This window comes from Pseudomonas sp. 32_A, from assembly GCF_017490905.1.
Lineage (GTDB): Bacteria > Pseudomonadota > Gammaproteobacteria > Pseudomonadales > Pseudomonadaceae > Aquipseudomonas > Aquipseudomonas inefficax.
Genome location: NZ_JAFGYI010000040.1, coordinates 1 through 50915, shown reverse-complemented (window position 1 = coordinate 50915; position 50915 = coordinate 1). Strand labels below are relative to the sequence as shown.

The following is a 50915-nucleotide window of genomic DNA, read 5'->3' as shown; positions in this document are numbered from 1 at the left end:
TATCAGACGGCATCCGACTGAGGTCGTAGGATAATTCCCAATTCTAGAGAACCTGAAGCATTTGGTATCAAGTTCAGAATCTTCTTACAGCTGACGGCCCTTTCGCGGGTGAACCCGCTCCCACAGGTACTGCGCTGGCCTTGAAATGGCGGCGGTACCCATGGTCTCCATAGGTACTGCACCAGCCTTGAAAGCGGCGCAATTCCTGTGGGAGCGGGTTCACCCGCGAAAGGGGCGGTACAGGCTAACGAAGTACGATCAGGCCACCTCAGCCCCATCATCTGGCCAATGCGGCTCATTGGCCTCTGGCGGGGTCAGCGGTGGCAGCCCATACGCGGCCCGCGCATCGTCGCAGCTGGGGTTATGCACCCCACCCTCCCACGACGCCTCGAACTCGCGGCACGGGCTGGAGCGGTTGGCATAAATGCTACAAGCCACCTCTTTACCGATCTCGCCCTCAAGGCTGACGCATCGGCAGGGTTTGGCATCGGTGCCGATCATGGCAACGCGGGTGGGGTTGATCTGTACCACCAGGTCGTCCGGCACAAGGCCCCCGGCAGACTGGCATTCGCCCCAGAAAAAGGACACACGGAAGTACCCGCAGCAGGCGCCGCAGTCAAGGCAAGGGTTATATTCGGACATGATGGCACGAAGGGAAGGTTGTTGTTATCGGGGCTGACCCGCGGCACCATTTTCAATCCAAGCGGGGGCGGCTGGATAGAGGGGCAATGCAAAAAAATCTGCCGCTGATCCGGCCGCCCGTTACGGCTAGCAGATGGCCTTGTAAGTCGCGGCATCCCAACGCTGCAAAGCCAAACCTGCGCTCGGGTCGTACTCCCCTCCCTGCACCTTGCTGAAATAAGTGCGGGCTTCACCGCAGTGCACCAGCCGGTCGTGCTTTTCGCCCTCGGTGAGTACGGTGTAGGACGCACTGCGCATGGCCTCATACTGCTTGTCAGCGGCCGCCATGAGCTGGTGATACTTCATCAACTGGCTGTCGCCCAAGGCCAGGCGCCTGTCCAGCTGCACACCCCAGCGGGTCAGGCAGACCTCGGCAAAATGGCGAACGATCAACCCCGGCTCCACCAGCACCTTGCCGTCGCCCGCACCATCCGCCGAGGCGTTACCCACCAACGTGGCATGCCGGCCTGGCATCGGGTAGACACATATCCGCGTATCGCTTGCGACTGTAGGAATCACGCAAGCAAAACCCTTGGAGCGCTCATCCCGCGAATAGAAGCCTACATACTCTTTGACGTTATCAGTCAGCGTTACGCGCTCGACCTGTACATTGCCAACTCCCGGCACTGGGTCGATGGCAAAGATGTTCACCGGTATGCCGCGCAACACAGGGTCCTGCGCCATGGCGTTAGCCAGCATGTGGCAACTGATCCCTCCCCTGCTCCAGCCCACCAGGTTCACCTGGGTCGGCAAGCGTGGCTTGCGGAACATGCTGATGATGCGCTCCTGCAATTCCTGCGGAGTTGGATGGCGATCACCGTAGTCGTAGGTACGCCAGAACCAGGAGGCAGTAGAAGACACATCCGGAATGGGTACGCCAGCGTCCTTCAGGCGCTGGTATTCTTCCTCGCTCAGCTTGGTGCGCTGCCAGCTGCTTTCCCCCTTGATCACCTGCAGCACATGGTTGACGTTCTCTTCCCAACCGCGGCCAAACAGCTGGCCGGTCCAGTTGAAATAGCCGCCGGGCTCGACGAACAGGTTGTCATCCTGGAGGTTGCCGCTGCCGGGGCCGTCCACGGCGATCCAGTGGGCGAATTCGCGGCCCTGGTCGTTGCTGGCCAGGGTCGAGACCAGTTCACCGTTCCAGAAGTTGGGGTTGGCGTCGTCGAAGCGGTGGGAACCGGTGCCGCAGAAATAGGCGGTGAAAACACTCATTTGTGTGTCTCTGTGGTGAGAAATGAGTGCAGAAAAATAGGTAAATCAATCGGTGGGATGCAGGTGGAAAACTCGCCTTTGAATCAGTTGGGGCTGCTTTGCAGCCCCCATGGCTTACTTGCGGATAAGCCCATCAGCCCGGAACATCTGCCGGATCCCGCGAATCGCCTGGCGAATACGGTCCTGGTTCTCGATCAGGGCAAAGCGCACATGGTCGTCACCATAGTCACCAAAGCCGATACCCGGCGACACGCACACCTTGGCCTCGGCCAGCAGCTTCTTGGAGAACTCCAGCGAGCCCAGGTGCGCATACTCTGGCGGGATCTTCGCCCATACGTACATCGAAGCCTTGGGGTTCTCGACCATCCAGCCCAGCTCGTGCAGCCCTTTCACCAGCAGGTTGCGGCGCTGGCGGTATTGCTCGGCAATGTCGCGCACACACTGCTGGTCACCTTCCAGTGCGGCAATAGCGGCCACCTGCAGCGGGGTGAAAGTGCCGTAGTCGTGGTAGCTCTTGATCCGCGCCAGGGCGCTGACCAGCTCGGGGTTGCCGACCATGAAACCGATCCGCCAGCCGGCCATGTTGTAGCTCTTGGACAGGGTGAAGAACTCCACCGCGATGTCCTTGGCCCCCGGCACCTGCATGATCGACGGGGCTTTCCAGCCGTCGTAGACGATGTCGGCATAGGCCAGGTCATGCACCACCAGCACGCCATACTGCTTGGCCAGGGCCACCACGCGCTCGAAGAAGTCCAGCTCCACGCACTGGGCGGTGGGGTTGGACGGGAAACCGAGGATCATCATCTTCGGCTTGGGGATCGATTCGCGGATGGCTCGCTCGAGTTCGTTGAAGAAGTCCACTCCCGGCACCAGCGGTACCGAACGCACCTGGGCACCGGCAATTACCGCCCCGTAGATATGGATCGGGTAGCTGGGGTTGGGCACCAGCACCGTGTCGCCCTGGTCGAGGGTAGCCAGCATCAGGTGCGCCAGGCCTTCCTTCGAGCCGATGGTGACGATGGCTTCGCTTTCCGGGTCGATGTCGACCTCGTAGCGTTCCTTGTACCAGTTGGAAATGGCCCGACGCAGGCGCGGGATGCCGCGGGAGGTGGAGTAGCCGTGGGTGTCTTCACGCTGGGCGACCTGCACCAGCTTCTCGACGATGTGCGGCGGGGTGGCGCCATCGGGGTTGCCCATGCTCAGGTCGATGATGTCCTCGCCACGGCGGCGGGCGGCCATCTTGAGCTCGGCAGTGATGTTGAAGACGTAAGGGGGGAGACGATCGATGCGCGCAAAGCGGCGCGGCGAACCTGGGTTGGCCATGGCTTCCTCTGAGTACGTAAGCGCCCGGAACCGTCCGAGCGACGTTGGCCGATGTGGCGGCCTAAATCAGAAGATAGTGCCGAAACTGGAACTCTGTAAAGGATAATTTCCCGTTTCTATATAACTTTTCAGATGTATTTTTTGAAAACCTGAATTTTATGTTTTTAGTGCTGGCCTCTTCGCGGGTAAACCCGCTCCCACAGGACCTTGTACACGTTTCGAGTATGCTGCGGTCCCTGTGGGAGCGGGTTTACCCGCGAAGAGGCCGGCACAGGAAAACGCCCATAAAAAAACCCCGGCGCATGGCCGGGGTTTTCGTGAAACAGGCAGCAGTTTCAGCGTGCGTAAGTCATCAGCACATCCGCAGCAGTCTGGCTATCCACGCCCATCATCACGCTCAGGGCAGTGACGGTGAGAATGGAGAAGCCGAACACCTTGCGGGCCCACTTGCTGTCGTCCTCGGCCTTGTAGCCACCCCAGGCCATGTACAGCCAGTACAGGCCCATGGCTGCTGCCACGGCCAGGTAGCCGAGGCCGGCGTAACCGCCAAGGGTAAGCATCAGGGTCGCGAGCACGAAGGCCAGCACGTACAGCACGATCTGCTTCTTCGCCGCGAGGATGCCACGTGCCACCGGCAGGACCGGGATGTTGGCAGCGCTGTAATCCTTGAAGCGGAAGATGGCGATGGCGAAGCTGTGCGGCATTTGCCACAGGCTGAACATCACCAGCAGGGTAACCGCAGCCAGGTCGAAGCTGTTGCTGACGGCGCAATAGCCGATCACCGGAGGCATGGCACCAGACAGGCTGCCGACCAAGGTGCCGTGCACCGATTTACGCTTCAGCCACAGGCTGTAGAAACCGACGTAGACGATGAAGCCGATCAGCGCACAGAACGCCGACAGCGGGTTGGCCTGAACATACAGCAGGCTGAAACCCGCCACCCCGAGCAGGGTGGCGTAGATCAGCGCGAGGGGCAGCGACATGCCGCCCTGAACCATGACGCGGTTCTTGGTGCGCTCCATCTTGTGGTCGATGTCACGATCGATGCAGTTGTTGAACACGCATCCGGACGCGACCACCAGCGAAGTACCGATCACCACCGCCAGGAACAGGGCGAAATCCACATGGCCCTTCGAGGCAAGGAAGAAACCGCCTGCCACGGAAAGCACGTTACCGAAAATGATCCCCGGTTTGGTGATTTGGATAAAGTGCTTAACGGACATGCAGTCTTACCTCACTTGGCCAACATTTCGAAGTGGATGCTGAACATGATCCACAGCGACAGGCCGACAAGCAGAGCGATCACCAGAGTGGTGAACAGGAACGTCGAAACGTTGTTGCGTTGCTCTTTCGAGCGGTCCATGTGCAGGAAGTACACGAGGTGCACTACTACCTGGATCACGGCCATGGCAACAATGATCAGAACGGTCAGGTTCTTCGGCAGGCTTGGCGACATGGCCAGGCCGAACGGGATCGCGGTCAGGATGATCGACAGGATGAAGCCGATCATGTACGACTTGACGCTGCCGTGGTTACCTTCGTGATGAGTGTCGTGTGCGTTAGCCATTACAGAACTCCCAGCAGGTAGACGACGGTGAATACGCAGATCCAGACCACGTCCAGGAAGTGCCAGAACAGGCTCAGGCAGCTCATGCGGGTCTTGGCGGTCGGCGTGATGCCGTGCTTGTTGATCTGGTACATCATGATTGCCATCCAGATCAGGCCGGCGGTCACGTGCAGACCGTGGGTACCTACCAGGGCAAAGAAGCCCGACAGGAAGCCACTGCGCTGCGGGCCGAAGCCCTCGGCGATCAGGTGATGGAACTCGTAGATTTCCATCGCGATGAAGCCTGCACCGAACAGGAAGGTCACAGCCAACCAGCCCAGTACGCCAGCTTTCTTGCCATCGAACATCTTCAGCATGGCGAAGCCGAAGGTGATCGAGGACAGCAGCAGGAACAGCGTTTCAACAGCTACGAAATCGAGCTGGAAAATGTCATGACCCGACGGGCCGCCGGCAAAACTGCCGGACAGCACCGCGTAGGTGGCGAAGAGCGACGCAAACAGGATGCAGTCGGTCATCAGGTACAGCCAGAAACCGAGTACGGTCATCTGGCCCGAGTCGTGGTGGTGGTCGTCATGCCCATGGTCGTGACCATGAGCAGCACCGTGCATTACTTGACTGGACATTGATTACACCCGCTCAAACGATTCGACACGTGCGCCGGCAGGCAGAGCACCTGCTTTGGCCAGCGCTTTCATGCGCTCGCCTTCGATGCGCGCCACTTCTTCGGCCGGAACCATGTAGCCCTGATCGTCACGCGCAGCGTGGCGAACGAAGACAGCGATGGTTGCAACCAGGCTCGCGCCAACCAGCCACCAGATGTGCCAGATGAAGGCGAAGCCGAAGACGGTCAGGAACAGGCCCATGAACAAACCGGTAGAGGTGTTGCTCGGCATGTGGATCGCTTCGTACTTGGCCGCAGGCTTGTAGGCGACACCGGCTTCCTTGGCTTCGTGCCAGGCATCCAGGCCAACCTTCTCAGGCATGTGGGCGAAGTTGTAGAACGGAGGTGGCGACGAAGTCGACCATTCCAGGGTACGGCCGCCCCATGGGTCGCCGGTCACGTCCAGGTTCTGGTTGCGGTCGCGAACCGATACGTACAGCTGGATCAGCTGGCAGGCGATACCGAACAGGATCAGCACGGCGCCGACAACGGCTACGTACAGGTAGGGTTCCCACAGTGGGTTGTCGGAGTGGTTCAGACGACGGGTCATGCCCATGAAGCCCAGGGCGTACAGCGGCATGAACGCTACGTAGAAGCCCGAGATCCAGAACCAGAAGGCAGCTTTGCCCCACTTCTCGTTCAGGGTGAAACCGAAGGCTTTCGGGAACCAGTAGGCGAAGCCGGCGATGTAGCCGAATACCGCACCACCGATGATCACGTTGTGGAAGTGAGCAATTACGAACAGGCTGTTGTGCAGCACGAAGTCAGCACCTGGAACAGCCAGCAGAACGCCAGTCATACCACCGATGGAGAAGGTGATCATGAAGCCCAGGGTCCACATGATCGGCGCGGTGAAGCGCAGACGGCCCTGGTAGATGGTGAACAGCCAGTTGAACAGTTTCACACCGGTCGGAATGGAGATCAGCATCGTCGCCAGGCCGAAGAAGGTGTTGACGCTGGCGCCGGCACCCATGGTGAAGAAGTGGTGCAGCCACACGGCGAAGCCCAGCACGGCGATGGCGCCCGATGCGTAAATCATCGAGTGGTGGCCGAACAGACGCTTGCCGGAGAAGGTGGAGGTAACTTCCGAGAACACACCGAAGGCCGGCAGGATCAGGATGTACACCTCAGGGTGACCCCACGCCCAGAACAGGTTGACGTACATCATCGGGTTCCCACCAAGCTCGTTGGTGAAAATGTGGAAGTCCAGATAACGGTCAACAGTCAGCAGAGCGAGTGCAGCGGTCAGGATCGGGAAGGAAGCCACGATCAGCACGTTGGCCCAGGTGCAGGTCCAGGTGAAGATCGGCATGTCCATCAGCTTCATGCCAGGTGCGCGCATCTTCATCACGGTGACGAGGAAGTTCACGCCGGTAAGCGTCGTACCCAATCCGGATAGCTGTAGCGCCCAGATGTAGTAGTCGACACCCACCCCAGGGCTGTACTGAATGCCCGCGAGCGGCGGATAGGCAACCCAGCCGGTCTTGGCGAATTCACCAACGCCCAGCGAGATGTTGACCAGCAGCACGCCTGCCAGCAGCAGGTAGAAGCTCAGGGAGTTCAGGAACGGGAAGGCAACGTCACGTGCACCGATCTGCAGAGGAACCGCCAGGTTCATCAGGCCGGTGAAGAACGGCATCGCCATGAAGATGATCATGATCACACCGTGAGCGGTGAAGATCTGGTCATAGTGTTCAGGCGGCAGGTAGCCTTCGGAGCCACCGGTAGCGGCAGCCAGCTGGGTACGCATCATGATGGCGTCGGCAAAACCGCGCAGCAGCATGACCATCGCGACGATGATGTACATCACCCCGATTTTCTTGTGGTCGACAGTCGTCAACCACTCGCTCCACAAGTAGGACCACTTGCGGAAGTAGGTGATAGCACCGACGACAGCGATACCACCGAGCGCGATCATGGCAAGCGTCACCATGACTATCGGCTCGTGATAGGGTATCGCCTCCAGGCTTAGTTTACCGAACATCTCTTACTCCTCTGCACCGGCAGCTGGTTGCATACTCGATTCCACACCCTTGGTAGTGGCCAGATCTTTGCTGCCTGCTTCTTCGTGGCTCGGACGACCGCGGTTCATGCCTTCGTACTTGTCGACGATCAGCTGGAACTGGTCAGGCGAAGCCTCGCTATACAGCGCGACTGGGTTGTTTTCGCTTGGTTTGGCCAAGGCGTCGTATTCGGCCTTGTCCAGCTTCTTCGGCGACTGCTTGACCTCGGCGACCCACTTGTCGAAGTCTTCCTGAGAGGTGGCAGTAGCCTTGAATTTCATGCCGGTGAAGCCAGCACCGCTGTAGTTGGCGCTGATACCGTCGAACTCGCCGTTTTCGTTGGCGATCAGGTGCAGCTTGGTGGTCATGCCGGCCATGGCGTAGATCTGGCCGCCCAGGCCCGGGATGAAGAACGAGTTCATCACGGCGTCGGAAGTGACGCGGAAGTTGACCGGGGTGTTAGCCGGGAAGACGATCTTGTTGACCGTGGCAATGCCCTGCTCCGGGTAGATGAACAGCCACTTCCAGTCCAGCGCGACCACGTCGATCTGCACCGGCTTCACATCGGAATCCAGCGGACGGTACGGGTCCAGCTTGTGGGTGGAGTGGTAGGTGAAGTAGCCCAGGGCGATGATGATCAGGATCGGGATGATCCACACCGCGGCTTCGATCTTGGTCGAGTGCGACCAGTCAGGGGTGTAGGTGGCAGCCTTGTTGGAAGCACGGTACTTCCAGGCGAAAACCACGGTCATGATAATGACAGGAATCACCACCAGCAGCATCAGGCCGGTAGCGATCAGGATCAGGTTCTTTTGCTCAATGCCGACCTGACCTTTCGGGTCGAGCAGGGTCCAGTTGCACCCACTGAGTAAAAGCATGCCTAAAAAGGGCAATATGCCAAACAGTCTGGGGTAACGCTTTTTACTCATCTCACGACCTCTAGATCAGCTTGCTTCAATGCAATTTGTGTTTTGGTAGCCAACACTTCGTCCTGCCAAGTGCGGCAATTCGCGCCCGTACTCGCTCCTGCCCGGGTCCGGCTGCAGGACCTTGGCGTCAAAGCGTGTTAGCGGTGCTTATGGTTTCGTAGGCAACAGGCCTGTACTTCAGACCAAGTCCATTTGGTGCGGAAAACGCGGAGGGGGGTCCGCCCGGTATCGCCGTTTGGCGAAACTTGACGAAGTCAGCAAAAAGGAGCGCTGGGGCTTCCTTCAATCCTGCGACTCGCAAGCAGTGCCGAACGGAAATTGGGGGCGATTGTAGATAGGTCGCCAACCCTTGACTATGACTTATTGAGCAACAGTCCTTTACAGAATCCGTAACAATACTGCTCAAAAATTCAACTTCGCGACAGTTTGTCGCACCCCGCTTGATAGGCCCCAAAGCCGCATTCTGCAAGGCCTCTAGGTTGATCTGGATCAAGCGGGGAGCGGATTTCCCCTCTTCTCATGCGGCGTAAAAGACCCCATGCAATTCGGGACTTTTGTCTAAGCCCGGCGTCGGTTGCGATAGATCCCGAGCGGAACCAGGACAGCTGTCAGGACGAACGCCACCAGCGCCCATTGCGCCAGCGACAGACCGAGGATCGGCGGGTACGGCGTGCTGCAGAAGCCGTCGACCTGGAACACCAGCGGCCAGAGCTTGGCAAGCGGCAGGTCGTCCACGATCGGCTGCAGGGTGTCGATGCCGCAACTGACCATGGGGTTGGCGAGTATATACACATGGTTGCCGGCCGCAACGATTCCGCCAATGGCGCTGAGCACCACCAGTGCCTCGAAGAAGGTCAGGCTGCGGCGCCCGGGCATCGCCGCGGCGATGAAGGCGAACACGGCGATGAACAACAGCGCATAACGTTGCAGGATGCACAGCGGGCATGGTGCCTCGCCCAGGACCACCTGCATGTAGAGGGCGCCACCGATCAGCGAAATGCAGATCAGGCCCAACAGTACCAGAAAGCGCCGTTCCCGATTCAGGCGCGATGTTTGTTCGTTCATTGCCGATTCCTTCGATGGATAGTGGCAGCGTGATCCGCCTGCCTGGCGCAAGTCTACACGCTGGGCAGGGCCTTTGAGCGTGCCGAGGAAGCGGCGTGATAGCGCTGCGCAGGGCTATCCGGTGTGGCTGAGACCGGCCGCAACGACGTCGGTTCAACGCCGGGCGGCAAAAAAGCGGCTGCCCGGATGCCGCGCAGGGGCAAGCCCCCTCGACACCCGGGAGTGAAGGATACCGTGATTAAAGGAGGATTAAAGATGAAAGCTGCACAGTCGCTTTCATCTCTCCTTTATATAGGCAGGAACATGAGGTGCGGCCCAGCCGCTGGCAAGCCAGCCCCCAGGCGACGAATGCGATCGACCGTTTCGTTCTCGATTACCCACGGGCGGGAGCAGTGCCGCAAGAGAGCTGGCTTGCCAGCGGCTGGGATGAATGTTTCATGAGCCTGTGCCGGCCCTTTCGCGGGTAAACCCGCTCCCACAGGGATCGCACAGGTCTCAGGCGCTGTGGGTTACCTGTGGGAGCGGGTTTACCCGCGAAAGGGCCAGTGCAGGCGCTACATCACTCCAGCGCAGCCGCCGGCCCGAAGAACTCGTAGCGGCTCTGCTGCTCTGGCACACCCAGGCCCTTCAACTGGCGCTTGACCGCCGCCATGAAGCCCTTGGGCCCGAGGAAGTAGGCATCCACGTCACGCTCCTGCGGCAGCCACTCGGCCAGCAGGTCCTCGCTCAGCAGGCCCACGGCATCGGCCGCGGCACCGCCCTGCGGCTCTGCATAGCAGTAGAAGCGCTTGAGCTGAGGGTGACGCTCGGCCAGCTCGTCGATCCAGTCGCGGAAGGCATGCACGGCGCCGTTACGGGCGCAGTGAATGAAATGCACCTCACGCTGGGTTTGCAGTGCCGCCTGCAGCATTGGCAGAGTCGGGGTAATACCCACGCCACCGCTGATCAGCACCAGCGGCTTGTCGCTCGCCGCCAGGGTGAAGTCGCCAGCCGGCGGGAACAGCTGCAGGGTATCGCCCACCGCCAGCACGTCGTGCAGGTAGTTGGAGACCTTGCCACCCGCCTCGCGCTTGACGCTGATGCGGTATTCCTTGCCGTCGCACAGCGCCGACAGGGAATAGTTTCGGCGCTGCTCGGCGCCGTCGATGTCCAGCTTCAGGCCGATATACTGGCCAGGCTCGGCCTTGAGCACCGGCTTGCCATCCACCGGGGCAAAATAGAACGAAACGATTTCGCTGCTTTCCTGCTCACGCCGTACCAGGCGGAATTCACGGGTACCGCGCCAGCCGCCTTCGGCTTCTTCCTTCTGTTTATAAAGGTTCTCTTCCGCGCCGATCAGAATGTCGGCCAGCTGGCCATAGGCCGCGCCCCAGGCGTCGATCACGGCGGGGGTGGCGATTTCCTTGCCCAGCACTTCTTCGATGGCACGCAGCAGGCAGCTGCCGACGATCGGGTAGTGCTCCGGCAGAATCTGCAGGGCAACATGCTTGTTGATGATCTGGCCGACCAGGCCGCCAAGCTGCTCCAGCTGGTCGATGTGGCGGGCATACATCAGCACGCCGTTGGCCAGGGCGCGCGGTTGGTCACCGCTGGCCTGGTGGGCCTGATTGAACAGCGGACGCACTTGCGGGTACTCGCTGAGCATCATCTTGTAGAAGTGGGTGGTCAGCGCTTCGCCGCCGCTTTCCAGCAGGGGGACAGTGGCCTTGATGATTGCACGTTGTTCGGCATTGAGCATTGCAACAACTCCTGAGCCTGTGGCTTCAAATGACTGCCCGAGCTGTTACATCAATCATGCCAACTTTTATCTCCAGGAAAATCAGGGGGTTGACGCAGGTCATGTCAAAACGACCCACCCCAACGTATAGTCATATCGACCCACAGGAGTCCATATGACCACGAAGCCCCTGCTCACCACTCTGCTGCCCTTGGTCAGCGACCTTTCCCGTGACTTGCCCGACCAGGAACGCTATCGCCGCCTGCTACAGGCCATGCGTGGGCTGCTGCCCTGCGATGCCGCCGCGCTACTGCGCCTGGACGGTGAGTGGCTGGTGCCGCTGGCGGTGGACGGCCTGAGCCCCGATACCCTGGGCCGGCGCTTCCGGATCAGCGAGCACCCACGCTTCCAGATCCTGCTCAGCAGCCCGGAACCCACCCGCTTCGCCAGCGACTCCGAACTGCCCGACCCTTACGACGGCCTGGTCAACGCCCCCCATGCCAACCTGGAAGTACATGACTGCATGGGTTGCCCGTTGATGGTCGACGAGCGCCCTTGGGGCCTGGTTACCCTCGATGCGCTGACCCCCGGGCAGTTCCAGAGCCTGGAGCTGGGCGCCCTGCAGGCCTTCGCCAGCCTGGCCGCCGCCACGGTCACCGTGGCCGAGCGCATCGAGCACCTGGCCCTGCGCGCGGAAGACGAACACCACCGCGCGGAGATCTACCGCCAGGCCAGCGGCCAGGACAAGGAGCTGATTGGCCAGAGCCCCGCGCACAAGCGCCTGGTGGAGGAAATCCGCCTGGTCGGTGGTAGTGACCTGACCGTGCTGATCACCGGTGAGACCGGGGTCGGCAAGGAGTTGGTGGCCCAGGCCCTGCATCAGGCCAGCAACCGCGCTGGCAAACCGCTGGTAAGCCTCAACTGTGCCGCCCTGCCCGACACCCTGGTCGAAAGCGAACTGTTCGGCCATGTGCGCGGTGCCTTCACTGGCGCCCATGGCGAGCGCCGCGGCAAGTTCGAGCTCGCCAATGGCGGCACGCTGTTCCTCGATGAGGTCGGTGAACTGCCGCTGACGGTGCAGGCCAAACTGCTGCGGGTGCTGCAGAGCGGCCAGTTGCAGCGCCTGGGCTCGGACCGCGAGCACCGGGTGGATGTGCGCCTGATCGCCGCGACTAACCGCGACCTGGCGGCAGAAGTACGCGCTGGCAACTTCCGCGCCGACTTCTACCATCGCCTCAGCGTATACCCGCTGCACGTGCCGCCGTTGCGCGAACGTGGGCGCGATGTGCTGTTACTGGCTGGCTACTTTCTCGAACAGAACCGCTCGCGCCTGGGCCTGAACAGCCTGCGCCTGAGCAGCGAGGCCCAGTCTGCGCTGCTGGCCTATGACTGGCCGGGCAACGTGCGTGAACTGGAACACCTGATCGGTCGCTCGGCGCTCAAGGCACTGGGCCAGCATTCCGACAGGCCGCGCATCCTCACCCTGGAGGCCATCGACCTGGACCTGCGCGCAACGGTAACGCCCGGCACCCCGCCCTCCCCTGCCGCGCCCCTGCCGGCGGCACCGCTACCCGAGGGGGGCCTGCGCGAAGCCGTCGACGACTACCAGCGCCAGGTGATCGAGGCCTGCCTGCAACGACACGAAGATAACTGGGCAGCGGCTGCCCGGGAACTCGGCCTGGACCGCGCCAACCTCAGTCGCCTGGCCCGTAGGCTCGGGCTGCGCTGAGTAGGAATCCTGGGGGCGCTTTGCGCCCCATCGCGACACAAGGCCGCTCCTACAAGGGACCGCGATCCCCTGTAGGAGCGGCCTTGTGTCGCGATGGGCTGCAAAGCAGCCCCAGAATCCCCACGCCCGCTAAAGCCCGACCAAAACAGGCCGATAACCGGTTATCCCCTGTTCCCCACGAAGGTCACCATGGCCACGCAAAATGCCCGCGCGGATTCGCTGTCCCTGCTGCTGTTCACCCTGCGCAGCGGCAAGTTGATGGCAATCAACCTGCTCAAGGTCAGCGAGATAATCCCCTGCCCGCCGCTGACCAAGCTGCCCGAATCGCACCCTCACGTGAAAGGCGTGGCGACCCTGCGCGGCAATCCGCTGTCGGTCATCGACCTGTCCCGCGCCATCGGCGAACGGCCGCTGGCCGACCCTGACGGCGGCTGCCTGATCGTCACCGAGATCAGCCGCTCGCGCCAGGGCCTGCATGTGCAGGCGGTCAGCCGCATCGTGCATTGCCTGAGCACCGACATCAAACCACCACCCTACGGCTCGGGCAGCCGCTCGTTCATCACCGGCGTGACCCGGGTCGACAACACCCTTGTTCAGGTGCTGGACATCGAAAAAGTCATCCACGCCATCGCCCCGCCGGCGCCCGAACAGCCTCACGGTACCTTGGACGAGGAAGACGCCAGCCTGCTGGCCGCCGCCAACATCCTGGTGGTGGACGACAGCCAGGTGGCCCTGCAGCAGTCAGTACACACCCTGCGCAACCTTGGCATCGAATGCCACACCGCCCGCAGCGCCAAGGACGCCATCAACGTGTTGCTGGAACTGCAAGGCACCGCGCAGGAAATCAACGTGATCGTCTCCGACATCGAAATGAGCGAAATGGACGGCTACGCCTTCACCCGTACCCTGCGCGAGACCCCCGACTTCCAGCACCTGTACATACTGCTGCATACCTCGCTGGACAGCGCCATGAGCAGCGAAAAGGCGACCCAGGCCGGGGCCAATGCCATCCTCACAAAGTTCTCCTCGCCGGAGCTGACCGATTGTCTGGTGGTGGCGGCGCGTACCGTGGTGTTCGCCGAGCGCTGATATATTCGGAGACAAACTCCCCGGCTTGCCGCCGGGGTCGAGTCGGGCATAATTCGCGCCCCTCGCAAGTAATTTGCCGGAATCGCGTATGAAGTTTCTCAGCTCTATCCTGATCACTTGCGCCCTCGTCAGCGGTATCGCCCAGGCCTCCAGCAGCCAGGCCTGGAACGAACAGCGCCAGCAGATGCTCAAGGCTTGCCTGGCCGCCAGCCAGTTCAAGGATGCCCACGCCCGCAGCAAGCCCGCCGAGTTCGATGACCAGGTCGGCATGAGCGCCCTGCTGATCGAAGGCGTCTACCCCCAGAAGCACATGCAGCAGCGTACCGGTACCGAGCTGTGCCTGTACGACCGCCAACAGCAGCGCGCCTTCGTCAGCGAATGGAGCCCGGAGGTCAAGTGACCGACAGCCTGCGTTTCGCCTGCACCGGCTGCGGCAAGTGCTGTACCGGCCACCACGTGCCCTTGACCCTGGCCGAAGCGCGCCGCTGGGCGGACAACGACGGCCAGGTGGTGGTGTTGATCGAAGCCTTCGTGGCGGACGGCCCTGGCATGCCGGTAGAACAGCGTGATCATGTGCTGCGTCGTTCATATCCCGTGCCCTGCGGCGACAGCGAAATACGCGTCTCGGTGACCTTCGCCGCGTTCAACCCCGGACGCTGCCGCAACCTCGACGACAACGACCTGTGCACCATCTATGACCAGCGGCCGCTGGTATGTCGCATCTACCCGGTGGAAATAAACCCGCATATCCCGCTGCGGCCGGGCAGCAAGGACTGCCCGCCGGAAGCCTGGCAGCAGGGGCCGGAGCTGATCCACGGCAGCCAACTGGTGGATGCCGGGCTGGAGGCGCTGGTGCAGGCCTCTCGCCAGGCCGACCGCGAGGACATCGCCGCCAAAGTGGCGGTGTGCCAGGCGCTGGGCATGACCACCAGTGCGCTCAAGGGCAACGGGTTTACTGCCTACTTGCCTGACATGGGCGCGTTCAGCGCGGCCCTGGCCCAGGCACCGGAGGCTGGCCGGGTACAGTGGGCCCTGCATGTGGAGGACACGGCGCTGGTGGCGAGTTTGCAGGAACATGGTTTGCGCACCACTAACGAGCCCCCGGTGTATTACGCCTTCATCAGCTTCTAGCGATGCCTTTGACGGGGCAACTGTCCTGTTCCAGATCTATGAACCGACGCCAGCTCTGTGGGAGCGGCTTTAGCCGCGAACACCGGCGCAGCCGGTGCCATGCTCCGCGTTGGACTCTTCGCGGGTAAACCCGCTCCCACAGGGTACGCGGATCGCCCTGCTGATCAGCTCTGTGCGCTACAGCGGAGCGCAAAAGGCGAGCGATTTCCTGCGGCGCAGGCGAAACTGACAGCGCTGTCAGCCAGCAGTCACGCTGCCGACCCGGTCCGGGGACTATAAGCTTGAATACAGACAACCGCTCCCCACCCATCTGGCCAAGGTGCCCGCACTAATGCGACGACCGCCCCGCCCTGTCATCCTCGCCGCCCTGGCGCTCCTTGTCCTGGCGGTAGCGGGCATCTGGTTCGGCCATCGCCAGCCAGCACCTGCCGCCCGCGCGCAAACCGCCATCCCGGTGCGCGTGGTGAATGTCGTGCAGCAGAACGTGCCGCGCTATGCCAGCGCCATCGGCTCGGTGCTGTCGCTGCACAGCGTCGAGGTGCGCCCGCAAGTGGAAGGGGTACTGACCCAGGTTCTGGTCAAGGAAGGCCAGTGGGTGAAGGAAGGCGACCTGCTGGCGACCCTCGACGACCGCGCCATCCGCGCCAGCCTCGACCAGGCCCGCGCCGAACTCGGCCAGAGCCAGGCGCAGATCCAGGTGGCCAATGTCGACCTGCAGCGCTACCGCCTGCTGAGTACCGACAACGGCGTGTCGAAGCAGACCCTCGACCAGCAGCAGGCCTTGGTCAACCGCCTGCAAGCCACGGTCAAGGGCAACCAGGCAGCCATCGCCAATGCCGAGGTGCAGCTGTCATACACGCAGGTCCGCTCGCCAGTGACCGGTCGGGTGGGCATTCGCAACGTCGACCCGGGCAACCTGGTGCGTACCAGCGATACTCGCAGCCTGTTCAGCGTTACCCAGATCGACCCGATCGCCGTCGAATTCGCCCTGCCGCAGCAAATGCTGCCGACCCTGCAAAGCCTGCTGAAGGCGCCCACCCCGGCACTGGTGCAGGCCTACATGGATGCCGATGGCGAACGCAACCTGCTCGGTGAAGGCCACCTGGCACTGATCGACAACCAGATTTCCGCCACCACAGGCACCGTTCGGGTAAAAGCCGAATTCGACAACAAGGACGGCCGCCTTTGGCCGGGTCAGCTGGTCACCATCCGCTTGCGTACCGCCGTGGAAGAAAACGCCCTGGTGGTACCGCCGCCTGTGGTACAGCGCGGCGTCGACGGGCACTTTGTCTACCGCCTGGACGGTGACAAGGTCACCAGTGTGCCGGTCAAGGTGCTGTATCAGGACAGCGGGCTGAACATCATTGCCGGGGTCAAGCCGGGCGAGCGACTGGTGCTCGATGGCCAGTCGCGGCTCAAGCCTGGTTCGCGGGTCGAGGTAACCCCCGACGCCCCCGCGCCTTCGGAAATGGCCGACCGCCGGGGCCAGCCATGAACACGCGCAACGGTGTTTCGGCCTGGTGCATCGACCACCCCATCGCCACCCTGCTGCTGACCTTCGCCCTGGTGCTGCTGGGGGCCATCGCCTTCCCGCGCCTGCCGGTGGCCCCCCTGCCGGAAGCCGACTTCCCAACCATCCAGGTCACCGCCCAACTGCCTGGCGCCAGCCCGGAAACCATGGCCTCGTCGGTGGCCACGCCGCTGGAAGTGCAGTTCAGCGCCATTCCCGGCATGACCCAGATGACCAGCAGCAGCGCACTGGGCTCGACCAACCTGATCCTGCAGTTCACCCTCGACAAGAACATCGACACCGCCGCCCAGGAAGTGCAGGCGGCCATCAACACCGCCACCGCGCGTCTGCCACAAGACCTGCCCAACCCGCCGACCTGGCGCAAGGTCAACCCGGCCGACAGCCCGGTGCTGGTGCTGACGGTCAGCTCCAGCCAGATGCCCGGCAACGATCTCAGCGACTACGCCGAAACCCTGCTTGCGCGCCAGCTGAGCCAGATCGACGGGGTCGGCCTGATCAACATCACCGGGCAACTGCGCCCCGCAATTCGCGTGCAGGCGCAACCCGAGAAACTGGCCGCCATCGGCCTGACCCTGGCCGACTTGCGCCAGGCCATCCAGCAGACCAGCCTGAACCTGGCCAAGGGCGCGCTGTACGGCGAACACAGCGTGTCGACCATCGCCGCCAACGACCAATTGTTCCATCCCGACGACTACGCCCAGCTGATCGTCTCCTACCGCGACGGTGCACCGGTGCACCTGAAGGATGTGGCCAAGGTGATCAATGGTGCCGAGAACGCCTATGTCAAAGCCTGGTCCGGCGACCAGCCCGGGCTGAACCTGGTGATTTTCCGCCAGCCTGGCGCCAACATCGTCGATACCGTGGACCGGGTACTGGCTGCCCTGCCCAGGCTGCAGGAGATGCTGCCAGCCTCGGTCGAAGTGTCGGTGCTGCAGGACCGCACCCAGACCATCCGTGCCTCGCTGCATGAAGTGGAGCTGACCCTGATGATCGCCGTGGCCCTGGTGATCGGGGTAATGGCGCTGTTTCTGCGCCAGTGGTCGGCGACCCTGGTGGTGTCCAGCGTGCTCGGCGTATCGCTGATCGCCAGTTGCGCGCTGATGTACATCTTCGGCTTCAGCCTGAACAACCTGACCCTGGTGGCCATCGTCATCTCGGTGGGCTTCGTGGTAGACGATGCCATCGTCGTGGTGGAAAACATCCACCGCCACCTGGAGGCCGGCGACGACAGCCGTACTGCCGCGCTCAAGGGCGCCGGGGAAATCGGCTTCACCGTGGTGTCGATCAGTTTCTCGCTGATCGCCGCGTTCATCCCGCTGCTGTTCATGGGCGGCGTGGTCGGCCGGCTGTTCAAGGAGTTCGCCCTTACCGCCACCGCCACCATCCTGATTTCGGTGGTGGTTTCGCTGACCCTGGCGCCAACCCTGTGCGCACTGTTCATGCGCCGCCCGCCCGGAGAGCACAAGGGCGGCTTCGGCGAGCGGCTGGTCAGGTGGTACGAAAAGGGCCTGGACCGCGCCCTCGCCCATCAGCGCCTGACCCTCGGCATGTTCGGCCTGACCCTGGCCCTGGCGGTGGCCGGTTACGTGGGTATCCCTAAGGGCTTTTTCCCGCTGCAGGACACCGGCTTCATCCTCGGCACCAGCGAGGCGGCAGCGGATGTGTCGTACCCGTCGATGATCGAGAAGCACCAGGCGCTGGCCAGAATCATCCAGGCCGACCCGGCGGTGCGCGCGTTCTCCCACTCGGTGGGCGTCACCGGCAGCAACCAGACCATCGCCAACGGCCGCTTCTGGATCGCCCTCAAGCCGCGAGGCGAACGCGATGTGTCGGCCAGCGAACTGATCGACCGGCTGCGACCCAAGCTGGCTCAGGTGCCGGGCATCGTCCTGTACATGCGTGCCGGCCAGGACATCAACCTCAGCTCCGGCCCGTCACGCACCCAGTACCAGTACGTGCTCAAGAGCAACGACGGCATGGCGCTTAACCTGTGGACCCAGCGGCTGACCGAGCGCCTGCGGGAAAACCCGGCGTTCCGCGACCTGTCCAACGACCTGCAACTGGGTGCCAGCGTCACCCGCATCGATATCGACCGCCAGGCCGCGGCACGTTTCGGCCTGACCACCACCGACGTCGACCAGGCGTTGTACGACGCCTTCGGCCAGCGGCAGATCAGCGAATTCCAGACCGAGACCAACCAGTACAAGGTGATCCTCGAACTGGATGCCCGCCAGCGCGGCAAGGCCGAAAGCCTCAACTACTTCTACCTGCGCTCGCCGCTGAGCAACGAGATGGTGCCGCTGTCGGCAGTGGCCCATGTGGCGCCGCCCAGCACCGGGCCGCTGTCGATCAGCCACGATGGCCTGTTCCCGGCGGCCAACCTGTCGTTCAACCTGGCCCCGGGCGTGGCCCTGGGCGATGCGGTGACCATCCTTGAGCGCACCCAGCGTGAGCTGGGCATGCCCGACTCCATCAGCGGCAACTTCCAGGGCGCGGCCCAGGCCTTCCAGAGCTCGCTATCGAGCCAGCCGTGGCTGATCCTGGCAGCGCTGGTGGCGGTGTACATCATCCTCGGCGTGCTGTACGAAAGCTTCGTCCACCCGCTGACGATCATCTCCACCCTGCCCTCGGCCGGCCTCGGCGCACTGATCCTGTTGTGGGCCATGGGCCAGGACTTCAGCATCATGGGGCTGATCGGCGTGGTGCTGCTCATCGGTATCGTCAAGAAAAACGGCATCCTGCTGATCGACTTCGCCCTCGAAGCCCAACGCCGCCAGGGCCTGACCCCGGAGCAGGCGATCCACCAGGCCTGCCTGACGCGCTTCCGGCCGATCATCATGACCACCCTGGCCGCCTTGCTCGGTGCGGTGCCGCTGATGTTCGGCTTCGGCACCGGTTCCGAACTGCGCCAGCCACTGGGCATCGCCGTGGTTGGCGGCCTGCTGGTGAGCCAGGCGCTGACGCTGTTCACCACCCCGGTCATATACTTGGCCCTGGAGCGCCTGTTCCACCGCCGCCAGGTCGCCCATGCGGCGGCGCCCAGTGCCAACCAGGACTAGACCATGCGTGTGCTGATCATCGAAGACGAAGAAAAAACCGCCGACTACCTGCATCGCGGCCTCAGCGAGCAAGGGTTTACCGTCGACCTGGCGCGGGACGGCATCGATGGCCTGCACCTGGCCCTGGAAGGTGACTACGCAGTGATCGTGCTGGATGTGATGCTGCCGGGCCTGGACGGTTATGGCGTGCTGCGTGCCCTGCGCGCGCGCAAGCAGACACCGGTGATCATGCTGACCGCCCGTGAACGGGTCGAAGACCGTATCCATGGCCTGCGCGAGGGTGCCGACGACTATCTGGGCAAGCCGTTTTCCTTCCTCGAACTGGTTGCCCGCCTGCAAGCCCTTACCCGGCGTAGCAGCAACCATGAACCGTTGCAGGTGCAGGTGGGTGACCTGTGGATCGACCTGATGGCGCGCAAGGCCACGCGCGCCGGCCAGCGCCTGGAGCTGACGGCCAAGGAGTTCTCGCTGCTCAGCGTGCTGGCCCGCCGGCAAGGTGAAATCCTGTCGAAGACGGCGATTGCCGAGCTGGTCTGGGACATCAATTTCGACAGCGATGCCAACGTCGTCGAAGTGGCGATCAAGCGCCTGCGCGCCAAGCTCGACGGGCCTTTCGACAACAAGTTGCTGCACACCATCCGAGGCATGGGCTATGTCCTGGAAAACCGTGCGGGGTAATTCCATCGCGCTGCGCCTGTCGGCGCTATTCATCCTGGTGGCGCTCGGCGTGTTCCTGCTGATCGGTTCGGCGCTGTACCGCCAGGTCGACCGCAGCCTCGACCTGCTGCCACAGGCCGAGCTGGATGCGCGTTTCAGCGTGCTCGAGTCCACCCTCAACCGCTTCGGTACACCGGAGCACTGGGCCAAGATCAACAACAAGCTCAACCTGCTCAGCGAAGAGGACAAGCGCATTCGCTTCTGGGTGGTCAGCAGCAACCCGGCCTACGAATACGGTCACCCCAGCGAGCTGGTCCGCGCCTTCGCCGAAGGCGCGCAGGGCATGCGCGACCTGCGCCTGCCCGACCGGCCCTACCCTTACAAGGTGCTGGTCAGCGAACTGCCAGCACTGGGCGAGCGACCGCCGCTGCGCTTTCTGATCGGAATCGACACCGAAACCTTCTGGCAGGCCCAGCACAGCCTGCTGGTGGCAATTGTCGGGCTGGCGGTGCTCGGCGTGCTGCTGGCCTCGCTGCTGGGCTACTGGGTGGCGCGCATCGGCCTGCGCCCGCTGCTGGCGTTGTCCGTTGAGGCCCAGGCGCTGGCGCCACCGCGCCTGGACGGGCGCCTGCAGACTGAGAACCTGGCACCGGAGCTGGCCCAGTTCGCCGGCGCCTTCAATGCCGCACTGGACCGGGTCAGCCAGGCCTATACACGGCTCGAAGCCTTCAACGCCGACGTTGCCCACGAATTGCGCTCACCACTGACCAATCTGATCGGCCAGACCCAGGTGGCGCTGACCCGCGGGCGCAGCGCCGAGCACTACTTCGAAGTGCTGCAATCGAACCTTGAGGAACTGGAGCGCCTGCGCAGCATCATCAACGACATGCTGTTCCTGGCCAGCGCCGACCAGGGCAGCAAGGCCACTGCCCTGACCCAGGCCTCGCTGGCCGAGGAGGTGGCGACCACCCTCGACTACCTGGACTACATTCTCGAAGACGCGCAGGTCAGCGTGAGCGTGAGCGGCGATGCCCAGGTGCCCATCGAAAAGGCCCAGCTGCGCCGGGCGCTGATCAACCTGCTGAACAACGCCGTGCAGCACACCGCACCGCACCAGGTGATCGCGGTGCAGATCGCGGACGGGCCGGAGCAGGTCAGCATCGCCGTGAGCAACCCGGGGCCGGCGATCGACGATGAGCACCTGCCATTGCTGTTCGAACGCTTCTACCGGGTGGATGCGGCACGTAGCAACAGTGGTGGCGGTAACCATGGGCTGGGGTTGGCGATCGTCAAGGCGATTGCGCTGATGCATGGTGGGGAGGTGTTTGTGCGTAGTGCCGCTGGGTTTAATACATTCGGCATCCAATTGCCAGTTCTGAGGCCTGCGCGGTCTCTGTAGGAGCGGCCTTGTGTCGCGAAAGGGCTGCGTAGCAGCCCCCGGCAATTGTTGCTGTGGCACAAAACCTGGGGCCGCTTCGCGCCCCATCGCGACACAAGGCCGCTCCTACAAAGGGCCGCGGAAGTGCTCTAGGCTGGGGGTTTGCGGCGAAAGTCCAATTGCTTTTTTCAAAGATAATTACCTTTTGCGCAACAGTGCTTATCGCACTTCGCTCTGTTTCAAGTGCATTGAAAGGACTAACTTTACCCCTGTCCTCATTAGCACTTGCACCGCAAGAAGGTAGTTTCAAATGTCCAACAGTATGGGTATTGCCAGCGTCTTCGTCCTGTCTTCCCTGTTGTTGTCGCCCCTGGCCATGGCCGAAGAATCCAAGGCTTTCGTCACCCGTAATGCCGAGTTCGCCGCGGTCCACCAAGAGGCCCGCGAAGCCGTAGCCGCACAGCAGGCCGACGCCGCAAAAGACGCAAACCAGACCGCTTCCAAGGTTTCTGTCGATGCTAACGCCGACAGCTGATCAAGCGCTGTCGCTGCTCCCGTTTTCCCTTGGCTACACCATGGGCACCACCGGTGCCGATATGTTAGCCTTTTAAAGCCGCTGCCGATCAGCGGCTTTTTTTATGTGCTTCAACTATCAGCCAGGCTGTAACGTTCACGTATAAGAAAGACGCACATTCGAAAATAAAAACTGCCCCACCGCCAGACCCAAGGAGCTAGTACCGGTGCCTTCCGCGTTTCGTTTTACCCCGCTGTTCATTGCGTTGACTGCAACGATCCCTTTCGCCGCTCAGGCAGATGAAGACAAGGCTGATGGCTTCATCGAAGGCTCGTCCTTCAACCTGCATTTCCGTAACGCCTACTTCAACCGCGACAACCACAACGCCGGCGTGCGCGACACCCGCGAGTGGGGCCAGGGCGCGGTTGCACGCTTCGAGTCGGGCTACACCCCGGGCGTGGTCGGCTTTGGCTTGGACGCCCACGCCATGCTGGGCCTGAAACTCGACGGTGGCGGCGGCCATGCTGGCACCAGCATTCTGCCAACCCACCAAAAGAACGAAGACGAACTGGGTGCTGCCCCGCACTCGTTCTCCACCGCCGGTGCCGCAGTCAAGCTCAAGGCGTTCGACACCGAGCTGAAAGCCGGTGACCTGTTCCTTACCAACCCGGTGATCGCCGGCGGCGAGACCCGCATGCTGCCGCAGACCTTCCGTGGTGTGAGCCTGACCAACACCAGCATCGACGGCCTGCTGCTCGAAGGCGGCCAGGTCAGCTTCACCAAGCCGTACAACCAGAGCGGCCACCGCCGCATCGACACTTACTACGGTTCGCTGGGCGAGCATGACAAGAGCAAGCACCTGAACTGGGCCGGCGCGTCATGGAGCGGTACCCCGAACATCACCGCCAACCTGTATGCGGCCGAGCTGAAGGACATCTGGAACCAGTACTACGCCGATTTCGACTACACCTACGTGGTCAGCGACCTGGTCAGCCTGAACCCGGGCGTGCACTTCTATCACACCCAGGACACCGGCCAGGCCCTGCTGGGCAAGATCGACAACAATACCTACAGCGTGCATTTCACCGTCAACGCCGGGTTCCACAGCGTCACCGCCGCCTACCAGCGGGTCAACGGCAACACGCCGTTCGACTACATCAACCTGGGCGACAGCATCTACCTGGACAACTCGCGCATGTACTCGGACTTCAACGCACCGAACGAGCGTTCGTGGAAGCTGCAGTACGCTTATGACTTCGCCGGCATGGACATTCCAGGCCTGACCACGGTGCTGTCGTACTCGCGGGGTGAGGCAGACCTGACCAAGGCCGTCCAGGACACCACCCACTACGATTACTACCGCGCCGATGGCAAGAACGCCACGCACTGGGAACGCGACCTGGATGTGAAGTACGTGTTCCAGGAGGGTGACCTGAAGGACCTGTCGGTACTGGTGCGCTATGCCACCCACCGTGGCAGCCAGGGTTATGCGTCGATCGACAGCAACAGCGACAACGATGAATTGCGGGTGATCGTGGATTACCCGTTGAACGTGTTCTGATCCAGGACCGCAAGCTAAAGATCCAACCTGTGGGAGCGGGCGTGCCCGCGAACACCGGCGAAGCCGGTGCCATGCACCGCGGCGCTTGCTTCGCGGGCATGCCCGCTCCCACAAGGTTCTCGGTCAGTCCAGAATAAGGTCTACCGCGATTCCGTCGGACAAATCTTGTTCGACAATCCCCGTTTCCCTAGAATGTCGCCGCCGCGAATGGCCCTGCCCACGCAGTAGCGAGCATGCCCCCCCGATCTCCGCGTTTCGCACTCTACAGGTCGCACCCCGAGCTGATCCTCAACCTGGGCAGTTGCCTTGCCGTGCTCGCCATCGTGGCCATCGTCAGCTACCTGCTGGCGCGCGAGCGCGACAATGTCGAGGTGTCGGCGATCCGCTCGTCCAACAATATCGTCCAGTTGATCGAAAGCGACATCCTGCGCAACGTCGAACTCTACGACCAGTCGCTGCAGGGCCTGATCTGGGCGGTCGGGCGCAAGGAGCTGCCGGAGATCCCCGGCCCGGTGCGCCAACGCCTGCTATTCAATGAAGCCTTTGTCGACCGCAAGCGCGGTGACGTGCTATGGCTGGACAAGCAAGGCAACGTGGTGGGCGATTCCACCAGCAGCGTGCCACGCAAGGCCAACTTCGCCGGCACGGGGGTTTTCCAGGCGCACCTGCACAACGCCGACCTCGGCCTGCTGGTGGGCCCGCCGTTCAAGGCCAGGCTCGGCGACCTGGACTGGTGCATCAGTTTCAGCCGGCGTATCTCCGATGCCAAAGGCGAGTTCGCCGGCCTGGCAGCGGGCGCGCTGCGCCTGTCGTACTTCAGTGAACTGTTCCAGCGCCTGGATATTGGCGAAGACAGCAGCATCAACCTGCTCAACACCGACGGCCAACTGCTGGCTCGCCAGCCCAGCCGTCCGCAAGACTCGCAAATCGGCAGCAACTATGCCGCGCGGCCCAATTTCAAACGTATTCTCAGCGAGCAGAGCGGCAGCTTTACCGCCCGCTCCAGCAGCAACGGCAAACCGCGCATGTACACCTTCGCCCGGGTCGCGCAGTTGCCACTGATCGTACTGGTCGTGCATTCGGCCGAAGATGTATTCGAATCCTGGCGGCGTACTGCGATCCTGGTCAGCGTTGCCACCGGTGGACTATGTGTGGGCATCCTCTGGCTGACCCTGCTGCTGGGCCGCGAATTGCGTCGCCGCCAGGAGGCCGAACAGGGCCTTGCGACGCTGGCCGCCACCGACAGCCTGACCGGGCTGGCCAACCGCCGACGCCTGGACCAGGTACTACGACAGGAATGGGCTCGTGCCCAGCGCAACCGCAAGCCGTTGGCAGTGCTGATGGTGGATGTGGACCATTTCAGGGCGTTCAACCAGCGCCATGGCCATGCCGGTGGCGACCATGCCCTGCGCGAAGTGGCCAAGACCATCGAGGCATGCATCCGCCGCCCGGCCGATGTGGCAGCGCGTTATGGGGGTGAGGAATTTCAGGTAGTGCTGCCGGAAACCGATCTGAGCGGTGCGCAAATGCTTGCCGAGCGCATTCGTAGCAGTGTCGAAGCGCTGGCACCGTTCGCCGATGATGCCCACTCGGTCACGGTCAGCATCGGCATCGGCCTGTCAGGCACCCAGCACGATCTGGCGAAGGTGCTGGGTGCTGCGGATGAAGCGCTCTACCGGGCCAAGGCCAAAGGCCGCAACCGGGTAGAGGGGCCGGCCGACTAGCTGCGAGCGTGCGCGGCGTTGCGCAAGGCCCTGACCTGATCATGGTTGCGCTGCACACCTTGCAGCTGTTTTTCCACCAGGGTGTAGGTCTGGTCGCTGGCGGTGCGGCCCAGCTTCACCAGTTTCTCGCGGGCTTCCTTGTAGGCCTTGAGGGCGTGGTCCTCGCCTCGCTCCACCTCGTTCAGCACCGCTTCCTCATCCTTGCCGGTGACCATCGCCTTGAGGTTGACCCAACCCCGATGCAGGTCACCGCTGATGCTGGTGGAGGTTTCCGGGTCGCCACCCAGGCGACGCACCTCGCTCTGCAGCTCGCCGGCTGCATTGGCACACTCACCGGCACGCTGAACGAAGAACGCTTTCAGTTCGGGGTTTTTCACATCATCGGCCGAGGCCTTGAAGCCTTTCTCGCCATCCTTGCTGTACTCGATCAGGTCGTTGAGCACGTCGATCACATCTTTGTTGGGATTGCTCATGGCACAAACTCCTTGACAGGTGATAGTCATCTGTAAGAGAGCAGCGTTCATGCCAAGCGAGGCTCGCCCATGAAATCTTTTAAAATCAATAAGATAGAAATACAGGACTAAAGCTGGAACACGGCGTTCTGCATGATTGCCGCTTGGGCCTTCGTGCAGATTGCAGTATGGTCGGCGCTTTCAACAGCCAGGTGCGCCGATGATGAAGCCGGAAACCCTCGAACTGCTGGTCACCCGTACCATGCCGTTTGGCAAGTACCAGGGACGAATCGTTGCCGACCTGCCGGGGGATTACCTGGCCTGGTTTGCGCGCAAGGGTTTCCCGGCGGGGGAATTGGGTGGGTTGCTGGCGCTGATGCATGAGGTCGATCACAACGGGCTGGGCGATCTGCTTGTGCCGTTGCGGCAGAAGCATCGGCGCTAGCCTGGACTGGCCCCTTCGCGGGTAAACCCGCTCCCACAGGTTCTCTGCAAGCTTGAAAATTGTGCAGTACCTGTGGGAGCGGGTTCACCCGCGAAGAGGCCAGTAAGGCCCACTGAAATCCCTAACCCTTCACCGGTGCCACCGCCAGCTCCACCCGCTCGCTCTTCTTGATCACCGCATACACCACCGCCGTCAGCAGGCTGCCCGCCACGATCGCCAACAGGTACAACAGTGCATGGTTGATCGCATTGGGGATCAGCAGCACGAACAGGCCACCATGCGGCGCCATCAGCTTGCAGCCGAAGTACATCGACAATGCACCGGTCAATGCCCCGCCGGCCACGCTGGCCGGGATTACCCGCAGCGGGTCCTTGGCAGCAAACGGGATTGCCCCTTCGGAAATGAAGCACAGCCCCAGCGCCAGGGCCGCCTTGCCCGCTTCACGCTCGCTCTGGGCGAACTTGCGCCGGGCCAGGAAGCTGGCAATACCCAGGCCAATCGGCGGCACCATGCCGGCTGCCATGGTCGCCGCCATCGGCGCATAGCTCGACGAGGCCAACAGCCCCACCGAGAAGGCATAGGCAGCCTTGTTGATCGGCCCGCCCAGGTCGACGCACATCATGCCGCCCAGCAACAGGCCCAGCAGGATTGCATTGGTGGTGCCCATGCTGTCGAGAAAATGCGTGAGGCCTTCCAGCATCGCCGCCACTGGCTGGCCGACCACGTAGATCATCACCAGGCCGGTGAACAGGCTGGCCAGCAGCGGAATGATCAGGATCGGCTTGAGTGCCTCCAGGCTGCTGGGCAGGCGCGCCCAGCGGGCAATGGCCTTGGCACTGTAACCGGCGAGGAAACCGGCAACGATACCACCGATGAATCCGGCGCCCAGGGTGCTGGCCAGCAGACCGCCGATCATGCCGGGCGCCAGCCCCGGGCGGTCGGCGATGGACCAGGCGATATAGCCCGCCAGCAGTGGCACCATCAGCTTGAACGCAGCCTCGCCGCCGATCTGCATCAATGCGGCCGGCAAGGTGCCCGCTTCTTTATAAGCCTCGATACCGAACACGAACGACAGGGCAATCAGCAGGCCGCCAGCCACCACCATCGGCAGCATGAACGACACACCGGTGAGCAGGTGCTTGTATACCCCGGTCTTCTCGCCCTTCGCTGGCGTGCTCGCCGCTGCGGCATCGCCGCTGTTTTCCACCTTGGCCTCAGCCAGGGCCTTGTCGAGGGTGGCACGGGCCTGCTTGAGGGCGATACCGGTGCCACAACGGTAGATGCGCTTGCCGGCGAAACGCGCGGTGGGCACTTCGATGTCGGCAGCCAGTAGCACTACATCGGCTGCGGCGATGGCTTCGGCAGACAAGGGGTTGCGCGCACCGACCGAGCCCTGGGTTTCGACGGTGAGCTGGTAGCCCAGCTGCTGCGCGGCCTGCTGTAAAGCTTCCGCAGCCATGAATGTATGCGCGACGCCAGTCGGGCAAGCCGTGACGGCGACGATGCGTGCGCCAGCGCTGCCAGCTTCGGCCGGAAGGCCTGGCACCGTGGCCAGCAGCCGGGCGTTGGAAGCCGCCTCATCGAGGAAGCCTTCGCGGTCGGCCAAAGCCTGGGACGGCGTGCTCTGGTACACGCGCTTGCCGACGAAACGGGCCAGGTCCACCGGGCCGGTGCTGACCACCAGCACCCAGTCGGCTTCGGCGATCTGCGCGGCGCTCAGTTGCCGCTCGGGGTGGCCGGCATCCTGCACTTCGACGCTGGTACTCCAGCCCCGCCGCTGGGCAGCGGCAGACAGCAAACGCGCGCTCAGCAGGCTCGACACCTGGCCGTTGGGGCAGGCAGTGACAATGGCAATGTTCATCGGCAACCCTCTTGTTGTTCTGTCAGTTGCACGGCGGCTTCCAGACGCGCCAGTTGTTCGCGGTCGCGGATGCCGAACCCAACCTGGGTAACAGCCTGTGCCGCGATCGCGGTGGCCCGGGTCAAGGTCTGCGCCGGGGCTTCACCCAGCAGCAGGCCGTGGACCATGCCGGCCACCAGCGAATCACCTGCGCCCACCGTGCTGGCAACCTGCACCTTGGGTGGGCAAGCATGTACGGCATGGTCATGGGTAAACCAGCTCACGCCCCGTTCGCCCGCCGACACCACCACGTGTTCTACGCCACTGGCCAGCAGGCGCTCGGCAGCTGCGCGCTGCTGCGCCGGGTTATCCACAGCCAGGCCGAGCACCTCGCCCAGCTCTTCGGTATTGGGCTTGACCAACCAGGGCGAGCTCTGCAGGCCGACACGCAGGGCTTCGCCGCTGCTGTCCAGGGCCACCTTGAGGCCTTGCGCCTTGAGCTGTTCGAGCAACTGGCGGAACCAGTCGGCACTGATCCCGCGCGGCAGGCTACCAGCCACCACCACCGCATCATGGCCCGGGGCAATCTGCGCCAGGCGGCGCAGCAACGCACTGCGCGCCGCTTCGTCGACTTCCGGGCCTTGGCCGTTGATGTCGGTGACACGGCCATCGGCCTCGACCAGCTTGATGTTGCTGCGGGTTTCGCCCGGCACGCGGACAAAGCAGTCGACGAAACCGCGCCAGCCGATCAACGCCTCGAAGGGCTGCAGGTTGTCACGCCCGAGAAAGCCGCCAACAGTGACGCTGTGCCCCAGGTCGGCAAGTACCTGGGCAACGTTCAACCCTTTGCCCGCGGCGTGGCTGTGCTGTTCCTGGCTGCGGTTGACCTGCCCGGGGCGCAGGGTATCCAGGCCGATGGTGATATCCAGCGCCGGGTTCAGGGTGAGGGTGAGGATCTTGGCCATTCAGTAACGCTCCACCAGCGCGCGAACCGCTGCGGCGCTGTCCTGTTGCAGGGCCTCGTGCGCCAGGGCGCGGGCCGTCTGGTAATCGGCCTGGCGAACCAGGGCCTTGACTTCGGCAATGCTGCGCGCGGCGACGCTGAGTTCGTCCACGTCCAGGCCCAGCAGCACGGCGACCGCCTGCGGGTCGGCCGCCAGCTCGCCGCACACGCCCACCCACTTGCCATGGGCATGGGCGGCGCGCACGGTCATGTCGATCAGGCTGAGCACCGCCGGATGCAGGCCGTCGGCCTGGGCCGAGAGGCTGGGGTGGCCACGGTCGATAGCCAGGGTGTACTGGGTAAGGTCGTTGGTGCCGATGCTGAAGAAGTCCACTTCGCGCGCCAGTTGCGGTGCCAGCAGCGCTGCCGAAGGCACTTCGACCATGATGCCCAGCTGCAGGTCGGCTACCGGAATCTCGGCGCGCAGGCGCTCGACCATGGCACGCGCCTCGCGCCACTCATGCACCTGCCCGACCATCGGGAACATGATCCGCAGCGGGCGCTGGTCGGCAGCACGCAGCAAGGCGCGCAGCTGGTCTTCCATAACCTGCGGGCGCTGCAGGGTCAGGCGTACGCCGCGCACGCCGAGGAACGGGTTTTCTTCGGCAGCGATCGGCCAGTACGGCAGCGGTTTGTCACCGCCGACATCAAGGGTGCGCACCACCAGCGGGCGCCCGTCGAGGCCATCGAGCACGCGGCGATACTCGGCTTCCTGGGTCGCCACATCCGGGGCCTGGGTGTGGGCCATGAAAATCAGCTCGGTGCGCAGCAGGCCCACGCCTTCGGCGCCCTGCTCCACTACCTTGGCGATGCCGTTGCTCTCGCCGATATTGGCGAACACCTCGACAGCATGACCATCGCGGGTAACCGCCGGCTCGAAGCGGTTGGCCCAGGCAGCCTGCAAGCGTTGCTCGCGCAGGTCGCGCTCGGCCAGGGCCCGTTGCAGTTCATCCGCCGGCGGCGCCACGCTGACCACGCCACGCTGGCCATCGAGCAGCAACGGCGTGCCACTGTCCAACAGCAGTATCGACGCGCCCGCGCCCACTACCGCCGGGATGCCCAGGGCACGGGCTACGATGGCGCTGTGGGCGGTGGCGCCACCCTGGGCGGTGACGATACCGGCGACGCGGCTCGGGTCCAGGCGGGCGACATCGGACGGGCCGACTTCGGTCATCACCAGCACGTAGGGTTGTTCGGGTTCAGCCTGGGCCGACACACCACACAACTGTGCCAGCACGCGGCGGCCGATGTCGCGCAGGTCGGCAGCACGTTCAGCGAGCAAGGCATCGTGCAGCGACTCCTGCTGGCGCGCCGCCGCCTCGATCACTGCCATCCACGCTGCCGCAGCGCTTTCGCCCTGGCCCAGGCGCTGCTCGACATCGTCGGTAAGGGCCGGGTCGGCGAGCATTTCCTGATGGGTGATGAAAATTTCGCCAATGGCCTTGTCGCTACGCTGGATCAAGGCCTGCAGCTCGCCATTCACGGTCGCCACGGCTTCACGCAGCTTCTGCCGCTCCTGGGCGCAGGACTCGCCGCGCAGGGGGTAGTCGAATTCACGCTCGACACACACATGCGCCGGGCCACTGGCAATACCCGGCGCCGCACCTACGCCCTGGATGCGGCTACCGGCTTCGGGCGCTTGCAGCACCTCGACCACTTCGCCGGCTACGGTCGCCACGGTCTGCGGCAGTGGCTCCACCTCTTCGCCCAGGCCGTCTTCGATGGCGGCCAGCAGCACCGGCAAGGCATCGGCGGCGATGCCTGGCTCAGCCACCAGTTCCAGCGCCTGGCCACGCCGGGCGCCGAGACTGAGCAGCTTGCTCAGGCTCTTTGCCGACACCGCCGGCTGCGCGCTGTCGACCAGGCGTACACGGATTTCCCCCTCGAAACCTTTGGCCAGTTGCGCCAATACCTTTGCCGGGCGGGCATGCAAACCATGCGGGTTGGCCAGCACCACGCGCGCACTGGGCCAGTCCGCCGGCGCTTCACCGCCGAGCACTTCCAGTACCGCGCGGCTGCTGGTGGCCTGGTAGAGCATCTGCCCGCGGCCTTCGATCAGCACTTCGCACAGGCGCTCGAGCAAGGCCTGGTGGGCTGCACCGAGGCTGGCCAGGCAGAACAGGCCGTTGAGCGGCTGGTCGCGGTAACGCAGCGGCTGCTGCGGGGTGATGAAGGCCAGGCCCGGCTGGCGCACCTGACGCTCGCTGTGCAGCCACCACAGGCCCTCGCCCAGCGGCAGCGGCTCGGCCTGCTGCAGCACGGCGGCAAAACCGCTGTCGACGCAGTCGGCGCGCTGCAACAGGCGGGCGCCGCGCCAGGCCAGTTCGTCGAAGTCTTCGGCCGCCAGGTTCAGGCCGACCAGCTGTGCATCCAGCGCCAGTTCCTGCGGCGCGCCCTGCAACAGTTTCAGCAACGCCTCGGCGGAACCGGCGCGGCGCAATGCCTCCGCCAGGTCGGTCTCGCCCAGGGCGCGGGTCAGCAGTTGCAACAGGCGCAGGTGTTCGTCCGAACGGGCGGCGATGCCGATGGCAAGGTAGACCATCTGGCCATCGCCCCAGTCCACACCCTCGGGAAACTGCAACAGGCGTACGCCGGTGGCGTACACCAGGTCGCGGGTCTGCGGCGTGCCATGGGGGATGGCGATGCCCTGCCCAAGGAAGGTGGAGCCTTGTGCCTCTCGGGCCTGCAGCCCTTGCAGGTACCCCTCGGCGACCAGGCCGTCAGCGACCAGCCGGTCGGCCAACAGGCGCAATGCCTCGGCCTTGTCGGCGGCCTTCTGGCCCATGGCTATCTGCTCCTTGGCGAGCTCGAGCATGACCTTCTCCTTTTGCAGTTCCCGGTCGGGTACTGGAGTATTGTTGTGAAATTCACTTGAACAGCCAGTTCAACAGCCTTGCACGGATGGCAGCCGAGGCAGAAAATTCGGCAGCTGAAACGATTAATCTGACCAGACGGCCACGTTACTCGATAATCTGCCGAGGAAAAAGCCCCATCCTGTCGGACAATTGCGACAATGGTCGTCTGCGCGTGGCGCCCTCGCCGGGTCAAACTACCCGGTCAGGGCTCACAGCCAGCCCCGGTAATAACAAGGAAAATTCGGTGAAACTCAGCGATATCGCCCGTCTGGCCGGTGTGTCCGTGACCACTGCCAGCTACGTCATCAATGGCAAGGCCGAACAGCAGCGCATCAGCAACAGTACTGTCGAGCGGGTACGCGCGGTGGTCGAGGCCCACGGCTTCACCCCCAACCCGCAGGCCGCTGGCCTGCGCAGCCGGCATACCCGCACCCTGGGCTTCATTCTCCCGGATCTGGAGAACCCCAGCTACGCCCGCATCGCCAAGCAGCTCGAGCAAGGTGCCCGCGCCCGCGGCTACCAATTGCTGATCGCCAGCAGCGACGACCAGCCCGACAGCGAGCGCCAGTTGCAGCAGCTGTTCCGCGCCCGCCGTTGCGACGCACTGTTCGTTGCCAGCTGCCTGCCGCCGGAAGACGACAGCTACCGCGAACTGCAGGACAAAGGCCTGCCAGTAATCGCCATCGACCGCCGCCTGGACCCTGCGCACTTCTGCTCGGTGATCAGCGACGACCGCGATGCCAGCCGCCAACTGGCCGCCAGCCTGCTGAGCGCCGCCCCGCGCAGTATCGCACTGATCGGCGCACGCCCCGAGCTGTCAGTCAGCCAGGCACGTGCCGGCGGCTTCGACGAAGCCCTGCAAGGCTATGCCGGCGAGGTTCGCCGCTATCAGGGCGAAGCATTCAGCCGTGAGTGCGGCCAGCGCCTGATGCAGCAACTGATCGACGACCTTGGTGGCCTGCCGGATGCCTTGGTGACCACCTCCTACGTGCTGCTGCAAGGGGTGTTCGACACCCTGCAGGCGCGCCCTGCCGACTCGCGCCAGCTGCAGCTGGGTACCTTTGGCGACAACCAGTTGCTCGACTTCCTGCCGCTGCCGGTCAATGCCATGGCCCAGCAGCATGGCCTGATTGCCGCCACCGCGCTGGAACTGGCACTGGCCGCGATCGAGGACAAACGCTACGAACCTGGCGTGCATGCCGTCGGTCGAACCTTCAAGCAACGCATTACAGCGGCCTGAACATGCGCCTGATCGACACCCACACCCACCTGGATTTCCCCGACTTCGACGCCGACCGCCCGCGCTTGCTGGCCAACGCGGCGGCGCGCGGGGTTGAGCGGATGGTGGTGCTGGGGGTGTACCAGGCGAATTTCCAGCGGGTGTGGGACCTGGCCTGTGCCGACCAGCGCCTGTTCGCCGCGCTCGGCCTGCACCCGATCTACCTTGACCAGCATCGCCCGGAGCACCTGGCGCAGCTGCGCGAGTGGCTGGAGCGCCTGCACGGCGACCCACGGCTATGTGCCGTGGGCGAGTTTGGCCTGGACTATTACCTCGAAGACCTGGACAAGGCCCGCCAGCAGAAGCTGTTCGAAGCGCAACTGCAGATGGCTTGCGACTTCGAACTGCCCGCCCTGCTGCACGTACGCCGCAGCCATGCCCAGGTGATCGCCACGCTCAAGCGCTACAAGCCGGCGCGGGCGGGGGTGATTCACGCATTTGCCGGCAGTTATGAAGAGGCCCGCGAGTACATCAAGCTGGGCTTCCGGCTTGGGCTCGGCGGCGCGGGTACCTGGCCGCAGGCCTTACGACTGCGCAAGACCCTGGCGCGGTTGCCGCTGGACAGCGTGGTACTGGAGACCGATGCGCCGGACATGGCGCCGGTGATGTACCCGGGGGTTAGGAACAGCCCGGAGCACCTGCCGGAAATTGCCGGGGCGTTGGCAGAGGTTATGGGCGTAGAGGTTACGGAGCTGGCTGAAGCCAGCACCCGCAATGCTTGTGAGTTGTTCAGATGGTAGACCTCGCGCGGTCGCTGTAGGAGCGGCCTTGTGTCGCGAAAGGGCCGCAAAGCGGCCCCGGCAATTCATGCGGCGAAGCTGACAGCCTGGGGGCTGCTGCGCAGCCCATCGCGACACAAGGCCGCTCCTACAGAGGTATGCGCCCGGCTTCAGATCAGACCAGCACCGTCCACAGCGCAAACCCGGCATACCACAGCACCGCACAGCGCAGCAGCAACTCCCACAGGCTGTCCAGCCGGCCCAGCCCGCGCTGGCTGTCTTCTTCCTCGGGAATATCATCGGCAATGCGCCCGACCCGCGCCACCAGGTGTGCGGCGCTGATGTGCCAGTTGAGCACTTCGTGCAGCATTACCCGGGTAACCGCGAGGAAGTTGCCTACCAGGGCAAAACTCAAGGCCAGCACCCGTACAGGCAGCCAGTCCATGATGTGCCTCAGCTGCTCGGCACGGGCCTTCAACGTCGGTTGCTTGCTGTGTTCGCCACACAGCGCCAGCAGGCGATAGGCCAGGGCTGCACCCGGACCCAGCACGAAGTACCAGAAGATCACCGCGAAAAAGCCCTGGTACACCTGCCACAGCAAGTTGCCCTGTACCCGCACCAACAGGCTGTGCGGCTCGTCGGCAACCAGCCCCAAGTCACGCTCGGCCACGTGCAGCGCGGCTTGGTCATCACCACGCCGCCAGGCATCGCGGAATGGCCCCAACGATGCTTTGGCATCGCCGCGGCCCAGGCTGTAGATCAGCACCAGCAGGTGCACCGGCAACGCCAGCAAGCCATACGCCACCGGGTCCAGCACATGCAGCAGCAATACCAGCAGCACTACCGGTGCCAATACCAGGATGGCCAGCGTCCACCAGGGGTGCACCTTGCCGCTGCGCTCCAGGCGCACCAGTTCGCCAAGGAAAAACCCGTCGCGCTGCACTTGATGGCGCAAGGCCGAGAACTTCTCGACCCACAGCGCCAGCAACAACACCAGAAAACTCATGCCTTGTCCTCGTTTTGCTGCAGCGCCTGTCGGTAGCGCGGCCAGTCGAAGGCCGGGCCGGGGTCGGTCTTGCGCTGCGGGGCAATGTCGCTATGGCCCTGGATGCGGCCCAGGTCGATGGCTGGCCAGGCACTGCGGATGTGCCAGGTAAGTTGCGCCAGCACCGCATACTGAGCATCGGTATAGGGCAGGTCGTCGGTGCCTTCCAGTTCGATACCGATGGAGAAATCGTTACAGCCCTCACGCCCGTCGAAGCACGACACACCGGCATGCCAGGCGCGGTCGCGCAACGACACGAACTGGGTCACCGCACCATCACGCTCGACGAACAGGTGTGCCGACACGGTCAGGTGGTTGATGCTGGCGAAATATGGATGTTCATTGGGGTCCAGGCGGTTCTGGAAGAACTGCTGGACCTTGCCGGTGCCGAAGCAGGCAGGCGGCAGGCTGATGTTGTGGATCACCAGCAGGGAAATCGATTCGCCTTCGGGGCGGGCATTGAAGTTCGGCGAGGGGCAGTGGGTGATTCCGATTCCGTGGAACCAGCCAGTAGCACGGTCCAATTGCATGGGGCAGATCCTGAAAACGCCGTGAACAGAGCATCAGTATGCCCTGTGGACAATGCCGTTTGCATGTGAATGATTGTAATCCCGGCGGCGCTCTCATAGAGCTGCACAAAAATCATTAATTGAGCAGGGTCTCTGTGGGAGCGGGTTCACCCGCGAACACCGGCGCAGCCGGTGCCAAGCACCGCGCTGGATTCTTCGCGGGTGAACCCGCTCCCACAGGGTAAGCGAACTGCCTGCCGATCGTGCCAACTTGCAGGCTTTGCCCAGGACAGTTGCTGCTAACGGCGCAAACTGTCGAGCACCGCCTCCAGCGCCCGCTCGAACAACAGCCCGTCATCCAGCACCCGCACATCGCCCCGGTGCAGTGCCAGGGCCAGGCTGGCACCGTTCCATTCGCGCACTTTCATGCCGGTGCGGTTGGCGAATACCAGCCGGTCGCTGCTGTCGATGCGCGCCACCAGTTTGCAGCGCAGCGGTTCGTCCTCATCCAGCACCTCGACCCAGGTACCGATACGCAGGCGCTGCACCTGGCGCACGGCCGCAGCCTGCCCGTCGGCAAACTGCAACGGGGCACAAGCGGGTTCTTCGGCAATCGCCAGGACGATGTCCTCGGCCACAAACACCTCGCTCAGAGGATGGCCCTCACCACCGGGTTGCATCGATTCACCTGCGCAGGCACGCAGGTGCAACTGCTCCAGTTGCAGGAAGAATTCGCGCGTCGCTGCCGAGTCCAGGGCCACGCTGGCCAGGCCATCGCGCAGTGCCTTGAGCAAGCCCGGCACCTGCTGCAGCAAGGCATGCGGCTCATGCGGTGGAGTGATGCTGGCCAGCAGCGTGTCCATCGTCTGCAAGGCGTCCCGCCAGGCCTGGGATGCCTCACCCTGCTTGAGCCAGGCCAGCAGCAGTACCTGGCTCCAGGCCTGCACCAGCATCTGCACCACCACCTGCGGCAATAACCGGCCGCGCAGGCGCAGGTTGAGTACGCGCTGCACCTGCTGCCTGGCCTGCAGGGTTCGGGCACGCCCTTCTTCCGCGTCGCGGGTGCGTTGTTCAAGTAGCTCGTTGCGCCGCCGCTCGTCCTGGTTGAAAGCGAGGAAGTCCTCCAGCAGTTCAGCGAACAGGCTGGCATCTTCGGCAAAATCATTGAGCAGGCGCTGGACGATACGCTCCACCCGCAGATGCAGGCTGTCGCGCATGCCGTCGCCGCCACATTCCCAACCAATTGTCGCACCAGCAATCTCGTTGAGCAGCCGGCGGGCCGGGTGGCTGGCACGACTGAACAGCCCCTTGTCCAGCAGGGCCACTTTCAGCAGCGGAATATGCAGACGCCCGATCAGCGCACGCAGGCTGTCCGGCAGGTTGTCGTCGTCCTGGATGAAGGCGAACAGCAGACCAACCAGGTTGATCATGTCCTCATCAGCCACGTCGATGCGCCGTCGTGTGCCGCTGCGCACGCTGACCCGCAACAGCAATTGTTCAAGCTGCTGACCAAGCTCGAAATCGTCGACCTCGTGGGTAGCGGGCACGTAATGCTGCAGGTGCGAAAGCAGGCGCAACAGGTCGGCGGTGCTGATTGGCTGGGCGGCGGCCACCGCCTGCAAACGAGGCGCGAACTGCCCACGCATCGGGGCCAGCAGTGTTTGCAACGAGGTAAAGAAAGCCTGCCCTGCCGCGTCCGCGCCCACCTCGTGCCCCAGGTTCGCCGGCCCACGTCGCGCACTCATGCGCCGGTCTTCGGCACGTCGGCGCGGTGCCGAGGGCAACTCGGGCAGCACGCCAGCGGCGGCCAGCAACTGGTTGGCTTCACCATAGATCACGTCGGCATCGCGCAATACATAGCGCTCGAACAGTTTGAGCAGGACCAGCTTGACCCGCAGGCCAACCCCCAGATTGCGGCCAGCGTCGAGGAAGTAACTGCACAGCGCTGCGGGCCCCAACGGGTTGTGCTGCTCCTGCAGGGGGCGGTCGAGCAGTACCTGCAAGCGCAGGCCCAGTTGCTGCAGGGCGATGCCGTCGCGTGACAGCACCCGCGCGACCATGCCTTCGATCGCGGCAGCCCTTTCCGCCTGGGCCTTGCTGCGCAGGTTGCCGGGCTCGACCAGGTGCGCCAGCAGGTCGACCTGGCCGATACGGGCAAAGGCATCATGGAACGTGTCGAGAAAACCGCGCTCGATACTCTTGCGCTTCAGGCGCAGGTCGCGCATGGCCTCGAAGTACAGGTTCTGGTCAGCGCGGTCGAAGGCCTTGTCGGCCATCTCGAAGAGGGTGTCGTCGGCGTTGTCGAACAAACCCTGCAAGCCCTGACGCAACTGCAAGGCGGCCTTGTCGCGCACCTGCAGGAGCAACACCGGAAGGCAAGGCAGAGGCGCACGCCCGCCTCGATCGATGGCTGCCGCCAAGGCCACCACCTTGCCTTCTTTTTGCATCCCGTACTCCTTGCAGGGTGTCTCGCCCGAGGGGGCTGAAGATCGTCAAAGTCATGACGCCAAATACTGGTCACCATTATCGGTAAAAACCCGCACAGCTGCCAGCGCCGTTTCACTGGCTGGCTAATGACCTTGATTTACCCCGCTTGCTCACACCGGCCGACCAAAGGTCATCGCCAAGGCGACTGTACACACCGGCCCCCTGCCCTATAATCGCCGGCATCTAGCTTGTGGAGCCGACCATGCCGAACCTACGCCTTGCCGACCTGACCGCTGAAATCGAAGCCAACGTGCGCCGCGCGCTGTTGGAGGACATCGGCAGTGGCGATATCACTGCGCAGCTGATCCCGGCCGAGCGCCTGGCCAAGGCGACCATCATCACCCGCGAAGACTGCGTGATCGCCGGCACCGCCTGGGTCGATGCCGTGTTCCGCCAACTCGACCCGCGCGTGGCTGTGCACTGGCAGGTGGCAGATGGCGAGCGCGCCACGGCCAACCAGCCGCTGTTCCATCTGGAGGGCCCCGCGCGTTCGCTGCTCAGTGGTGAGCGCAGTGCACTGAACTTCCTGCAGATGCTGTCGGGGGTCGCCACCCGTGCGCGCTTCCTGGCCGAGCTGGTGGAAGGCACCCAGGTGCGCCTGCTGGACACCCGCAAAACCCTGCCGGGCCTGCGCCTGGCGCAGAAGTATGCAGTGACCTGTGGCGGTTGCGACAACCACCGCATCGGCCTGTACGACGCTTTCCTGATCAAGGAAAACCATATCGCCGCCAGCGGCGGCGTGGCTGCGGCCGTGGCGGCGGCGCACCGTATTGCGCCGGGCAAGCCGGTGGAAATCGAAGTGGAAAGCCTGGATGAGCTGCGCCAGGCACTGGCTGCAGGTGCCGACATCATCATGCTCGACGAGCTGAACCTGGAAGAAATGCGCGAAGCAGTGCGCATCACTGCGGGCAAGGCCAAGCTGGAGGCCAGCGGCGGGGTCAACGAGGCGACCTTGCGGGTAATTGCCGAGACTGGGGTGGACTACATCTCGATTGGTGCCATGACCAAAGATGTGAAGGCGGTGGACCTGTCGATGCGGTTGAGTCTGTAAGCTGATTGTGGACGCAAAAAAACCGGCCATTGAGCCGGTTTTTTGGGGGCGCTTTGCGCCCCATTCGCAGCACAAGGCTGCTCCTACAAAGGGTTACGTACGCCCTGTAGGAGCAGCCTTGTGCTGCGAATGGGCTGCAAAGCAGCCCCGGCGATTCAGAATCAGAACGAAGCGTTGGCCAAACCGTCCAGGTAACGCTCGACATCCAGCGCCGCCATGCAGCCGGCACCGGCCGAGGTAATGGCCTGGCGGTAAACGTGGTCAGCCACGTCACCGGCGGCGAACACGCCCTCGACGTTGGTGGCGGTGGCATTGCCTTCACGGCCGCCGTTGACCACCAGGTAGCCGTCCTTGAGGGTCAGCTGGCCTTCGAACAGCGAGGTGTTCGGGGTGTGGCCGATGGCGATGAACACGCCGTCGACCTTGATTTCGTCGCTGCTGCCATCGTTGTTCTTCAGGCGCGCACCGGTCACGCCCATGTTGTCACCCAGCACTTCGTCCAGGGTGGCGTTGAGCTTGAGCTCGATCTTGCCTTCGGCCACACGGGCGTGCAGCTTGTCGACCAGGATCTTCTCGGCGCGGAAGGTATCGCGACGGTGTACCAGGGTCACCTTGCTGGCGATGTTGGCCAGGTACAGCGCCTCTTCAACTGCAGTGTTACCGCCGCCCACCACGGCAACCGGCTTGTTGCGGTAGAAGAAGCCGTCGCAGGTGGCGCAGGCCGAAACACCCTTGCCCATGAAGGTTTCTTCCGACGGCAGGCCCAGGTAGCGGGCGCTGGCGCCAGTAGCGATGATCAGCGCGTCGCAGGTGTACTTGCCGCTGTCACCCTGCAGGGTGAAGGGCTTGTTGGCCAGGTCGACGGCGTTGATGTGGTCGAAGACGATTTCGGTTTCGAAACGCTCGGCGTGTTCCTGCATGCGCTGCATCAGCGCCGGGCCGGTCAGGCCGTGGGGGTCGCCCGGCCAGTTGTCGACTTCGGTGGTGGTGGTCAGCTGGCCGCCAGCCTGCATGCCGGTGATCAGCAGCGGCTTGAGGTTGGCACGGGCGGCGTATACCGCGGCGCTGTAACCGGCAGGGCCGGAACCGAGAATGATGACGCGCGAATGACGTACTTCAGACATGTCGAACTCCTGTCGAGCGGGCCGCAGGGCCGGCATCGTGTACCGGCTGCGCCAGCTTGGAAATTAAAAAGGACCCACGCAGCACTTGGGGAAGGCTACAACGCGCAGGCCCGGAAAGCAGAAAGTTGAGCGCACTGTAGCGAGGTCGCAAAGATTAAGGAAATATCCTTCGACAATCCACCTCATAGCAATCGTCTATTCAGCGATTTCATCGATAGCCAAGCCTTGCTGCTTTTGTTACAGCCCGTTTCCCGCTCGCTGCCCGCCTTTCGTCGGCGCGACAAACTCGGTAAGGTCAGCGCGTTTCCCTTCTCTGCGGAGTTTCTCGATGCAAGCCCCTGCACTCTCTGGCCCCCAGTACCTGCGCGAAGGCCTGAAACTGGTGCTGAGCCCGAACCTGCGTTTGTTCGTGCTGCTGCCACTGGCGGTCAACCTGCTGCTGTTCGGCGGCCTGATCTACTTCGCCGGGCATCAGTTCAGCCTGTGGGTGGACGCCCTCATGCCGAGCTTGCCGAGCTGGCTGAGCTTCCTCACCTACATCCTGTGGCCGCTGTTCGTCGCCCTGGTGGTGCTGATGGTGTTCTTCACCTTCACCCTGGTGGCCAACATCATTGCCGCGCCGTTCAATGGCTTTCTGGCGGAAAAGGTCGAGGTAGTGGTGCGTGGCCAGGACAACTTCCCGGCGTTCAGCTGGGGCGAACTGATGGCCATGGTGCCACGCACCTTTGGCCGTGAAATGCGCAAGCTGGGCTACTTCCTGCCGCGGGCCATCGGCCTGTTCATCCTGTCGCTGATCCCGGTGGTCAACGTGGTGGCGGCGCCGCTATGGCTGATCTTCGGTGTATGGATGATGGCTATCCAGTACATCGACTACCCGGCGGACAACAACAAGATGAGCTGGCAGGACATGCTCGCCTGGCTGCGCCAGAAGCGCTGGCAGTCGCTGGGCTTTGGCGGCATTACCTACCTGGCGTTGATGATTCCGCTGGTGAACGTGCTGATGATGCCGGCGGCGGTGGCCGGGGCCACATTGTTCTGGGTGCGGGAGCGCAACTGATCCCTATCGGACCTTGCGCGGCCTCCTGTGGGAGCGGCCTTGTGTCGCGAAAGGGCTGCAAAGCGGCCCCAGCAATTCGTGCATTGATGCTGAAATCCTGGGGCCGCTCTGCGGCCCTTTCGCGACACAAGGCCGCTCCTACAAAAAAGCAGACTGTGTCTGGTCTTGGTCCTACTGCCCCAATCGGCTGGAAAACTGCCCCACCACATCCACCACCCGCTTCGCCCCGTCCTGGATCTCGACAATCACGTTCCCTGTCTCGTCCGCCAGTGCCAGCCCCTGCTCGGCCTGACGCTTGCTGGTGTCGATGATCGCCACAGCCGCCTGGGCCAGTTGTTCGTTCTGCTGCACCACCCGGGCGATTTCCTCGGTGGCGGTGCTGGTACGCGAGGCCAATTGGCGCACTTCATCGGCAACCACGGCAAACCCACGCCCCTGCTCGCCGGCGCGGGCCGCTTCGATGGCCGCGTTCAGCGCCAGCAGGTTGGTCTGCCCGGCAATGTCGCTGATGGTCTTGATGATCGAACCGATCACCCGCGACTGGGTATCCAGCGCCTGGATGCCCTCTGCCGCCTCTTGCATCGAAGCTTCCAGCCCGCGCATCACGCTGACACTCTGGGTGACCACATCGGTGGCCTTGCGAGCGCTGGCATCGGTACCCAGCGAGGTGTTGTAGGCGACATCTGCCGCTTCGGCCACCGCAAGCTCCTGGTTGACCTGGTCGGTGATGACGGTGGCGAACTTGACCACCTTGTACAGCACGTCATGGGCATCGAAGATGGGGTTGTACGAAGCCTCCAGCCAGACCACCCGGCCATGGGCATCGATACGCTTGAAGCGTTCGGCAACGAACTCGCCACGGCGCAGCTTGTCCCAGAACGCCTGGTAACCGGCCGAGTTGGCCTCCTCCGGCTCGCAGAACATACGGTGATGCTTGCCACGGATCTGCTCCAGGCGATAACCAAGGGTAGCCAGGAAGCGTTCGTTGGCGGTGAGCACGGTGCCATCCAGGGCGAATTCGATCACGGCGGTGGAACGCATCAGCGCCTTGATCAGGCTTTCGTGCTCGCGGGAGGTCTCGATGGTGCGGGTAAGGTCGCTGGAGTGCAGCGTGAAATACTTGATGCGCCCTTCACTGTTCTTGACTGGCTGCAGGATGGACCGTAACCAGGCCTCCTGGCCATTGCCGCGCAGCAGGCGGAATGCACCGTTCAGGTGTTCACCGCGGCTGATTGCGCCTTTCATGCGCTGGTAGAAATCCAGCGTCTTCACATGGGCGGGGACGATGTCCTCGATGTTGCGCCCAAGCAACTGTTCGGCACGGTAGAGCATCTCGCTCTCGAAGTTGCCGTTGACCATCTCGATCCGCCCCTGGGGATCGAGTTGCAGCACCAGCATCTCGCTGTCGAGGCTACTCTTGACCTGTTCGATGGACATCAGGTCTTCGCGCAACTGCCGGATTTCTTGCTTGAGCTTGTTGTTGAACATCACCGCTCTCCTGGAGCGCATCGTCTGATGCATCTTCATCGGCTGCCGGTGCCCCCTCTTGAGCACCCTTGCAAGGAAAAATTCACAAGGCCAAAAGCGTCGGCGATCAGGCGTCATCTGTACGTCACATTTCAGTCACATCGGCGCAATCCAGCAGGCGGACACTTTTTGTCATGAATACACCCGCCCTACGCATTACCCTGGTCAGCGAAACCTTCCCACCCGAGATCAACGGCGTGGCCAACACCCTTGGCCGACTCAGCGAAGGATTGCGCCAGCGCGGCCATGAGATCGAAGTGGTGCGCCCGCGCCAGGCCGGTGAAGCACCGCTGCACAACGACCCGAACCTGGTGCTGTGCCGTGGCTGGCCACTGCCTGGTTACCCGGGCTTGCAGTGGGGCGAGGTGTCGATGCACAAGCTGGTGCGTCGCTGGCGCCGGCAGCGCCCGGACGTGCTGTACATCGCCACCGAGGGGCCGCTTGGGCTCAGCGCATTGCGCGCGGCCCGGCGCCTGGGGGTAGCGGTGGTCAGCGGCTTCCACACCAACTTCCCGCAGTACTCCGGCCAGTACGGGCTGGGCCTGCTGACGCGCCTGCTCACCCACTACCTGCGCTGGTTCCATCGGCGCACGGCGATCACCCTGGTACCCAGCCTCAGCCAGCGTCTGGAGCTTGAACGCCGTGGCTTCGAACGCCTGGAGCTATTGGCCCGAGGGGTCGATGCCTGCCTGTTCAACCCGGCCCGGCGCAGCCCCGCATTACGAAAAAGCTGGGGGCTTGGGCCGGATGACATCGCAGTCCTGCATGTCGGGCGGCTTGCGGCGGAAAAGAACCTGGGCTTGCTGCGTCCGAGCCTGCAGGCACTGCAGAATACTTTTCCGCACAAACGCATGCGCCTGGTCATCGTGGGGGACGGCCCACAGCGTGCCACCCTCGAACAGCAGGTACCGGATGCCGTGTTCTGTGGCGCCCAGCGTGGCGAGGTACTGGCCGAACACTACGCCAGCGGTGACCTGTTCTTGTTTCCGAGCCTGACCGAAACCTTTGGCAATGTGGTGCTCGAAGCCATGGCCTCGGGGTTGGCAGTGGTCGCATATGACGAGGCAGCCGCTGCGCAGCACCTTCGCCATGGTCATAGCGGCGCACTGGCCATGCCGGGGGATCAGGCAGCGTTCATCGATGCAGCCTGCTGGTTGCTGGAGGAAGAAGAAACGTTACGGCGGGTGCGCCTGAATGCACGAAAGCATGCCAGCCGCCAGGGCTGGCCGGCGATTGTCGAGCAGTTCGAGGGGTATCTGCATGCAGCCCGGAACCAGGCTGCGACTTCATCAGCTTCGAGGCTGGGTGCTACGCGATCTGTGTAGGAGCGGCCTTGTGTCGCGATCGGGCCGCAAAGCGGCCCCCGGATGCCAGCATTGCCACTACATCGAGGGGCTGCTCTGCAGCCCGATCGCGACACAAGGCCGCTCCTACAGGGGGACCTCGTCAGGCGCTCAGGCCAATGCCTTCTCGATAGCCTGCACCACCGCTGGATCATCCGGAGCAGTGCGCGGCGAAAAGCGCGCCAGCACCCGCCCATCCTTGCCCACCAGGAACTTCTCGAAGTTCCAGGTAATATCCCCCGGGAACTCTGCCCCCTCACCCGCCAGCAGGCGGTACAGCGAGTGGCGCTGCGGCCCGTTGACCTCCAGCTTGGCACCCAGCGGGAAGCTCACCCCGTAATTGAGGCTGCAGAACTCCTGGATTTCCTTTTCGCTGCCAGGCTCCTGGCCGGCAAACTGGTTGCACGGCAGACCAAGCACGTTGAAGCCCTTGTCCTTGTATACCTGGTAGAGGTTCTCCAGGGCCTTGTATTGCGGCGTGAGGCCACACTTGGAGGCAACGTTGACCACCAGCACCACTTGGCCCTTGAATGGCGAGAGGGGCAGTTCCCCGCCGTTCAACGCGTCCAGTTTCAGGTCGTGAAATGCACTCATGATGAATCCCTCTCAGGTTCCCGGTTGCCGCGCAGGCGAATTCCGCCCACTAAAAAGGCGCTCGTCCAAGCCGTCCACCTCCCGTAGGAAGGCAAATCGGCTTGCCCGAGCGCCTGGCGACTTTCTGAGCTTAGCGCAGAAAATCAGTGGTGATGGCCACCTTCACCGTGGATGTGGCGGTGAGCGATTTCTTCGTCGCTGGCATCACGCACGTTGACTACCTTGACCTGGAAGGTCAGGCGCTGGCCGGCCAGCGGGTGGTTGCCGTCGACGGTCACGTCGTCGCCGTCGATGTCGCGGATGGTGACGATCTGCATCTGGCCATCCGGCGCCGAAGCGTGGAACTGCATGCCCACTTCCAGCTCGTCGACACCTTCGAACAGGCTGCGGTTCAGGGTGCTGACCAGCTCGGCCAGGTATTCGCCGTAGGCCTCTTCCGGCTCGATGGAAACGTTCAGCTCGTCACCGGCCTGCTTGCCTTCCAGGGCTTTTTCCAGGCCCGGGATGATGTTGCCGGCACCGTGCAGGTAAACCAGCGGTGCACCGCCGGCGGAGCTGTCGATGGTCTCCCCGGCGTCGTTGGTCAGGGTATAGTCGATGGAGACAGCCTTGTTGGCGGCGATCAGCATGGGGCAAGACCTTTTGCAAAAGAATGTAGAGCGGACAAGTGTAACCAAGCCATCGCCCGATTGCGAACGCACCGCGGACGAGCAACGGCCCATCAGTCGGATCACCGGCTTCCACCAGGACGAAGAGGGCCACTGGGTGGCCGAGCTTTCCTGTGGCCACACCCAGCACCTGCGCCACCAGCCGCCGTGGCAGGCGCGCCCCTGGGTGCTCGACCCGGCCCAGCGCGCGCAACGCATCGGCCAGCCTTTCGCTTGCGGCTGGTGCGCACAAGGGGCCGATAGCGCTACCCTTGGCCGTTAATTTCTTGCACCGCTTATTTCGAGAAGCACGCATGCAGACATTTTTCATTGCGCCGACCGATTTCGGTGTCGGCCTGACCTCCATCAGCCTGGGCCTGGTGCGCACCCTTGAGCGCGCCGGCCTGAAGGTCGGCTTCTTCAAGCCGATCGCTCAGCCCCACCCGGGTGACACCGGCCCCGAGCGCTCCACCGAGCTGGTCGCCCGCACTCATGGCATCAAGCCTCCTGTGCCGCTTAGCCTGGCCCATGTCGAGCGCATGCTTGGCGATGGCCAGCTGGACGAGTTGCTCGAAGAAATCATCCGCCTGTACCAGCAAGCCTGCATCGGCAACGACGTGGTGGTGGTCGAGGGCATGGTGCCCACGCGCCACGCCAGCTATGCGGCACGGGTCAACCTGCACCTGGCCAAGAGCCTGGATGCCGAGGTGATCCTGGTATCGGCGCCGGAAAACGAAGTGCTCAGCGAGCTGTCCGGTCGGGTCGAACTGCAGGCCCAGTTGTTCGGCGGCCCGCGCGACCCGAAAGTGCTCGGGGTAATCCTCAACAAGGTGCGCACCGAAGAAAGCATGGCGGACTTTTCCACCCGCCTGCGTGAGCACTCGCCGCTACTGCGTGGCAACGACTTCCGCCTGCTGGGCTGTATCCCCTACCAGCCCGAACTGAACGCCCCGCGCACCCGCGACGTGGCCGACCTGCTCGGTGCCCAGGTGCTCAATGCCGGTGACTATGAACAACGGCGCATGAGCAAGATCATCATCTGCGCGCGCACCGTGGCCAACACGGTACCGCTGCTTACCTCGGGTACCCTGGTGGTGACCCCCGGCGACCGCGACGACATCATCCTCGCCGTCAGCCTGGCGGCGATCAACGGCGTACCGCTGGCCGGCCTGCTGCTGACCAGTGACGGTAAGCCAGACCCTCGCATTTTGGGCTTGTGCCGTGGCGCCCTGCAGGCCGGCCTGCCGATCCTGTCGGTCAGCACCGGCTCGTACGACACCGCCAACCAGCTTAACTCGCTGAACCGCGAAATCCCGGTGGACGACCGCGAGCGCGCCGAATTCATCACCGACTTCGTCGCCAGCCACCTCGACGCCGCCTGGCTGCACCAGCGTTGTGGTACCCCGCGCGAGCTGCGCCTGTCGCCGGCGGTGTTCCGCTACCAGTTGATCCAGCGGGCGCAGCAGGCCAACAAGCGCATCGTCCTGCCGGAAGGCGCCCAGCCGCTGCTGGTGCAGGCTGCGGCCATCTGCCAGGCCCGCGGCATTGCCCGCTGCGTGCTGCTGGCCAAGCCCGAGGATGTCGACGCCGTGGCCCGCGCCCAAGGCATCACCTTGCCGCCGGGCCTGGAAATTCTCGACCCCGATGTGATTCGCCGGCGCTATGTTGAGCCGATGGTCGAGCTGCGCAAGAGCAAGAACCTCAATGCACCAATGGCCGAACAGCAACTGGAAGACCCGGTGGTGATCGGTACCATGATGCTGGCTCTGGACGAAGTGGACGGCCTGGTCTCGGGCCTGGTGCACTCCACCGCCAACACCATCCGCCCGGCCCTGCAATTGATCAAGACCGCACCGGGCTCGAGCCTGGTGTCGTCGGTGTTCTTCATGCTGTTCCCCGAGCAGGTGCTGGTGTACGGCGACTGTGTGATGAACCCGCACCCGAGTGCTGTCGAACTGGCCGAGATCGCCCGGCAGAGTGCCGAATCGGCGCAGGCCTTCGGCATCGCACCACGGGTGGCGATGATCAGTTATTCAAGCGATTCGGCCAGCGACGAGGAAGTCGAGAAAGTGCGCGAAGCGACCCGCCTGGCACAAGGCGCGGCGCAGGAGCTGCTGATCGACGGGCCGTTGCAGTATGACGCGGCGGCCAACCCGGCGATTGCCCGCGAGCTGGCGCCGGACAGCCCGGTGGCCGGGCGTGCCACAGTGTTCGTGTTCCCTGACCTGAACACCGGCAACACGACGCACAAGGCGGTACAACGCAGTACCGACGGGGTCAGCCTTGGGCCGATGCTGCAAGGGTTGCGCAAGCCGGTGAACGACTTGCCACGCGGGGCGCAGGTTGACGATATCGTGCATACCATCGCCCTGACGGCGATTCAGGCCAGCGTGGTGCGCTAAAAACCGGGGCTGTCTTGCAGCCCCTGTGGGAGCGGGTTCACCCGCGAAGAATGCGACGCGGTGTTTGGCACCGGCTACGCCGGTGTTCGCGGGTCAACCCGCTCCCACAGGGTCACTCCGGTCAATCAGGGATACTGCTGAACCTGACCTTGCTGGTCATACTGCTGACCCGGAATCGGCTTCAGGTTCACTTCCACGCGGCGGTTCTGCGCACGGCCATTGGCATCGGCGTTGCTGGCGATCGGCTGGTCCGGGCCCATGCCACGTACGGTGATACGCGAGGCATCCACACCCTGCGAGGTCAGGTAGGTGCTGACCGCCTGTGCACGGCGCTGCGACAGGTCCATGTTGTGCTGGCGGCTGCCAGTGCTGTCGGTGAAGCCGACCACTTCGATGGTGTTCTGGTTGAACTGCTTGAACGAGCCGGCCAGGTTGTTCAGCGGCGAGTAGAAGCTTGGCGCGATGTTGGCCGAGTCGGTGGCGAAGGTGATGTTGCCCGGCATGATCAGCTTGATCTGGTCACCCTGGCGCTGTACTTCCACACCGGTATTGGCCATCTGCGCGCGCAGTTCGGCTTCCTGCTTGTCGGCGTAGTAGCCATAACCGGCTGCGGCGGCACCCACGGCAGCAGCGCCGATCAGGGCACCCTTGCCACGGTTGTTGTGGTCGATGGCAGCACCGGCGATAGCACCGGCCAGCGCGCCCAGGCCGCCGTACTTGGCGGTTTTGCTCATCCCTGTGGAGCCCTGCGCCTGCCCCTGGCTGTCATAAGGGTTCTGGCCGGCACAGCCGGTCATCAGGGCAGCGGCGGTTGCGACGATAATCAGACGACGCATGGTGAACATGGACAAGCTCCTACTGAATTCATGAATGCGGCAGATCATAAAGGGATCTATGCCAGCCTTGGATTGCATCGGCAACGAAAAATTCCGTGAAAGTGCCTTCATGTGCCATCAGGCACGCACGAAGGGGTTTTCGCGCATTTCGTCGCCCAGCCGGGTATCGGGCCCGTGGCCAGTCACAACGATAGCCTCCTCGTCCAACTGGTACAGCCGCTCCTTGATGGAACGCACGATGGCCCGCTGGTCGCCACCCCACAGATCGGTACGGCCAATGCCACGGCGGAACAGGGTATCGCCGGCGATCAGCAGCTTGGCGTCGGCAAACCAGAAGCTCATCGAGCCTGGCGTGTGGCCTGGCGTATGCAAGGCCACGCCACAACCGCAGGCCAACTCTTCGTCATCTCCCAGCCAGCGGTCTGGCGCAGGTACCGGGGTGTAAGGCACGCCGAACATCTGGCACTGCATTTCCAGGTTGTCCCACAGCGCCTGGTCGTCCTTGTGCAGGTGCAGCGTGGCACCGGTCAGTTCCTTGAGCTTGCCCGAGGCAAGGAAGTGATCGAAATGCGCATGAGTGTGGATGATGCTCACCAGCGTCAGCCCGTGGGCCAGCAGGCGGGCAAGGATCTTGTCCGGGTCACCGCCCGGGTCGACGACGATGGCCTTTTTGGTGAGCGGGTCGCCGATCAGGGTGCAGTTGCACTGCAGGGGGCCTACAGGGAAGGTTTCGCGGATGAGTGAAGACGGGGGTTGGGTCATTGACGTTCTCATGAGGAAAGCGCAGCGCGCTAAAAGCGTCGAGTCTATATATCCATTCAAGCGCAGGCAGGTCGCCGGGATTGCAAGTTGCCCCCTGATGCAAACGAAAAACCGGCCAATAGGCCGGTTTTCAGACTAATACGAATGTGCAGCAAGGCTGCATATCCCAAGGCCTGACGTGCTGTCGTTCAGGACGGAATTCCTGCCAGAGGGCCTGCGGGCTCAAGCTCTGCCCCCTTCGCCTTCGCGACCTGCAGAAACCGGAGCTGGTTACTGGAGACTCGACCAGCAAGACGTCTGGCTTCAGCCTCGAATCTTGCAATGGCAAGCAATTCTACCTGTCTCGTTTTGGATCGCATGGTTACCTCCAAAAGCTTGATCGACGCAATCGATGTTATTAGGGATCAACCTGGATCACAAGCCGACCCTTGGCGGTCCAGGTGAAACCAAGCGCCTCATAAACTGACTTTGCGCCTTCAACAGGGTCTTGTATTTCAATCTCTTGACAACCCAACATGCGAGCGTAGAAGTCTATCGATGTCAGCGCCAAGCCAGCGATCTCTCCCCGGAGTGGATGCGACCTGCTGGGATTACCTTGGAGCAGAATAACCTTGATACATAAGCGACTCTTTCTAGGGCTTGCGTAGCAGAGACCACAGAGCTCGCTTCCGAACCAGATGGCAAGATCGAACCCTTTGGGATCGCTATCCTTCCAGTCGACAATATCCTCCCAAGGAAACAGACACCCACTTGTCAGCCATTCAAGGCTAGCGCTGACGGCCTCGTGCGTTATGGGCTCTATCCGGACTTGATCCAGCTCGACATCTCCGCTCAGTAGTTCTGGCTGCCGACACAGTAACTCATGAGTGAGGGTACGGGCTTGGGAGCGAAATATTTGGTATCGGAGTTTGCTGATTCGCCTTCTCATGCAAGCTCCGCATTCGAAATGGAGCCTCCGTCCATTTAGAACTCACGACCTACTGGTTGCATGCGGTCCCACGTCCGCATGTCTTTCGGTTGCGGGACATTGAAGTCGCACTGACCGAGGAGCGACGCAAGGTCATAACGGTTTACGCCGAAACCTGCATTCTTCTGATGCTCATTCGCCCGCAAGCTTTCAGTCGGTGAGCAATGGTTCAACTCCTGAGTAAATCTTTTCATAACCGCTCTGCTGGTAGTCATCGAAAACCGAATAATTACCAGCGTGAACGCCGATGAAAAGAGCTCAAAGGCCCGTTTGGTTTAGATCAGATTGCTCCTACAACTCACGACGAAGCGTCGCCGCTGTATTAGCAGGAAGCGTTGCTTGATGTGTCAATACGGGCGTGCTCTGCCAGCTTCTCTCAAGGCAAGAACAACCTGAACAACCCCCCCCCAAGCGCCCCGCCGTTGGAGATCTCGATC

42 protein-coding genes are annotated in these 50915 nt (G+C 63.1%); 19 read left to right on the top strand and 23 right to left on the bottom strand.

The window, feature by feature from the left end; genetic code table 11:
- Positions 1-258: 258 nt before the first annotated feature.
- From J5M58_RS21035 to hmpA, 10 genes are all read right to left on the bottom strand, one after another.
- Positions 259-642 carry a YkgJ family cysteine cluster protein gene (locus J5M58_RS21035; protein ID WP_112252047.1) on the bottom strand — a complete coding sequence of 128 codons (384 nt, stop codon included), beginning with the start codon at positions 640-642 and terminating at the stop codon, positions 259-261.
- 126 nt (positions 643-768) lie between these two features.
- Positions 769-1896 (bottom strand): hypothetical protein, encoded by a 1128-nt coding sequence (locus tag J5M58_RS21030; RefSeq protein ID WP_112252046.1) that lies wholly within the window; start codon positions 1894-1896, stop codon positions 769-771.
- Positions 1897-2010: 114 nt separating this feature from the next.
- Positions 2011-3219, bottom strand: a complete 1209-nt coding sequence (gene alaC, locus J5M58_RS21025) for an alanine transaminase (protein ID WP_112252045.1) — start codon at positions 3217-3219, stop codon at positions 2011-2013.
- A 335-nt stretch (positions 3220-3554) separates the two neighbouring features.
- Positions 3555-4442, bottom strand: a complete 888-nt coding sequence (cyoE, locus tag J5M58_RS21020; protein ID WP_025337747.1) for a heme o synthase — start codon at positions 4440-4442, stop codon at positions 3555-3557.
- Between the two features lie 11 nt (positions 4443-4453).
- A complete protein-coding gene (gene cyoD / locus J5M58_RS21015; RefSeq protein WP_003259128.1) occupies positions 4454-4786 on the bottom strand; it encodes a cytochrome o ubiquinol oxidase subunit IV in 333 nt (110 codons plus the stop codon).
- A complete protein-coding gene (gene cyoC, locus J5M58_RS21010; RefSeq protein ID WP_025337745.1) occupies positions 4786-5409 on the bottom strand; it encodes a cytochrome o ubiquinol oxidase subunit III in 624 nt (207 codons plus the stop codon). The genes cyoD and cyoC overlap by 1 nt, the downstream gene beginning before the upstream one ends.
- A gap of 3 nt (positions 5410-5412) precedes the next feature.
- On the bottom strand, positions 5413-7431 hold the full coding sequence (gene cyoB / locus J5M58_RS21005; RefSeq protein WP_112252044.1) for a cytochrome o ubiquinol oxidase subunit I: 2019 nt from the start codon (positions 7429-7431) through the stop codon (positions 5413-5415).
- Positions 7432-7434: 3 nt separating this feature from the next.
- Positions 7435-8379 (bottom strand): ubiquinol oxidase subunit II, encoded by a 945-nt coding sequence (gene cyoA / locus J5M58_RS21000; protein WP_015268993.1) that lies wholly within the window; start codon positions 8377-8379, stop codon positions 7435-7437.
- 558 nt (positions 8380-8937) lie between these two features.
- Positions 8938-9444 carry a disulfide bond formation protein B gene (locus J5M58_RS20995; RefSeq protein ID WP_112252038.1) on the bottom strand — a complete coding sequence of 169 codons (507 nt, stop codon included), beginning with the start codon at positions 9442-9444 and terminating at the stop codon, positions 8938-8940.
- 559 nt (positions 9445-10003) lie between these two features.
- The gene (gene hmpA, locus J5M58_RS20990; RefSeq protein WP_075043809.1) at positions 10004-11182 is read right to left on the bottom strand and encodes an NO-inducible flavohemoprotein; all 1179 of its coding nucleotides are present in this window, start codon (positions 11180-11182) and stop codon (positions 10004-10006) included.
- A 154-nt stretch (positions 11183-11336) separates the two neighbouring features.
- Here hmpA and norR point away from each other — a divergent pair, with 154 nt between their 5' ends.
- From norR to J5M58_RS20935, 11 genes are all read left to right on the top strand, one after another.
- Positions 11337-12890, top strand: a complete 1554-nt coding sequence (norR, locus tag J5M58_RS20985) for a nitric oxide reductase transcriptional regulator NorR (RefSeq protein WP_112252037.1) — start codon at positions 11337-11339, stop codon at positions 12888-12890.
- Between the two features lie 189 nt (positions 12891-13079).
- Positions 13080-13979, top strand: a complete 900-nt coding sequence (locus J5M58_RS20980) for a chemotaxis protein (protein ID WP_112252036.1) — start codon at positions 13080-13082, stop codon at positions 13977-13979.
- A gap of 88 nt (positions 13980-14067) precedes the next feature.
- On the top strand, positions 14068-14379 hold the full coding sequence (locus J5M58_RS20975; RefSeq protein ID WP_112252035.1) for a hypothetical protein: 312 nt from the start codon (positions 14068-14070) through the stop codon (positions 14377-14379).
- Positions 14376-15110 carry a YkgJ family cysteine cluster protein gene (locus tag J5M58_RS20970; protein ID WP_112252034.1) on the top strand — a complete coding sequence of 245 codons (735 nt, stop codon included), beginning with the start codon at positions 14376-14378 and terminating at the stop codon, positions 15108-15110. Before J5M58_RS20975 ends, J5M58_RS20970 begins: the two co-directional genes overlap by 4 nt.
- Before the next feature lie 331 nt (positions 15111-15441).
- On the top strand, positions 15442-16605 hold the full coding sequence (locus J5M58_RS20965; protein WP_112252033.1) for an efflux RND transporter periplasmic adaptor subunit: 1164 nt from the start codon (positions 15442-15444) through the stop codon (positions 16603-16605).
- The gene (locus tag J5M58_RS20960; protein WP_112252032.1) at positions 16602-19700 is read left to right on the top strand and encodes a multidrug efflux RND transporter permease subunit; all 3099 of its coding nucleotides are present in this window, start codon (positions 16602-16604) and stop codon (positions 19698-19700) included. The genes J5M58_RS20965 and J5M58_RS20960 overlap by 4 nt, the downstream gene beginning before the upstream one ends.
- Before the next feature lie 3 nt (positions 19701-19703).
- Positions 19704-20378: a heavy metal response regulator transcription factor gene (locus J5M58_RS20955; protein ID WP_025337735.1), complete on the top strand. Its 675-nt coding sequence runs from the start codon at positions 19704-19706 to the stop codon at positions 20376-20378.
- Positions 20353-21756: a heavy metal sensor histidine kinase gene (locus J5M58_RS20950; RefSeq protein WP_112252031.1), complete on the top strand. Its 1404-nt coding sequence runs from the start codon at positions 20353-20355 to the stop codon at positions 21754-21756. The genes J5M58_RS20955 and J5M58_RS20950 overlap by 26 nt, the downstream gene beginning before the upstream one ends.
- 289 nt (positions 21757-22045) lie before the next feature.
- Positions 22046-22270 (top strand): hypothetical protein, encoded by a 225-nt coding sequence (locus J5M58_RS20945; RefSeq protein WP_085705421.1) that lies wholly within the window; start codon positions 22046-22048, stop codon positions 22268-22270.
- A 205-nt stretch (positions 22271-22475) separates the two neighbouring features.
- Positions 22476-23810: an OprD family porin gene (locus J5M58_RS20940; protein WP_207879420.1), complete on the top strand. Its 1335-nt coding sequence runs from the start codon at positions 22476-22478 to the stop codon at positions 23808-23810.
- A 233-nt stretch (positions 23811-24043) separates the two neighbouring features.
- Positions 24044-25534, top strand: a complete 1491-nt coding sequence (locus J5M58_RS20935) for a sensor domain-containing diguanylate cyclase (RefSeq protein ID WP_207879418.1) — start codon at positions 24044-24046, stop codon at positions 25532-25534.
- Here the strand turns inward: J5M58_RS20935 and J5M58_RS20930 are convergent.
- Positions 25531-26007, bottom strand: a complete 477-nt coding sequence (locus J5M58_RS20930) for a PA2169 family four-helix-bundle protein (protein ID WP_112252027.1) — start codon at positions 26005-26007, stop codon at positions 25531-25533. The two genes, J5M58_RS20935 and J5M58_RS20930, sit on opposite strands and share 4 nt — an antisense overlap.
- Before the next feature lie 202 nt (positions 26008-26209).
- Here J5M58_RS20930 and J5M58_RS20925 point away from each other — a divergent pair, with 202 nt between their 5' ends.
- On the top strand, positions 26210-26431 hold the full coding sequence (locus tag J5M58_RS20925) for a DUF3820 family protein (protein ID WP_112252043.1): 222 nt from the start codon (positions 26210-26212) through the stop codon (positions 26429-26431).
- Positions 26432-26552: 121 nt separating this feature from the next.
- On the opposite strand, the gene J5M58_RS20920 is transcribed toward J5M58_RS20925, so the two are convergent.
- From J5M58_RS20920 to ptsP, 3 genes are read right to left on the bottom strand one after another with little or no spacing between them, the layout of a single operon-like run.
- The gene (locus J5M58_RS20920; RefSeq protein ID WP_207879415.1) at positions 26553-28292 is read right to left on the bottom strand and encodes a PTS fructose-like transporter subunit IIB; all 1740 of its coding nucleotides are present in this window, start codon (positions 28290-28292) and stop codon (positions 26553-26555) included.
- Positions 28289-29236, bottom strand: a complete 948-nt coding sequence (gene pfkB / locus J5M58_RS20915) for a 1-phosphofructokinase (RefSeq protein WP_207879413.1) — start codon at positions 29234-29236, stop codon at positions 28289-28291. Before pfkB ends, J5M58_RS20920 begins: the two co-directional genes overlap by 4 nt.
- Entirely contained in the window at positions 29237-32089 is a 2853-nt protein-coding gene (gene ptsP, locus J5M58_RS20910; protein ID WP_207879411.1) for a phosphoenolpyruvate--protein phosphotransferase, read from the bottom strand.
- Positions 32090-32373: 284 nt separating this feature from the next.
- Between ptsP and cra the strand changes: the two genes are divergently transcribed.
- Positions 32374-33369 (top strand): catabolite repressor/activator, encoded by a 996-nt coding sequence (cra, locus tag J5M58_RS20905; protein WP_025337726.1) that lies wholly within the window; start codon positions 32374-32376, stop codon positions 33367-33369.
- Between the two features lie 2 nt (positions 33370-33371).
- Positions 33372-34148 carry a TatD family hydrolase gene (locus J5M58_RS20900; protein ID WP_207879409.1) on the top strand — a complete coding sequence of 259 codons (777 nt, stop codon included), beginning with the start codon at positions 33372-33374 and terminating at the stop codon, positions 34146-34148.
- A gap of 154 nt (positions 34149-34302) precedes the next feature.
- Here J5M58_RS20900 and ampE read toward each other — a convergent pair whose 3' ends face one another.
- From ampE to J5M58_RS20885, 3 genes are all read right to left on the bottom strand, one after another.
- On the bottom strand, positions 34303-35133 hold the full coding sequence (gene ampE / locus J5M58_RS20895; RefSeq protein WP_112252022.1) for a regulatory signaling modulator protein AmpE: 831 nt from the start codon (positions 35131-35133) through the stop codon (positions 34303-34305).
- A complete protein-coding gene (ampD, locus tag J5M58_RS20890) occupies positions 35130-35702 on the bottom strand; it encodes a 1,6-anhydro-N-acetylmuramyl-L-alanine amidase AmpD (RefSeq protein ID WP_112252021.1) in 573 nt (190 codons plus the stop codon). The genes ampE and ampD overlap by 4 nt, the downstream gene beginning before the upstream one ends.
- Positions 35703-35980: 278 nt before the next feature.
- Positions 35981-38128, bottom strand: coding sequence for a DUF1631 domain-containing protein (locus tag J5M58_RS20885; RefSeq protein WP_207879407.1), 2148 nt, complete (start codon positions 38126-38128; stop codon positions 35981-35983).
- A gap of 242 nt (positions 38129-38370) precedes the next feature.
- Here J5M58_RS20885 and nadC point away from each other — a divergent pair, with 242 nt between their 5' ends.
- Positions 38371-39219, top strand: a complete 849-nt coding sequence (gene nadC / locus J5M58_RS20880; protein WP_112252019.1) for a carboxylating nicotinate-nucleotide diphosphorylase — start codon at positions 38371-38373, stop codon at positions 39217-39219.
- A gap of 161 nt (positions 39220-39380) precedes the next feature.
- Here the strand turns inward: nadC and trxB are convergent, their stop codons facing one another.
- Positions 39381-40343, bottom strand: coding sequence for a thioredoxin-disulfide reductase (gene trxB, locus J5M58_RS20875; protein WP_025337720.1), 963 nt, complete (start codon positions 40341-40343; stop codon positions 39381-39383).
- Between the two features lie 328 nt (positions 40344-40671).
- On the opposite strand from trxB, the gene cysZ reads away from it, so the two are divergent.
- Positions 40672-41400 (top strand): sulfate transporter CysZ, encoded by a 729-nt coding sequence (gene cysZ / locus J5M58_RS20870; protein WP_112252018.1) that lies wholly within the window; start codon positions 40672-40674, stop codon positions 41398-41400.
- 171 nt (positions 41401-41571) lie between these two features.
- Here cysZ and J5M58_RS20865 read toward each other — a convergent pair whose 3' ends face one another.
- Positions 41572-42888 (bottom strand): PAS domain-containing methyl-accepting chemotaxis protein, encoded by a 1317-nt coding sequence (locus J5M58_RS20865; protein ID WP_112252017.1) that lies wholly within the window; start codon positions 42886-42888, stop codon positions 41572-41574.
- Between the two features lie 173 nt (positions 42889-43061).
- On the opposite strand from J5M58_RS20865, the gene J5M58_RS20860 reads away from it, so the two are divergent.
- On the top strand, positions 43062-44252 hold the full coding sequence (locus tag J5M58_RS20860) for a glycosyltransferase family 1 protein (RefSeq protein ID WP_207879405.1): 1191 nt from the start codon (positions 43062-43064) through the stop codon (positions 44250-44252).
- Positions 44253-44381: 129 nt separating this feature from the next.
- Here J5M58_RS20860 and J5M58_RS20855 read toward each other — a convergent pair whose 3' ends face one another.
- Both J5M58_RS20855 and J5M58_RS20850 read right to left on the bottom strand, forming a co-directional pair.
- Positions 44382-44864 carry a glutathione peroxidase gene (locus J5M58_RS20855; protein WP_112252015.1) on the bottom strand — a complete coding sequence of 161 codons (483 nt, stop codon included), beginning with the start codon at positions 44862-44864 and terminating at the stop codon, positions 44382-44384.
- Positions 44865-45007: 143 nt separating this feature from the next.
- Positions 45008-45493, bottom strand: coding sequence for a peptidylprolyl isomerase (locus J5M58_RS20850; RefSeq protein ID WP_003247325.1), 486 nt, complete (start codon positions 45491-45493; stop codon positions 45008-45010).
- Between J5M58_RS20850 and J5M58_RS20845 the strand changes: the two genes are divergently transcribed.
- Together J5M58_RS20845 and pta are read left to right on the top strand one after the other, a co-directional pair.
- The gene (locus tag J5M58_RS20845) at positions 45492-45794 is read left to right on the top strand and encodes a DUF3565 domain-containing protein (RefSeq protein WP_112252014.1); all 303 of its coding nucleotides are present in this window, start codon (positions 45492-45494) and stop codon (positions 45792-45794) included. The genes J5M58_RS20850 and J5M58_RS20845 overlap by 2 nt on opposite strands.
- A gap of 31 nt (positions 45795-45825) precedes the next feature.
- The gene (gene pta / locus J5M58_RS20840) at positions 45826-47913 is read left to right on the top strand and encodes a phosphate acetyltransferase (RefSeq protein ID WP_112252013.1); all 2088 of its coding nucleotides are present in this window, start codon (positions 45826-45828) and stop codon (positions 47911-47913) included.
- Positions 47914-48038: 125 nt separating this feature from the next.
- Here pta and J5M58_RS20835 read toward each other — a convergent pair whose 3' ends face one another.
- Both J5M58_RS20835 and J5M58_RS20830 read right to left on the bottom strand, forming a co-directional pair.
- The gene (locus tag J5M58_RS20835; protein ID WP_013970946.1) at positions 48039-48758 is read right to left on the bottom strand and encodes an OmpA family protein; all 720 of its coding nucleotides are present in this window, start codon (positions 48756-48758) and stop codon (positions 48039-48041) included.
- A 108-nt stretch (positions 48759-48866) separates the two neighbouring features.
- Positions 48867-49511, bottom strand: coding sequence for an MBL fold metallo-hydrolase (locus J5M58_RS20830; protein WP_112252012.1), 645 nt, complete (start codon positions 49509-49511; stop codon positions 48867-48869).
- Between the last annotated feature and the right edge of the window lie 1404 nt (positions 49512-50915).

Bases quoted from the DNA above. Each gene is read 5' to 3' on its own strand.
- J5M58_RS20995 (WP_112252038.1), bottom strand. From the start codon at position 9,444: ATGAACGAACAAACATCGCGCCTGAATCGGGAACGGCGCTTTCTGGTA.
- J5M58_RS20935 (WP_207879418.1), top strand. From the start codon at position 24,044: ATGCCCCCCCGATCTCCGCGTTTCGCACTCTACAGGTCGCACCCCGAG.
- J5M58_RS21035 (WP_112252047.1), bottom strand. From the start codon at position 642: ATGTCCGAATATAACCCTTGCCTTGACTGCGGCGCCTGCTGCGGGTAC.
- cyoD (WP_003259128.1), bottom strand. From the start codon at position 4,786: ATGGCTAACGCACACGACACTCATCACGAAGGTAACCACGGCAGCGTC.
- nadC (WP_112252019.1), top strand. From the start codon at position 38,371: ATGCCGAACCTACGCCTTGCCGACCTGACCGCTGAAATCGAAGCCAAC.
- J5M58_RS20965 (WP_112252033.1), top strand. From the start codon at position 15,442: ATGCGACGACCGCCCCGCCCTGTCATCCTCGCCGCCCTGGCGCTCCTT.
- J5M58_RS21030 (WP_112252046.1), bottom strand. From the start codon at position 1,896: ATGAGTGTTTTCACCGCCTATTTCTGCGGCACCGGTTCCCACCGCTTC.
- hmpA (WP_075043809.1), bottom strand. From the start codon at position 11,182: ATGCTCAATGCCGAACAACGTGCAATCATCAAGGCCACTGTCCCCCTG.
- J5M58_RS20835 (WP_013970946.1), bottom strand. From the start codon at position 48,758: ATGTTCACCATGCGTCGTCTGATTATCGTCGCAACCGCCGCTGCCCTG.
- J5M58_RS20925 (WP_112252043.1), top strand. From the start codon at position 26,210: ATGAAGCCGGAAACCCTCGAACTGCTGGTCACCCGTACCATGCCGTTT.
- norR (WP_112252037.1), top strand. From the start codon at position 11,337: ATGACCACGAAGCCCCTGCTCACCACTCTGCTGCCCTTGGTCAGCGAC.
- trxB (WP_025337720.1), bottom strand. From the start codon at position 40,343: ATGTCTGAAGTACGTCATTCGCGCGTCATCATTCTCGGTTCCGGCCCT.
- cysZ (WP_112252018.1), top strand. From the start codon at position 40,672: ATGCAAGCCCCTGCACTCTCTGGCCCCCAGTACCTGCGCGAAGGCCTG.
- J5M58_RS20975 (WP_112252035.1), top strand. From the start codon at position 14,068: ATGAAGTTTCTCAGCTCTATCCTGATCACTTGCGCCCTCGTCAGCGGT.
- J5M58_RS20980 (WP_112252036.1), top strand. From the start codon at position 13,080: ATGGCCACGCAAAATGCCCGCGCGGATTCGCTGTCCCTGCTGCTGTTC.
- J5M58_RS20885 (WP_207879407.1), bottom strand. From the start codon at position 38,128: ATGCAAAAAGAAGGCAAGGTGGTGGCCTTGGCGGCAGCCATCGATCGA.
- cyoC (WP_025337745.1), bottom strand. From the start codon at position 5,409: ATGTCCAGTCAAGTAATGCACGGTGCTGCTCATGGTCACGACCATGGG.
- J5M58_RS20830 (WP_112252012.1), bottom strand. From the start codon at position 49,511: ATGACCCAACCCCCGTCTTCACTCATCCGCGAAACCTTCCCTGTAGGC.
- J5M58_RS20850 (WP_003247325.1), bottom strand. From the start codon at position 45,493: ATGCTGATCGCCGCCAACAAGGCTGTCTCCATCGACTATACCCTGACC.
- J5M58_RS20930 (WP_112252027.1), bottom strand. From the start codon at position 26,007: ATGAGCAATCCCAACAAAGATGTGATCGACGTGCTCAACGACCTGATC.
- J5M58_RS20950 (WP_112252031.1), top strand. From the start codon at position 20,353: ATGTCCTGGAAAACCGTGCGGGGTAATTCCATCGCGCTGCGCCTGTCG.
- J5M58_RS20955 (WP_025337735.1), top strand. From the start codon at position 19,704: ATGCGTGTGCTGATCATCGAAGACGAAGAAAAAACCGCCGACTACCTG.
- ampE (WP_112252022.1), bottom strand. From the start codon at position 35,133: ATGAGTTTTCTGGTGTTGTTGCTGGCGCTGTGGGTCGAGAAGTTCTCG.
- pfkB (WP_207879413.1), bottom strand. From the start codon at position 29,236: ATGGCCAAGATCCTCACCCTCACCCTGAACCCGGCGCTGGATATCACC.
- J5M58_RS20960 (WP_112252032.1), top strand. From the start codon at position 16,602: ATGAACACGCGCAACGGTGTTTCGGCCTGGTGCATCGACCACCCCATC.
- alaC (WP_112252045.1), bottom strand. From the start codon at position 3,219: ATGGCCAACCCAGGTTCGCCGCGCCGCTTTGCGCGCATCGATCGTCTC.
- J5M58_RS20920 (WP_207879415.1), bottom strand. From the start codon at position 28,292: ATGAACATTGCCATTGTCACTGCCTGCCCCAACGGCCAGGTGTCGAGC.
- ptsP (WP_207879411.1), bottom strand. From the start codon at position 32,089: ATGCTCGAGCTCGCCAAGGAGCAGATAGCCATGGGCCAGAAGGCCGCC.
- J5M58_RS20865 (WP_112252017.1), bottom strand. From the start codon at position 42,888: ATGTTCAACAACAAGCTCAAGCAAGAAATCCGGCAGTTGCGCGAAGAC.
- cyoE (WP_025337747.1), bottom strand. From the start codon at position 4,442: ATGTCCGTTAAGCACTTTATCCAAATCACCAAACCGGGGATCATTTTC.
- J5M58_RS20945 (WP_085705421.1), top strand. From the start codon at position 22,046: ATGTCCAACAGTATGGGTATTGCCAGCGTCTTCGTCCTGTCTTCCCTG.
- pta (WP_112252013.1), top strand. From the start codon at position 45,826: ATGCAGACATTTTTCATTGCGCCGACCGATTTCGGTGTCGGCCTGACC.
- J5M58_RS20900 (WP_207879409.1), top strand. From the start codon at position 33,372: ATGCGCCTGATCGACACCCACACCCACCTGGATTTCCCCGACTTCGAC.
- J5M58_RS20845 (WP_112252014.1), top strand. From the start codon at position 45,492: ATGGGGCAAGACCTTTTGCAAAAGAATGTAGAGCGGACAAGTGTAACC.
- ampD (WP_112252021.1), bottom strand. From the start codon at position 35,702: ATGCAATTGGACCGTGCTACTGGCTGGTTCCACGGAATCGGAATCACC.
- J5M58_RS20860 (WP_207879405.1), top strand. From the start codon at position 43,062: ATGAATACACCCGCCCTACGCATTACCCTGGTCAGCGAAACCTTCCCA.
- cyoA (WP_015268993.1), bottom strand. From the start codon at position 8,379: ATGAGTAAAAAGCGTTACCCCAGACTGTTTGGCATATTGCCCTTTTTA.
- J5M58_RS20855 (WP_112252015.1), bottom strand. From the start codon at position 44,864: ATGAGTGCATTTCACGACCTGAAACTGGACGCGTTGAACGGCGGGGAA.
- cyoB (WP_112252044.1), bottom strand. From the start codon at position 7,431: ATGTTCGGTAAACTAAGCCTGGAGGCGATACCCTATCACGAGCCGATA.